The organism is Flavobacterium beibuense F44-8 (assembly GCF_000769915.1).
Taxonomy (GTDB): domain Bacteria; phylum Bacteroidota; class Bacteroidia; order Flavobacteriales; family Flavobacteriaceae; genus Flavobacterium; species Flavobacterium beibuense.
In genome coordinates, this window is the sequence record NZ_JRLV01000007.1 from 57,672 (window position 1) to 115,342 (window position 57,671).

General features: G+C 37.8%; 56 protein-coding genes (2 of these 56 cut by a window edge). 28 read left to right on the forward strand and 28 right to left on the reverse strand.

The genetic code is table 11. The features are described from left to right. From Q763_RS07550 to Q763_RS07600, 11 genes are all read left to right on the forward strand, one after another. Window positions 1-604 carry the 3' portion of a Gfo/Idh/MocA family protein gene (locus Q763_RS07550; RefSeq protein WP_035132825.1) on the forward strand. Its footprint begins 365 nt before the window's first position, so the window shows 604 of its 969 coding nt (coding positions 366-969); its start codon lies beyond the left edge, outside the window; its stop codon occupies window positions 602-604. Between the two features lie 84 nt (window positions 605-688). Then, entirely contained in the window at window positions 689-1,876 is a 1,188-nt protein-coding gene (locus tag Q763_RS07555) for a carboxypeptidase-like regulatory domain-containing protein (RefSeq protein ID WP_035132827.1), read from the forward strand. A gap of 27 nt (window positions 1,877-1,903) precedes the next feature. Further along, window positions 1,904-3,085 (forward strand): carboxypeptidase-like regulatory domain-containing protein, encoded by a 1,182-nt coding sequence (locus tag Q763_RS07560; protein WP_035132829.1) that lies wholly within the window; start codon window positions 1,904-1,906, stop codon window positions 3,083-3,085. A 163-nt stretch (window positions 3,086-3,248) separates the two neighbouring features. Next, window positions 3,249-4,139 carry a 3-hydroxybutyryl-CoA dehydrogenase gene (locus tag Q763_RS07565; RefSeq protein WP_035132831.1) on the forward strand — a complete coding sequence of 297 codons (891 nt, stop codon included), beginning with the start codon at window positions 3,249-3,251 and terminating at the stop codon, window positions 4,137-4,139. A gap of 49 nt (window positions 4,140-4,188) precedes the next feature. Next, complete coding sequence (locus Q763_RS07570) at window positions 4,189-4,545, forward strand: SdpI family protein (RefSeq protein WP_052123300.1); 357 nt, start codon at window positions 4,189-4,191, stop codon at window positions 4,543-4,545. An 11-nt stretch (window positions 4,546-4,556) separates the two neighbouring features. Beyond that, window positions 4,557-5,771: a DUF1015 domain-containing protein gene (locus tag Q763_RS07575; protein WP_035132834.1), complete on the forward strand. Its 1,215-nt coding sequence runs from the start codon at window positions 4,557-4,559 to the stop codon at window positions 5,769-5,771. 108 nt (window positions 5,772-5,879) lie between these two features. Further along, the gene (locus Q763_RS07580; RefSeq protein WP_035132836.1) at window positions 5,880-6,545 is read left to right on the forward strand and encodes a YggS family pyridoxal phosphate-dependent enzyme; all 666 of its coding nucleotides are present in this window, start codon (window positions 5,880-5,882) and stop codon (window positions 6,543-6,545) included. 60 nt (window positions 6,546-6,605) lie between these two features. After that, window positions 6,606-7,970, forward strand: a complete 1,365-nt coding sequence (locus tag Q763_RS07585; protein ID WP_035132838.1) for an exonuclease domain-containing protein — start codon at window positions 6,606-6,608, stop codon at window positions 7,968-7,970. A gap of 40 nt (window positions 7,971-8,010) precedes the next feature. Next, window positions 8,011-8,835, forward strand: coding sequence for an ion transporter (locus Q763_RS07590; protein WP_035132840.1), 825 nt, complete (start codon window positions 8,011-8,013; stop codon window positions 8,833-8,835). 3 nt (window positions 8,836-8,838) lie between these two features. Next, entirely contained in the window at window positions 8,839-9,753 is a 915-nt protein-coding gene (gene miaA, locus Q763_RS07595) for a tRNA (adenosine(37)-N6)-dimethylallyltransferase MiaA (RefSeq protein WP_035132842.1), read from the forward strand. Then, complete coding sequence (locus tag Q763_RS07600) at window positions 9,753-10,493, forward strand: acyl-[acyl-carrier-protein] thioesterase (protein WP_035132844.1); 741 nt, start codon at window positions 9,753-9,755, stop codon at window positions 10,491-10,493. The genes miaA and Q763_RS07600 overlap by 1 nt, the downstream gene beginning before the upstream one ends. Before the next feature lie 87 nt (window positions 10,494-10,580). Here the strand turns inward: Q763_RS07600 and Q763_RS07605 are convergent, their stop codons facing one another. The 16 genes from Q763_RS07605 to Q763_RS17435 form a co-directional block, all read right to left on the reverse strand. Continuing rightward, complete coding sequence (locus tag Q763_RS07605) at window positions 10,581-11,300, reverse strand: response regulator transcription factor (protein WP_035132845.1); 720 nt, start codon at window positions 11,298-11,300, stop codon at window positions 10,581-10,583. A 10-nt stretch (window positions 11,301-11,310) separates the two neighbouring features. Continuing rightward, on the reverse strand, window positions 11,311-12,861 hold the full coding sequence (locus Q763_RS07610) for a sensor histidine kinase (protein ID WP_035132846.1): 1,551 nt from the start codon (window positions 12,859-12,861) through the stop codon (window positions 11,311-11,313). A gap of 71 nt (window positions 12,862-12,932) precedes the next feature. After that, the gene (gene coaE / locus Q763_RS07615; protein WP_035132847.1) at window positions 12,933-13,520 is read right to left on the reverse strand and encodes a dephospho-CoA kinase; all 588 of its coding nucleotides are present in this window, start codon (window positions 13,518-13,520) and stop codon (window positions 12,933-12,935) included. Between the two features lies 1 nt (window position 13,521). After that, on the reverse strand, window positions 13,522-14,517 hold the full coding sequence (locus tag Q763_RS07620) for a glycosyltransferase (RefSeq protein ID WP_035132848.1): 996 nt from the start codon (window positions 14,515-14,517) through the stop codon (window positions 13,522-13,524). Window positions 14,518-14,631: 114 nt separating this feature from the next. Further along, on the reverse strand, window positions 14,632-19,815 hold the full coding sequence (locus tag Q763_RS07625; protein WP_084596031.1) for an Ig-like domain-containing protein: 5,184 nt from the start codon (window positions 19,813-19,815) through the stop codon (window positions 14,632-14,634). A gap of 319 nt (window positions 19,816-20,134) precedes the next feature. Next, entirely contained in the window at window positions 20,135-25,393 is a 5,259-nt protein-coding gene (locus tag Q763_RS07630) for an Ig-like domain-containing protein (protein ID WP_035132851.1), read from the reverse strand. A 287-nt stretch (window positions 25,394-25,680) separates the two neighbouring features. Beyond that, a complete protein-coding gene (locus Q763_RS07635) occupies window positions 25,681-26,499 on the reverse strand; it encodes an enoyl-ACP reductase FabI (RefSeq protein ID WP_035132853.1) in 819 nt (272 codons plus the stop codon). Window positions 26,500-26,560: 61 nt separating this feature from the next. After that, window positions 26,561-27,751 (reverse strand): enoyl-ACP reductase FabV, encoded by a 1,191-nt coding sequence (fabV, locus tag Q763_RS07640; protein WP_035132855.1) that lies wholly within the window; start codon window positions 27,749-27,751, stop codon window positions 26,561-26,563. Window positions 27,752-27,808: 57 nt separating this feature from the next. After that, window positions 27,809-29,461, reverse strand: a complete 1,653-nt coding sequence (gene recN, locus Q763_RS07645; RefSeq protein ID WP_035132857.1) for a DNA repair protein RecN — start codon at window positions 29,459-29,461, stop codon at window positions 27,809-27,811. A gap of 36 nt (window positions 29,462-29,497) precedes the next feature. Continuing rightward, on the reverse strand, window positions 29,498-30,382 hold the full coding sequence (gene porD, locus Q763_RS07650) for a type IX secretion system protein PorD (protein WP_035132859.1): 885 nt from the start codon (window positions 30,380-30,382) through the stop codon (window positions 29,498-29,500). Beyond that, a complete protein-coding gene (gene coaBC / locus Q763_RS07655) occupies window positions 30,375-31,586 on the reverse strand; it encodes a bifunctional phosphopantothenoylcysteine decarboxylase/phosphopantothenate--cysteine ligase CoaBC (RefSeq protein WP_035132861.1) in 1,212 nt (403 codons plus the stop codon). The genes porD and coaBC overlap by 8 nt, the downstream gene beginning before the upstream one ends. Window positions 31,587-31,592: 6 nt before the next feature. Next, entirely contained in the window at window positions 31,593-31,910 is a 318-nt protein-coding gene (locus Q763_RS07660) for a DNA-directed RNA polymerase subunit omega (RefSeq protein ID WP_035132863.1), read from the reverse strand. A gap of 9 nt (window positions 31,911-31,919) precedes the next feature. Continuing rightward, on the reverse strand, window positions 31,920-32,726 hold the full coding sequence (locus tag Q763_RS07665) for an outer membrane protein assembly factor BamD (protein ID WP_035132865.1): 807 nt from the start codon (window positions 32,724-32,726) through the stop codon (window positions 31,920-31,922). A 153-nt stretch (window positions 32,727-32,879) separates the two neighbouring features. Continuing rightward, window positions 32,880-33,392, reverse strand: a complete 513-nt coding sequence (locus Q763_RS07670) for a ferritin (protein WP_035132867.1) — start codon at window positions 33,390-33,392, stop codon at window positions 32,880-32,882. Window positions 33,393-33,424: 32 nt separating this feature from the next. Beyond that, complete coding sequence (dapA, locus tag Q763_RS07675) at window positions 33,425-34,303, reverse strand: 4-hydroxy-tetrahydrodipicolinate synthase (RefSeq protein WP_035132869.1); 879 nt, start codon at window positions 34,301-34,303, stop codon at window positions 33,425-33,427. A gap of 3 nt (window positions 34,304-34,306) precedes the next feature. Then, on the reverse strand, window positions 34,307-34,831 hold the full coding sequence (locus tag Q763_RS17435; RefSeq protein WP_052123302.1) for a DUF6913 domain-containing protein: 525 nt from the start codon (window positions 34,829-34,831) through the stop codon (window positions 34,307-34,309). Between the two features lie 50 nt (window positions 34,832-34,881). On the opposite strand from Q763_RS17435, the gene Q763_RS07685 reads away from it, so the two are divergent. The 4 genes from Q763_RS07685 to Q763_RS07700 are packed head-to-tail and all read left to right on the forward strand — an operon-like array spanning window position 34,882 to window position 37,538. Further along, complete coding sequence (locus tag Q763_RS07685; protein WP_035132871.1) at window positions 34,882-35,661, forward strand: 5'-nucleotidase C-terminal domain-containing protein; 780 nt, start codon at window positions 34,882-34,884, stop codon at window positions 35,659-35,661. A gap of 2 nt (window positions 35,662-35,663) precedes the next feature. Then, window positions 35,664-36,572 carry a bifunctional metallophosphatase/5'-nucleotidase gene (locus tag Q763_RS07690; protein ID WP_035132873.1) on the forward strand — a complete coding sequence of 303 codons (909 nt, stop codon included), beginning with the start codon at window positions 35,664-35,666 and terminating at the stop codon, window positions 36,570-36,572. A 35-nt stretch (window positions 36,573-36,607) separates the two neighbouring features. Beyond that, window positions 36,608-37,072: a hypothetical protein gene (locus Q763_RS07695; RefSeq protein ID WP_035132879.1), complete on the forward strand. Its 465-nt coding sequence runs from the start codon at window positions 36,608-36,610 to the stop codon at window positions 37,070-37,072. Window positions 37,073-37,079: 7 nt separating this feature from the next. Further along, the gene (locus tag Q763_RS07700) at window positions 37,080-37,538 is read left to right on the forward strand and encodes a hypothetical protein (RefSeq protein WP_035132881.1); all 459 of its coding nucleotides are present in this window, start codon (window positions 37,080-37,082) and stop codon (window positions 37,536-37,538) included. A gap of 2 nt (window positions 37,539-37,540) precedes the next feature. On the opposite strand, the gene Q763_RS17440 is transcribed toward Q763_RS07700, so the two are convergent. From Q763_RS17440 to rpsF, 7 genes are all read right to left on the reverse strand, one after another. After that, a complete protein-coding gene (locus Q763_RS17440) occupies window positions 37,541-38,230 on the reverse strand; it encodes a DKNYY domain-containing protein (protein ID WP_052123303.1) in 690 nt (229 codons plus the stop codon). 4 nt (window positions 38,231-38,234) lie between these two features. Further along, the gene (locus Q763_RS17445) at window positions 38,235-38,891 is read right to left on the reverse strand and encodes a DKNYY domain-containing protein (protein WP_052123305.1); all 657 of its coding nucleotides are present in this window, start codon (window positions 38,889-38,891) and stop codon (window positions 38,235-38,237) included. Window positions 38,892-38,943: 52 nt separating this feature from the next. Then, entirely contained in the window at window positions 38,944-40,941 is a 1,998-nt protein-coding gene (ligA, locus tag Q763_RS07715; RefSeq protein WP_035132883.1) for an NAD-dependent DNA ligase LigA, read from the reverse strand. A gap of 142 nt (window positions 40,942-41,083) precedes the next feature. Next, the gene (locus tag Q763_RS07720) at window positions 41,084-41,551 is read right to left on the reverse strand and encodes a DUF6495 family protein (RefSeq protein ID WP_035132885.1); all 468 of its coding nucleotides are present in this window, start codon (window positions 41,549-41,551) and stop codon (window positions 41,084-41,086) included. Window positions 41,552-41,617: 66 nt separating this feature from the next. Continuing rightward, complete coding sequence (rplI, locus tag Q763_RS07725) at window positions 41,618-42,061, reverse strand: 50S ribosomal protein L9 (protein ID WP_035132887.1); 444 nt, start codon at window positions 42,059-42,061, stop codon at window positions 41,618-41,620. A 15-nt stretch (window positions 42,062-42,076) separates the two neighbouring features. After that, window positions 42,077-42,373 (reverse strand): 30S ribosomal protein S18, encoded by a 297-nt coding sequence (gene rpsR / locus Q763_RS07730; protein ID WP_035132889.1) that lies wholly within the window; start codon window positions 42,371-42,373, stop codon window positions 42,077-42,079. Between the two features lie 2 nt (window positions 42,374-42,375). Beyond that, window positions 42,376-42,717, reverse strand: coding sequence for a 30S ribosomal protein S6 (gene rpsF / locus Q763_RS07735; protein ID WP_035132896.1), 342 nt, complete (start codon window positions 42,715-42,717; stop codon window positions 42,376-42,378). Window positions 42,718-42,893: 176 nt separating this feature from the next. Between rpsF and Q763_RS07740 the strand changes: the two genes are divergently transcribed. Next, window positions 42,894-43,595, forward strand: coding sequence for a LytR/AlgR family response regulator transcription factor (locus Q763_RS07740; protein ID WP_035132898.1), 702 nt, complete (start codon window positions 42,894-42,896; stop codon window positions 43,593-43,595). Here the strand turns inward: Q763_RS07740 and priA are convergent. From priA to nadC, 4 genes are all read right to left on the reverse strand, one after another. After that, window positions 43,592-46,042 carry a replication restart helicase PriA gene (gene priA / locus Q763_RS07745; protein ID WP_035132904.1) on the reverse strand — a complete coding sequence of 817 codons (2,451 nt, stop codon included), beginning with the start codon at window positions 46,040-46,042 and terminating at the stop codon, window positions 43,592-43,594. The two genes, Q763_RS07740 and priA, sit on opposite strands and share 4 nt — an antisense overlap. A gap of 187 nt (window positions 46,043-46,229) precedes the next feature. Next, window positions 46,230-46,658 (reverse strand): DUF2147 domain-containing protein, encoded by a 429-nt coding sequence (locus tag Q763_RS07750; RefSeq protein WP_035132906.1) that lies wholly within the window; start codon window positions 46,656-46,658, stop codon window positions 46,230-46,232. A gap of 21 nt (window positions 46,659-46,679) precedes the next feature. Next, entirely contained in the window at window positions 46,680-47,606 is a 927-nt protein-coding gene (locus tag Q763_RS07755) for a YihY/virulence factor BrkB family protein (protein ID WP_035132908.1), read from the reverse strand. Continuing rightward, a complete protein-coding gene (gene nadC, locus Q763_RS07760; RefSeq protein ID WP_035132910.1) occupies window positions 47,606-48,463 on the reverse strand; it encodes a carboxylating nicotinate-nucleotide diphosphorylase in 858 nt (285 codons plus the stop codon). Before nadC ends, Q763_RS07755 begins: the two co-directional genes overlap by 1 nt. Before the next feature lie 145 nt (window positions 48,464-48,608). Here nadC and Q763_RS07765 point away from each other — a divergent pair, with 145 nt between their 5' ends. From Q763_RS07765 to rlmH, 5 genes are all read left to right on the forward strand, one after another. Further along, entirely contained in the window at window positions 48,609-49,643 is a 1,035-nt protein-coding gene (locus Q763_RS07765; protein WP_157499382.1) for a hypothetical protein, read from the forward strand. A gap of 22 nt (window positions 49,644-49,665) precedes the next feature. Continuing rightward, complete coding sequence (locus tag Q763_RS07770; protein ID WP_035132914.1) at window positions 49,666-50,145, forward strand: hypothetical protein; 480 nt, start codon at window positions 49,666-49,668, stop codon at window positions 50,143-50,145. A gap of 3 nt (window positions 50,146-50,148) precedes the next feature. Beyond that, entirely contained in the window at window positions 50,149-50,619 is a 471-nt protein-coding gene (locus Q763_RS07775; protein ID WP_035132915.1) for a hypothetical protein, read from the forward strand. Between the two features lie 7 nt (window positions 50,620-50,626). Further along, window positions 50,627-51,073: a hypothetical protein gene (locus Q763_RS07780; protein ID WP_035132917.1), complete on the forward strand. Its 447-nt coding sequence runs from the start codon at window positions 50,627-50,629 to the stop codon at window positions 51,071-51,073. A gap of 66 nt (window positions 51,074-51,139) precedes the next feature. After that, window positions 51,140-51,613, forward strand: a complete 474-nt coding sequence (gene rlmH, locus Q763_RS07785) for a 23S rRNA (pseudouridine(1915)-N(3))-methyltransferase RlmH (protein ID WP_035132919.1) — start codon at window positions 51,140-51,142, stop codon at window positions 51,611-51,613. Window positions 51,614-51,646: 33 nt separating this feature from the next. Here rlmH and folP read toward each other — a convergent pair whose 3' ends face one another. Then, a complete protein-coding gene (folP, locus tag Q763_RS07790) occupies window positions 51,647-52,480 on the reverse strand; it encodes a dihydropteroate synthase (RefSeq protein ID WP_035132921.1) in 834 nt (277 codons plus the stop codon). An 87-nt stretch (window positions 52,481-52,567) separates the two neighbouring features. Between folP and Q763_RS07795 the strand changes: the two genes are divergently transcribed. From Q763_RS07795 to Q763_RS17450, 7 genes are all read left to right on the forward strand, one after another. Next, a complete protein-coding gene (locus tag Q763_RS07795) occupies window positions 52,568-53,110 on the forward strand; it encodes a DUF1599 domain-containing protein (protein ID WP_035132923.1) in 543 nt (180 codons plus the stop codon). Window positions 53,111-53,173: 63 nt separating this feature from the next. Further along, a complete protein-coding gene (locus tag Q763_RS07800) occupies window positions 53,174-54,274 on the forward strand; it encodes a BT_3928 family protein (protein ID WP_035132925.1) in 1,101 nt (366 codons plus the stop codon). 12 nt (window positions 54,275-54,286) lie between these two features. Then, window positions 54,287-54,502, forward strand: coding sequence for a hypothetical protein (locus Q763_RS07805; protein WP_035132927.1), 216 nt, complete (start codon window positions 54,287-54,289; stop codon window positions 54,500-54,502). A 205-nt stretch (window positions 54,503-54,707) separates the two neighbouring features. After that, complete coding sequence (locus Q763_RS07810; RefSeq protein WP_035132929.1) at window positions 54,708-55,784, forward strand: ABC transporter permease; 1,077 nt, start codon at window positions 54,708-54,710, stop codon at window positions 55,782-55,784. A gap of 126 nt (window positions 55,785-55,910) precedes the next feature. Then, window positions 55,911-56,411 (forward strand): TlpA family protein disulfide reductase, encoded by a 501-nt coding sequence (locus tag Q763_RS07815; RefSeq protein WP_035132931.1) that lies wholly within the window; start codon window positions 55,911-55,913, stop codon window positions 56,409-56,411. Then, window positions 56,411-57,163 (forward strand): triose-phosphate isomerase, encoded by a 753-nt coding sequence (gene tpiA / locus Q763_RS07820; RefSeq protein WP_035132933.1) that lies wholly within the window; start codon window positions 56,411-56,413, stop codon window positions 57,161-57,163. Before Q763_RS07815 ends, tpiA begins: the two co-directional genes overlap by 1 nt. Before the next feature lie 239 nt (window positions 57,164-57,402). Beyond that, a protein-coding gene (locus Q763_RS17450; RefSeq protein WP_052123307.1) for a choice-of-anchor I family protein crosses the window boundary here: on the forward strand, window positions 57,403-57,671 show its 5' end (the start). It continues 3,664 nt past the right edge of the window; the window shows 269 of its 3,933 coding nt (coding positions 1-269); its start codon is at window positions 57,403-57,405; its stop codon lies off the right edge, out of view.

Consider the following 57,671-nt stretch of genomic DNA (forward strand, 5'->3'; position numbering starts at 1 on the left):
TAACCCTGCCTTTATGGCTACCCGCGAAAAGATTGCTAACCCTATGTTTATTGAAACCCACCGTCTTGCCGAGTTTAACCCTCGCGGTACAGATGTACCTGTGGTGCTGGATTTAATGATACACGACATAGATGTTATACTTAGCGTGGTAAAAAGTAAGGTAAAGGATATTAAAGCCAGTGGTGTTTCGGTTATTAGTGATACGCCCGATATTGCCAATGCCCGTATTGAGTTTGAAAATGGATGTGTGGCAAATCTTACAGCAAGCCGTATATCACTTAAAAACATGCGTAAGTCGCGTTTCTTCCAAAAGGATGCTTATATATCGGTTGACTTTTTAGATAAGATGTGTGAGGTGGTAAAAATGAAAGACGCTCCCGAAGAACCGGGCGATTTTGATATGATACTGCAAAATGCCGAAGGGCTTAAAAAGCAAATTTATTTTGAGAATCCTGAAATTGTGGCAAACAACGCTATACTGGATGAACTGGAAACTTTTGCCGATGCCATAAACAACAATACTACACCAATAGTAACGCTTGAAGATGGTACCGAAGCCTTAAGGATAGCTTACCGCATTATAGACTGTTTTGAGAAAAAGTAACAAGACATCTTATAAAAACCCCGGCTTTAAAAGTTGGGGTTATTTTTTTTATATTAGAGGCTTAAACCACAAGCCCAACCAACCATGAAAAAACTGTTTTTACTTCTGTTATTAGTTGTTACTACAAGCAGTATTGCACAAAACCTTTTAAAAGGTACCGTGAAAGACCTCTCCACACAGGAAAACATGGAACTGGTTACGGTTAGTACAATAGATCAGCAAAATAACACTATATCAAACACCGAAGGAAACTTTCAGTTAAGTTACCCAGACGGAACTGAAACCATATTACTTAGCTATTTGGGATATGCCCCTCTGGAGGTAAATCTTACAAACCTGCCACAGGATAACATTTTTTACCTTGAACCAACTGATTTTGAACTTGAGGAAATAGTAGTTATCAGTACACCACTTAACGAGTTTGTAGAACAGTTGGTTAAAAACTCATACAACCATTTAAATGCTCCGTTCCTGTTAAGTACCTATTACAGGGAGTTTGTAAAAATAAACGACACTTACAGTAAATTTTCAGACGGACTCATAGATTACAATGTAGACAAACGCCGTAAAGAGATTAAAAGTGACGTAGTAGTAAAACAGAGTCGGGCTTTTAAACTTAATGGTGATGAAGAAAGTATGCTTGCTGCCGAAATGACTTCTCCGCTTGATTTACGCAAAGCAGTTTCAAGAGACTGTAATTTTGGGGTATTGGATCATGTTTTCGGTAAAAAAGAATTTAAAAAATATTCCTTTATCGTTAAGTCACAAAAAGATGCAAATGGTAGTGATGTTCAAACCATATACTACGAACCATTACCAGAGATAGAAGAACCGTTATATGCCGGTAGTGTTACTTATGACCCTGCCAAGAACCTTATACTTGCCATGGAGCTTTACATGGCTCCGTCACACAGGCAGTATTCTAAGCTAAGAAATTTTCTGATTATCAAAGCAAGACTGGAAAACCTAGGCTATAAATGCCTGTTTAAGCTTACTAATGATAATTACATGCTGTCTTACTCCTGCGTATATGGTGATATTTACATCAAAAACAAAAAAAGGTTTGACGATAATATCATATTTAAAAGTGACCTTATCGTAACCAACTTCACGAGTGACCTGAGTTCCTTCAATAAAAAAGAAAAATACAGGGATAAAGATCTTTATCAGGCGGGAACAAATTATACCGAGGAGTTTTGGAAGAAAAACAACTCCATACTTTTAACTGCCGAAGAAGAAGAGATTATCAGTTCGCTAAAGGATGTAAAATAAACAGATTAACAAATCCGTTTATATGCCATGAAAAAACTCCTTACTCTTTTTTTAATGGCAGCAGGCGTTACTGCAGCATTAGCCCAAACTCCCGTTAAAGGAATTATTAAAGATGTCTCTACCGGGCTCACTCTTTCCCTTGTAAACATTACTACCGATGACGGAAAGTATGGTACAATATCAAATAGCGAGGGAAACTTCAGGCTCTATTACGGGCGGCAAACCAAAAAAATAAAACTGAGCTATTTAGGGTATTTTGATTATGAAATCCCCCTTAACGACCTCCCTAAAGACGGTGTATATTTTCTTGAACCAAAGAGTTTTGATTTAGAGGAAGTAGTTATAACCAATACCCCTATTAACGAACTGCTGGAACAGTTAATAAAAGAATCTAAAGCCAGACTAACTTCACCACTGGTGCTCAATACCTACTACAGGGAGTTTGTAAATTTTAATAATGAGTACGTTCAGTTTGCCGATGGTATTGTAGACTACAGGCTTCGCAAAAAAGGAAACAAAAACAATATAAAAACCGATGTTTTTATAAAGCAAAGCAGGGCACTACATTTAAAAGACTATAAGGAAGGTATGATGTACCTTCGCCCTGAAGACGTAAGGAAATCGGCAGCTAACCGCTGTGAGTTTGACCTTATCACTACCGAACTGCTTAAGGGCAATACCTATAAAAAATACAGTTTCAGTATCAAAACACAGCAGGATAGCGAAGGGCAAACCTTAAACACCATATCGTTTACCCCAAAAGAAGACGATGGCGACGACTATGTGGAAGGGACAATAGTATATAACCCCGAAACCAACCTTATATTAAGCATGGAAGCAAGGAGGTTCCTTTCAGACAAGGAAGCACACTCCTACAACATGCTAATAGCCCGTATACAAATGGTTGATTTTTATTATAAAAGCATCTTTACAACACAGGATAACGAGTACCGCCTGTATTATGCTTCACTTCACGTTGCTGCGAGGATATGGAAGAAAAACGGATATGATAACACCTATGTATTTAAAAACGACCTTGTGGTAACTAAAACCGGTAAAGATGAGTCGGTTTTTGAAAACGGAATCAAAATGGATAAAAGATCTATTTATGAAATGGGACAAAACTACAGCGAAAAATACTGGGAAACAGGCAATGTATTACCTCTAACTGATAAGGAGCAGCAAATAATAAATTCACTGGAGTATTAACCTCATAAAACTATCATATTAGCCTGTATAACCATTTATTATTACGAATTTGAAAAGAAATTCATTACAAAAACGTTTTCTGTTGCAAATTTGCCATTATTGTTACTAATTTTACCGTCAAATTTTCATAAATTCGGCAAACTTTAAACAAACAGACTTTATAATGAAAAACATAGCAGTAATAGGTGCAGGAACAATGGGTAACGGTATTGCCCACACCTTTGCACAAAGCGGATTTACAGTAAAACTTATTGATATATCAGAAAAATCACTGGACAAAGGTATGGCTACTATAGCCGGTAACCTTGACAGGATGATTGCAAAAGGCACTATTACCGAAGAGGATAAAGCTAAAACAATAGGTAACATTATTACCTATACCGATATTAAAGATGGTGTTGTAGGGGTTGACCTTGTGGTTGAAGCCGCTACCGAAAACGTAGACCTTAAACTAAACATATTCAAACAGCTTAACGAGTACTGTGAGGAAAACACTATTTTGGCAACAAATACGTCGTCTATCTCTATTACTCAAATTGCAGCTGTTACAACAAGACAGGACAAAGTAATTGGTATGCACTTTATGAACCCGGTGCCAATTATGAAACTGGTAGAGATTATTCGTGGTTACAATACTTCTGACGAAGTTACCAAAACCATTATGGACCTTTCGGTTAAACTAAGTAAAGTTCCTGTAGAAGTTAACGATTACCCAGGCTTTGTGGCAAACCGTATACTTATGCCAATGATTAACGAAGCTATCGAAACACTTTACAACGGTGTGGCGGGTGTATATGAAATTGACACGGTAATGAAACTGGGTATGGCTCACCCTATGGGTCCGTTACAACTTGCCGATTTTATTGGTCTTGATGTATGCCTTTCTATACTTAACGTTATGTACGACGGATTTAAAAATCCTAAATACGCACCATGCCCATTATTGGTTAACATGGTACGCGCCGGTAAACTGGGCGTTAAATCAGGTGAAGGTTTCTACGATTATTCTGAAAGCAAAAAAGCCGAAAAAGTGGCAAAAATGTTTGCAAAGTAGTATATTTAAAGACGGGTTTTTCAACCCGTCTTTTTTAACTCTTTAAGTCATGGAAATAAATTGGGATAGCCAGTCACTTTTAGTTTTAGGCATGTCGGGACTTGTATTCATTTTAGCGGGAGCAGTTATGTATATTTTTCCTCCCAAAAAAATCAATCACTTTTACGGTTACCGCACACCAAGATCAATGGCATCACAGGAGCGATGGGATTTTTCACAAAAATACTCTTCGGTGTTACTTATCATAAGCGGGGTTGTTTTGGTTCCGCTGGGAGTTATCATATCTTTACTTCCTATCAGTCGAAATACTGATATCTTATTAAGCATCCCACTCCTACTGCTTTCAGTATTATTATTTTTTATTAAAACCGAACGCGAACTGAAAAAGCGTTTTGGTAAAAATTAAACTTTACACAATTGGCAAAAATAGTTCCGTTTAAAGCTGTGCGCCCTACGCGCGACAAGGTGAGTTTGGTTACATCGCGATCATACGAAGAGTATACTCCTGCCGAACTGGCATCACAGCTTGATTATAACCCTTTTTCGTTTTTACACATACTTAACCCTGCTTATGTAAACCTGCATAAAATATCTACCGCAACAAGATTTAAGGGGGTACAGTTAAAATATCAGGAGTTTAAGGAAGAAGATGTTTTTAAAAAGGAACCAAACCCTGTATTCTTTCTGTATGAGATACAAAGTAAAAACAACACCTTTACGGGTATTATTGCAGGCACATCTATAGAAGATTACAAGAACAATGTGATAAAGAAACATGAAGATACGCTTGCCTATCGCGTAGAACTGTTTAAGGATTACCTACACCAAACAGGTTTTAATACCGAACCGGTGCTTATTACCTATCCGCAAAACAACGAACTACAGCAATGGATAGACAAACGCAAACAGAAAAGACCGCTATACCTGTTCTCATCTCTTAATAAAGACAAACACACCATTTGGCGTATTAAGGAAGATGAAGAGATACAGTGGGTACAGGAACAGTTTGAAAAAATGGGTAACCTGTACATTGCCGACGGACATCACCGTTCGGCTTCGGCAGAAATGCTGTATGATCAGGATAAAGATTCGGGCAATACAAACCTGAACCATTTTATGAGCTTCCTTATATGCGAAACCAATTTAAAGATATACGAATACAACCGCATAGTTAACGACCTTAACGGACTTACAAAACATGCTTTCCTTAAAGCTCTGGAAAAAGATTTCACGATAGTAAACAAAGACCAGGAGCTATGGAAACCAAAACAAAAATATCAGTTTGGTATGTACTTGGACGGTGATTTTTATGCCCTTACGTTAAAAAACACTAACTTTAATTCGGTTATGGATGGGCTTGACGCCCAGATTCTTTATACAAAAGTACTTAACCCACTACTGGGAATTGGTGATTTACGTAACGATGAGCGCATTGCCTACATACCGGGCAGTAAACCTGTAACTGCCATTAAGGAAATGGTAGACGGGGGCGATTTTGAAGTGGGCTTTATGCTCTACCCTGCCTCTATAAACGAGATTAAGGAGCTGGCAGACAACAACCTAATTATGCCGCCAAAAAGCACATATATTGAACCAAAATTCAGGAGCGGACTTGTAGTGTATGAGATTTAAATTTCATATCTTCATATAACACAAACAGTACTTTTCTTAGCAAATAGTATTAAATTTGTTATTCGGGACGATTCGTAAAATCAGCCCTAAATACCACAATTGAAAAAAATGTCGATAAAAGAAAATTTACTTTCCATAAAAGAGGCCCTGCCACCACATGTTACCCTTGTGGCAGTAAGCAAAACCAAACCCGTTAGCGACCTTATGGAAGCTTATGATGCCGGACAGCGTATTTTTGGCGAAAACAAAATACAGGAAATGACCGATAAGCATGAGCAAATGCCTAAGGACATTGAATGGCATATGATAGGCCACGTACAAACCAATAAGGTAAAATACATGGCTCCGTTTGTTAGCCTAGTACATGGCGTGGACAGCCTTAAACTACTTAAAGAAATAAACAAACAGGCCAAAAAGAACAACAGGGTTATAAACTGCCTGCTGCAAATGCACATAGCCGAAGAGGATACCAAATTCGGGCTGTATGAAGCCGAACTTAACGAGATACTGGAGTCGGACGAATTTAAGCAAATGGAAAACATAAAAGTTGCCGGACTTATGGGTATGGCTACTTTTACCGACAGCGAACACCAAATTGAAAAAGAGTTTAGTTACCTTAAAGGTATATTCGACAGGCTACAGGAACACCCCGAGAAATCTAACTTTAAGCCCGAAACACTTTCTATGGGAATGAGCGGCGATTATAAGCTGGCTATTTCCTGCGGAAGCACCATGATTCGCGTGGGTAGTAGTATTTTTGGTTCAAGACATTAAATTTTGGGATTTTTATCCGAAATTTGCAGCTTTAAAACTTTAAACAGATAAACATACTTTTTGTACGCAATACTTGACATAGAGACGACCGGAGGACAGTATAATGAGGAAGGAATAACCGAGATTGCCATTTATAAATATGACGGGCATGAGGTAGTAGACCAGTTTATCAGCCTTGTAAACCCCGAGAAACCCATTCAGCCTTTTGTGGTAAAGCTTACCGGTATTAATAATGCCATGCTTCGCAGTGCGCCTAAGTTTTATGAGGTTGCCAAGCGTATTATTGAAATTACCGAAGGCTGTATTATAGTGGCACATAACGCCCAGTTTGATTACAGGGTACTACGCACTGAGTTTAACCGACTGGGATATAACTACGAGCGTCAGTCACTATGTACTGTTGAACTTTCACAAAAACTGTTACCCGAACAAAAATCACACAGTCTTGGCAAGCTGGTTCGTGCACTGGGAATACCAATGAGCGACAGGCACCGTGCAACCGGAGATGCTATGGCAACCGTGCATCTGTTCAAATTATTACTGTCTAAAGACACCACTAAGGAAATTGTAAAAAGCCTGATTAAAACCGATCAGAAAAAAGGAATCCCTCCTAAGTTATTTGATATACTGGAAGGTATCCCTGCGGTTACAGGACTTTACTACATATATAAAGAAAACGGCGACCTGATATACATTGGCAAGAGCCGAAACATAAAGAAAAGGCTGCACCAGCATTTTACGGCAACATCGGGTAAATCAAAACGTATTCAGCGTGATACCTATGCTGTTAAGTATGAAGAAACCGGAAGCGAACTTATTGCTTTGCTTAAAGAATGCCAGGAAATAAAAGTAAACAAACCTGTGTACAATCGTGCCCAGAAGAAAACGGTTTTCCCTTGGTCTGTTTACGTTGAAAAAAACAGTGACGGTTACCTGTGCCTAAGCCTGCAAAAAACCGACGGTCGTAAAAAGGAAGTGGTTTCGTTTTCAAGTGTTACCGATGGTAAAAATGCCCTACATAGAATTGTTGAGCAATACAACCTTTGTAAAAAAATAAACGGACTTGAGAGTCCGTCAAAACCGAGTTGCTTTGGTCTTGAACTCAATACCTGTAACGGTGCCTGTGTAGGTAATGAACCTGCCGAAGAGTACAACAAACGTGTACAGGAGTTTGTAGATAATAACAGCTTTTATAATCAAAGCATGATTATTATAGACCGTGGCCGTACTGTAGACGAACGCAGTGCCGTGCTTATTGAAAAAGGTGAATATAAGGGCTATGCCTTTTATAACCTGAACTACCAGATCACTAAACCGGATATTTTAAAAAACATCCTTATCCCTATGGATAATAACAGGGATGCTAAAAACATTATTAAAAGCTATATAAGGAAAAAGAAAGCTTTAAAAATAGTGCGTCTGTAAGAGTTTTAGTAATTTTGATGGTAATCAACACTCTACTGCATTGAAAAAAGGCATAATCAGCGACGATTTCAGGAAAAAACTACACGTTATAATTTACGAGGCCGATACTCCGGCAGGTCGTTTTTTTGATCTTGCCCTGCTATTTGTTATCATTATAAGTATAGTGGCAGTAATGCTGGAAAGCGTAACATCCATAAGGCTGCTTCATGGTAAGGAACTTGCCGTTACCGAATGGATTATAACCATACTTTTTACACTTGAATATATTGCACGTATTATTGCATTGAAAAAACCATTAAACTATATTTTTAGCTTTTATGGTATAATCGACCTGATCTCTACCCTGCCTAAATACATTGATGTACTTTTCCCTGGATTAGGTTTCCTTATATCTATAAGGGCACTGAGGCTATTAAGAGTTTTCAGGATTTTAAAGCTGAGTCAGTTTGTAGGGGCATCAAACCAATTATTAACAGCACTCCAAAAAAGCCGTGTAAAAATTGCCGTATTTTTGTTTACGGTCGTTATACTGTGTATCATTTTAGGTACACTTATGTTTATAATTGAGGGTCCGGAGAGTGGCTTTACCAATATACCTGTTAGTATTTACTGGACTATAGTAACCCTAACCACCGTTGGGTTTGGCGATATTACACCCGTCACTCCTCTAGGTCAGTTTGTATCGGTTATTATCATGATTATGGGTTATGGTATTATAGCTGTACCTACCGGGCTGGTTACCGCACAGTTTATACAGGAGCGAAGTGAAAACAGTAATACACAGGTGTGCCCTAACTGTAATGCAGACCACCATAAGGATAATGCCAACTATTGTTATAACTGTGGGCATCACTTACATAATTAACTCATGAATAATACAGATAAAAAATATCTTATTACCGTTATAGGTCCTACAGCCATAGGCAAAACTGCCATGGCTATTGAGCTTGCCAGGCATTTTAACTGCGAGATACTTTCGGCAGACAGCAGGCAGTTTTTTAAGGAAATGAATATTGGTACTGCTGTTCCAAGCGAAGAGGAACTCGCCGCAGCACCCCATCATTTTATACAGAACATTAGTGTTTTTGACGAATACAATGTAGGCGATTTTGAACGCGATGCCATAAATAAACTCGACGAACTGTACACTCAAAATAATTTTGCTGTATTGGTTGGCGGATCTGGGCTGTACATTGATGCTGTTTTAAAAGGCTTTGACGATTTCCCGGATGTAGACTCCACTGTTAGACAGGAAATAATAAACAATTATGAGGAAAATGGAATTACATGGCTACAGCAGGAACTGGAAAAAAGAGACCCTGTACATTATGCTAATGTAGCCATAGAGAATCCGCAACGAATGATGCGCGCCCTTGAAGTATGTATCAGTTCGGGGAAACCCTACTCTTCTTTCCTAAATATCAAAAAGAATTCAAGACGCTTTACCCCTATTGTCATTGGGCTGGATGCCGAAAGAGAAGTGATGTACGACCGTATTAACCACCGTGTGGACATCATGGTAAACAACGGACTTATTGAAGAGGCAAAAGCACTTTACCCGCATAAAAAGTTAAATGCTTTACAAACTGTGGGATACCGCGAATTATTCAGTTACTTTGACGGCGATTTTACCAAAGAATTTGCCATAGAGGAAATAAAAAAGAATACACGACGCTTTGCTAAAAGGCAAATGACATGGTTTAAACGTACCGAAGGCGTGCATTGGTTTGATTTCAATACCAACCCGCTGGAAATTATTAATTACATAGAAAACTCACTATAATGCCAATATCACCACAATTCACATCGGTTTTTACACAAAACTGGGAAATCAATTTTTTACAGTGCCTGCCCAGCGGACACTTAAAACATACTGAACTGTGTAACCTTATGCAACTTACTGCCGGTGCACATGCCGAACTGGGAGGTATGAGCTTTACCGATATGCAGGTACACGACCAGGCATGGGTACTTAGCCGTATGAGAGTTGAAGTGGATGAATTACCTAAATGGCGTGATACGGTTACAGTAAAAACATGGATTATGGACCTGCAGGGATCACGATCTGTAAGGGCACTGGAAATGTATATAGGCGATAAAAAAGTAGCGGGAGCCCTAACCTACTGGGCGGTTATAAATACCAAACTGCGCAAGGCCGAAGCTTTGGTTTTACCCCATGAGCATTTTGAAAAATATCCGGAAAGTATGCCTACTCAAGAGGCGTTTAAAAAGGTAGAAATTACACGAGAAAGTGAAGTTGCTACCGAAAGAACAGTATTACTATCTGACCTTGATATTGTGTTCCATGCCAATAATGTAAAATATTTGGAATGGTGCCTTGACACGGTAGATTTTAAACCTTTACTAAAACAACAGCTTAAAAGCTTTGATATGAATTATCTAAGAGAGCTGAAGCTTGGAGATAAAATATCAATTAACAAGGGACAGCAGGATAATCAAACCTATTTTACCGTACAAAAAGACGATAAACCTAGTTTTGCCCTGGAGCTTAACTGGAAATAAAGTATAAAAAAAGACTGCCTGAAAAACAAGTATGAGATCGAATTCATAAATTTTTCAGGCAGTCTGCAAAAGTGGATTACTTAGCTTTTATTTTTCTTCTACTTTGTTTTTAACCACTAAACGGAAACCTTCTCCGTGAATATTAAGGATTTCAACATCCTCATCCGGTTTAAGGTATTTTCTAAGCTTAGCGATATATACGTCCATACTTCTAGACGTAAAGTAGTTATCGTCTCTCCAAATTTTTGTAAGTGCAAGCTCTCTTGGCATCAGGTCATTTTCATGAAGTGCAAGCATTTTTAGAAGCTCATTTTCTTTAGGCGAAAGTTTTATTGGCTCTTCTTTATCAAACGTTAGGAAACGTAGTTTTGAGTTAAGATGGAACCTTCCTATCTGGAACTCAAACTTAGCATTATCTGTTTTCGTTTCAGATGCTTTTCTTTGAATGATAGCCTTAATTTTCATTAAAAGCACCTCACTGTCAAAAGGTTTGTTAAGGTAATCATCTGCCCCAACTTTGTAACCTTTTAATACATCTTCCTTCATAGACTTAGCTGTAAGGAAAATAATAGGCACTTCTTTATTTTTTTCTCTAATTTCTCTGGCAAGTGTATATCCATCCTTATAAGGCATCATCACATCAAGGATACAAAGGTCGAAATTGTCCTTTTTAAATTTCTCGAAGCCTTCCATACCGTTTTTGGCTAGTGTAACTTCAAAATCATTAATTGACAGATAATCTTTTAAAACCGCTCCAAAATTTGGGTCGTCTTCTACTAAAAGAATTTTTTTGTGTGTTTCTTCCATATCTCTTTTTTTAATTTATTAGCGGCATCTTTATAATAAAAGTACTGCCTTTACCTTTTTCACTTTCTACGTAAATGTGACAGTTATGATCGTCTATTATCCTCTTAACGTAGGCTAATCCTAATCCGTGTCCTTTCACATTATGCAAATCCCCTGTGTGCTCCCTGTAAAACTTCTCAAAAATTCGTTTTTGAGTGTTTTTAGACATCCCCAAGCCTTTATCGGTAATTTTGATTAAAACAAAATCCTTTACATTCTCGGTGTAAACATCTATTTCAGGTACGCCCTCAGAATATTTAATAGCATTGTCAAGAATATTCACTATTACATTAGTAAAGTGTACATCGTTTAACAACACTGTTGTTCTGGTTGCATGGAAATGACGTGTTAGCTGTCCTTCCCTTGCTTCAATAATTAAATGAACGTGCTCTATGGCATCTTCAATAATATCGTGTATATCGGCCTGATCTTTAGTCAGATCGAGTTCCTTTCTGTCCAGTTTAGAAATTTGAAGCACATTCTCTACCTGAGAGTGCATCCTTTTATTCTCTTCCCTAATCATTTGCAGGTACCGCTGTACCTTTTCGGTATCGCCTAAAATTTTTGGGTTCTTAATCGCATCCAGTGCAAGGTTTATTGTTGCAATAGGCGTTTTGAACTCATGTGTCATGTTATTAATAAAATCGGTTTTAATTTCCGATATCTGCTTTTGTTTAATAAGCTGATTAATGGCACTTAAATAAGCAATAATTATAATGAGCGTAAATACAATTGACAATGAAGTTATACCCAGAAGCTTTGTTAATATATACTTTTGTTTATTAGGAAAACTAACATTAAGCCTGTAATCTGGTTTATCTCCTACACCACTGTTTCCTGAAAACAATGTTATACCATAATGACTTTCATTAAAGCTAAATCCCTTGGACTGCATTTTTGTAGCAAGCCCGTCCTTGTAAACAACATATTCAAAATAAGTATCAATACCACTCCCTTCCATCTCGGCTTTGAGAGTACGTACCAACGACTCTTCAGAAATACGGCTTTCTATTGGCCTACCTTCATTATAGTATTCAAAAAGCAGCTGAATTTTAAGGCTTTCCCTCTTTTCATTCTCCTTTTTAGCATTATTCATTGACTGCTTAACAGCATCAATAGTCATGCCATTTTCACCCGAATTTTCTGTTAAAGAATTGTTTTTTGAAACAGATGCGTTATCAATGATTTCCAACTCTTCTTTATAACTCTGAGTTACTATGTCTGAGTATATTATATTGTTTCGTTCCCTTATATTTCCTTTATAAAGATAATTAGCAAAATCAGCCTGATTTGGCACATGCCCTACACTATCTTTAATATGGAAATATAACCTGTAAAAATTTTCTTTTTCCTCACTTTCCAGCTTTAATGAAACCTTGTTCATTAACCGCTGTACATCGGACTTAAATTGTTCTTCTCCGTTTTTAAATGATATATTGATCCAGTATAGCTGTACTAAAATGATACCTATCAATGAAAGGCTCATAAAAAACACTAATAACCGGAATCTTGTTTTATTCATCAATACAAAATTAACATTTTAACAATTATACTCTTAATATATTAACCAAAGATTAACAACGATAGCATTTTTTACATTTTATTCAATTCTGAAAAAATTTTATGTGCTTCATTTTTAGCTATATCCCTGTCAATATTATGTATTATATAGTCACTTAAAGCTGCTTTTTTTTCTTCATCCCACTGATTTGACATTCTATTTAAAACCTGTTCTTCGGTCACATTGTCACGTTGCATGACTCTTTTTATTCTCAGGTCTTTGGGCGCTGTCACCAGTATTACTTTATCGCAATCTTTATAACTCCCGCTTTCAAATAATATTGCGGCTTCCTTTATCACAAAATTTTGCGAATTATGCATTTTTACCCATTCCAGAAAATGTTCCTTTACTTTTGGATGAATAATTCTGTTTAATAAGGTAAGCTTCTCGGGGTTATTAAAAACAACCCCTGCCAATTTGGCTTTATCAGGCAAACCATCTGTAAAAACTGTTTCGCCAAATACCTCCTTTACTTCTGCAACAGCAACCGGCAGGAACAATATTTTTTTTGCCTCCTCATCGGCTATATATACCGGTACACCAAGTGAGGCAAAATAGTTTGCCATGGTGCTTTTACCACTACCTATACCTCCCGTTAAACCAATAATTTTTGTACCCATATTATTTAAAAAATAATTTAGGAAATGCTGTTTCCGGTTTTTGCTTTAATAACTGTACTTTATATAGTGACAATGCATAACCGGTGCCGTAACCATAAAACTGAATAAAGACTGCCACAACCGAAAGTAAACCTATTTTAAGGCTTTTATTTTGTATGGCCGACAGTACAAACAGTAAACAGAAGTACAAAATATAAACATCTATAAAAAAATGCACATTAATTAACAGTACTATAAGAGAAAGCAGTAATCCAAACATAAAAAGTGACGGAAATAAAAACACAGGCTTTTTATATTCGGGATGCCAAACATCCAGTATTGGTCTTGCTTTTCCAAACTTATTTACCTGTATGTAAAACTTATTCCAGTCTATTCGTCGTTTGTGGTATACATAACTGTCTTTAAAAAGCATGGTGGTAAATCCCTGTTTCCATAGCCGTATTGAAAGATCGGGGTCTTCACCCGGGTGAATGTTCCCAAAACCACCCGAAGCCTCAAATGCTTTTTTGGAAATCCCCATATTAAAACTACGGGGCTGGAATTTTTCTATTTTTTCTGATTTTCCTCTTACTCCTCCTGTAGTTAAAAAAGAAGTCATTGTAAAGTTAATGGCTTTTTGCACATCACTAAAAGAATCAAGCGCAGCATCAGGTCCGCCGAAACAATCAGTATATTGCTTTTCAAGATTATCGGCAACACTTTGCATGTATTGCGGTGGTAGTATACAATCAGAATCCAGAATAATAAAATAATCTCCTTTTGCTACCCTCATGCCGTAGTTACGGGAATCTCCAGGACCACTATTTGGCTTAAAATAATAGGAAACACTAAGCCTGTCGCTGTAATTATCAACAACATCTTTACAGGTAACGGTAGAACCATCTTCTACAATTACAACTTCAAACTCTGATTTAAATGTTTGGACTGTAAGGCTTTCCAGTAATTCCTGTATTTCGTCGGGCCTGTTGTAAACAGGTATAACAAGAGAGAAAAACATTAAGCTAGCTTTTTTTAACAAAGTTAGTCTTAAAAAAGTAAAAAGCCACCATAAAACTGGTGGCTTTTCTATTTTTTTTAAACAAATGTTTAAAAGGTATATTTTATAACAGTTTTACTGTTTTTTAATCACCCTTATTGTTTTTGTTGCAGTATCGGTAGCAACATTCACAAGGTAAGTACCATCTTGCAGTGCACTCATATTTACTGTACCCTCAAGAGCATTTACTTTTTGTGAAAGCACTTCCTGCCCTACCATGTTATACACTTTTACTGTAGTGATTTGTGATGAGTAAGATATAGTTAATACATCTCTAACCGGGTTTGGCCAGTAAGTAAACGATGTTAAATCAAACTCTTTAGAATCAAGCGTAATTGTTACCGTTACAGCAAATGGTTCACTGCTACAACCGTTTATAGTTTGCACTGCATAGTAAGTAGTTTCGCTCTCCACCTCTGTACCTTCTGTAAGAGGGTTTTCTCCTGCAAGAGCATCTTCTTCGCTTGCATACCAGGTAATTTCACCGCCTTCAACACCTGTTACTTCAATATCTTCAATAGTAGCAACGTCTCCGTTCTCTACTTCGATATCCTGCATCTCATCTCCCTGTGGAGCCGGAATTATATTTATGGTAATAACTACTGCTACTCTTTCACTTTCACATCCGTTTATTATTTGAGATGCATAGTATGTTGCTGTTTCTAAAGCCGTATCTTCTGCAAGAGCTTCGCCTTCTGTTTCGTTTGCATACCATACCATATTGTTATCTTCTGCAAGAAGATCTGCTACTGTTGCAGCACCACAAAAATCAAGTTCTTCACCTACATCAGGAAGCTCTGTAACATTAACAGTAACAGCAACTGCTACTCTAGCACTTTCACATCCGTCTACCAGCTGTGATACATAATATGTTGCAGTCTCTAAAACTGTTTCTTGTGTAAGAGCTTCACCTTCTGTTTCGTTTGCATACCATTGTATATCGTTACCATCAGCAACAAGGTCTATTACTGTAGCACCATTACAAAATTCCTGCTCGCTTTCTACTACAGGAACTGGTGTTACATTTACATTTACATCTACATCTGCAAATACTGAACATCCTGCAAAATTAGTAGCTGTTACCACATAAGCCTGTTGTGTTTCTGTATCTGATTTAAAATAAACTATCGCAGCACTTTCACCTGCCACATAAGCTTGTGTGGCATCTTCATCTGTATAAAGATTTGTTACAGGAGCCCATGTTACAAGTTGTTCTATACTTTGTGATACCTTAATATCAAACTTCTTAGAAGAAGCAGTTCCTGTTGTTGCTGTAGTATTGTTGAAGTTATATAATGTTGCATTACCTGTTGCTGTCGTATAGTAGGTTTCTGCATTATCATATTGATCTGCACCAGAATGCGATACACTTACAACAATATTAGAAACTCCATCCCAGATATAAGGGGTTGTAAAGTTAATGGTATTCCATCCTATTGCATGAGTATAAGTTACAGGACCATATACAGTTGTAAACGAATCCTCAGCAAGATAATTAGTATCTGCAAAAACATCTTGGGTAGTAGCACCAAGTTTAACAGTATAATTATCATTAAAATTTTCGTCACCTACAGAAGTAATATGGTAAGCTATCGAAGTGATTTCTCCCGGAAGCACACCTGCTTCAGTTAATTCTTCAGCTGTATAAATAGTTTGATACTTTAAGCTTTGTCTTCTGTTACTAAAAGCAGTAAGCTCTTCACTAACACCTGTTGTGGTTTGGTTAGCGCCAAATTCTGCCTCTACACTTTCAGAAGCATTAGTTACCTCAATAGGCAAAATAGTTCCTGCACATGCTGTTAAATCATCTGCCTCAAGCTCTATTTGAGATGGAAGCGGGTTAACTGACACTGTTAATGTTTCTATAGTAACACATCCTGAAACTGCATCTGTAGCCGTAACTGTATATGTAGTTGTTTCTTGAGGAGTTACAACCTGCTCAGCACCTTCTAAGTTACCAGGCATCCAAACATAAGTATATCCTTCGTTATCACTTGTTACTGTTAGTGTAGTGTTTTCACCTTCACAAATAGCATTGTTTGAAGCTGCAAGAGTAATCTCAGGAGCATCGGTTACCGTAACATCAACTGCTACCCTATCTGCAGCACATCCGGCAGTAAAGTTCCAGTTATAGAAATAATAATAGCTTGTACTTGTACTAGAAAAAGCATAACCATTTGTAACTGCTGCGGCATCACCTATTGCATATGGGAATCCTCCAAGTCCTGATTCACGTACCATTTCTGGTCCGTTTACAGCTATAATTCTATATGCAGCACCTGCAGGAATATCCCATCCTAATTCTATTGTATGCTGTACCGGCGTAGTAGAATCTCCTACAGGTAGTTCTACAGTAATAGTTTGAAGCTCCTCGCTTTGACTATTAAATAATTTAATAGTTAAATCATCTGCTGTGTCATCTGTAATATATACATCTACAGAGTTAAGTGTAAAATCATTATAAACATCAAATAATAAACCATAATTACTTGGAGAAGTATAGCTTGTTGCAGTTGTAGAAGCTCTTGCTCCACCATCCTGTGCAATACCATCATTAACTGCTGTTACATAGTAAGTAGTAGTCTCTGTAAGTTCAGGTGTTTCAAAAGTTGCACCAGTTGCTATTGGAAATCCTCCAACTTCCTGAGCATACCATTTTACAGTACCCCCCGAAACATCTGCTGTTATAGTAGAAGTACCCACACCACATATTGGTGTTGCATTAACTGATTCAATATCCGGAGAATCACATAAAGTAGCTACTTCAAACGGACCAACCCATTCGCTGAAAACACTTACCGCACAAACCGATCTTACCCAAAAATAGTAAGTCTCACCAGCGTTAAGTCCGCCAATAGTTGCTTCAGTTTGATCTGTATTATCTGCTGGAGTAAAATCAGGTTCCGGAGCTGTATCAGTATCAGCAATAAAATATTCGTATCCGTTTTCAGGAGCAGTCTCAGGAGCTGACCATGAAACAGAAACAGAATTTTCTGTAGCGCCTGTAAATACTAAACTTTCAGGTAAAGCACAATCAGGCTGTACATCTACCTCAAAATTATCTATATAAAACCTTAAATCAGGAGCGTCATCATCACTATGTCCGTAAAAACCTATTCTAACAACACCAGTATATCCTTCTAAAGAGATAATTTGGTGTACGCCACCTGCTGGTATATTATTATTATCAAAAGTAGTAAGCACATTAGCCTCATCCCATGTTAATCCGCCATCAGTTGAAACAACTACTTTTGCATATTTATCTTCCATATCTGTAACAACATTACTACCACTCCATGGAATTACAGAAGCATCAAACTCCAACTGGTAAGTTACTGAGCCGTCTCCAAGATCAAGTGCCGGAGAAATTATCCATTCATCATCTGTACCATAAAGATTTATAAAAGCAGCAGTACCGTTAGAATTAACTGAATTATTATAACTATTGTTTGTCCAGCTACTTGAAGTACCTGTTAAGGTTACAGCAGTACCCAGTTCACCTGTTTTTTCTTTCCAGCAGGTACTACCTGTACTACCTGTATAATCTGTAAAGTCAAACATATATGGAAGTGTAGCCGTTTCACATTCTGTACGGAACGAACCTCCGCTGGCCCATTCGCTAAAGCTACTTCCGCAATTGCTTCTTACCCAATAGTAGTATATTGTATTAGCTTCTAGTTCTTCAAGTAAAACGCTGGTCTCTGTTGAACTCCCCGCAGGCGTAGTAACTGTATTAGGTGCTGTGTTTTCTGTAGAATAGTAATAATCATAACCTGAAGCAGGAACAGGATCTGCAGCTGTCCATGATAAAGTAACATTTTCTGTAGTCACTACATCTTCAAGATCTGAAGGAGGAAAACATGTAACCTCTTCAACACTAATATTATCTACAGCAGCTGATGGGTTTACACCATCACTACCGTCATTTTTCCATTCAAACACAAGTCTTAATAACTGACCTGCATAATCTTCAACATCTACAAAATATTCTGCAAGTTGAAAATCTTCACCGCTACCAGAAAGATTATCTGAAACGGCTATTCCGTTTGAAGTTGAAATTGCCGATCCCGGAGTTGGAACAAATGTTACCGGAACAGCCCATACTTTTAAGTAATCGTAATCGTCTTCACCTCCCGCTTTCCAGTCAAAAGAAACTTTTAACTGAGTAGCACCGGCAGGCACACTTACATCCCTAAAAGAATGTACTCTTGTAGTTTCACTATTATCATAACCGTTTGTAACACCATCATCAGAAGAAATATATAACGAATTAGATCCGCCATTGTTTACTACCGAACCGATATACCACTTATTAGTTTCTTCACCATTAAAAATCAACATGCCGGAAACATCTTCAAAATCTTCCTCAAACGGTAGTGTTGCAGGTACCTGAGGTGTAAAGAATGTAAGCGGTCCTATCCATGGAGATAATTCTCCTTCACAGTTACTTCTTACCCAAAAGTAATTCTGTGCAGCCGGTGTTGTAGTTAAGGCTACAGAAACATCTGAAACATTACCTGTAGGTACTGTAACTGAATCAGGAGCTACATCTGAAGTTGAAAGATAATAATCATATCCGCCACTAGGAGCTGAATCAGGAGCTGTCCACGATACTTCACCTGCAACCAGGTCATCAAGTGTTAAACCTGAAGGTGGTATACATGTAATTTGTGTAATGGTTACATCATCAAAATAGATATACAAATCCTCACCTTCCATTGCTTGAGCAAAGAACCTAACATAAACCGTATCTCCGTTTGCAGGGGTAAATGTTACCGTTCTTTCGGCACAATCAGTAGTGGATACATAATTCGAATCATCAATGGTTTCAAGGGTAGTCCATGTACCACTAAGATCATTAGTCCATTGTACATTAAGAGTGAAATCTCCTGCTGAAGCCGGAGTTGTACTTGAAGAATACTCAGTTACTTTAAAGTTATAAGTAAATGTAGCCTCGCTTCCATCTGAAACTGATAAAGCAGGCGAAGTCAGAATACTATTATTTCCATAATAAATATTTGCCCTTACTGACCGATTCCCAGAACAGGCATTTGAAGTAGATGTGCTATAAGATCCTGCATTACCCGAAGACTGCCAACCATCAAGATTGTTTTCCCAGCCTGTGTAATGATAAATTTGCGATTTTGCTGTATAGCCCATTAACAGCATTACGAAAAAGAGTAAAAATCGGGAATACCGATTTACGACTGCATTTCCGTGATAAGGCCGGAAATTAGCCGGTAAGGTAATTCTTTTCATGAATAATTTGGTTTTAATTAATTAGTATTGCTAAAAATATAAAAAATCACTTACAAAAAGTTTCATTTTTAACATTTAGCGTATTTTTTATCAAAATGAAAGCGATTGTTATATTTTAACAATAATTAACTGTTAAAGTTTATTTTTAATTAAAAATTCAATTACTCAATAATCATAAAATGTTATAAATTTAAGTTAATGTTAAATAAATATTAAATTGTTTTATATTAAATACAAAAAAGCCACCTGAAATCAGGTGGCTTTTAAAGTAAATTCATAAACAACCCCTTTAAAGAGGTTGTTTAATCAATTTAACAAACTATTGTTTTTTGATAATTCTAATAGTTTTTGATGCATTTTCGGTATTTACTATTACTATGTAGCTACCGTCTGAAAGACCACTCATATTAATAGTTCCCTGTAATGCATTTATTTGTTGTGACATAACCGGCTGTCCTAATAAGTTATAAACTGTAGCCGAAGTTATGCTTGATGAGTAAGAAACATTAAGTACATCTTTTACCGGGTTTGGCCAGTAGTTAAAGTTAGTTGTTTCAAAATCTCTAGCATCAAGCGTTATAGATACTGTTACTGCAAATGGTGCACTACTACAGTCGCCTATAGTTTGTACAGCATAGTAAGTACTACCTGATGTTACAACAAAATCAGAAGAAAGCGGGTTTTCGCCGTTCATTGCATCTTCCATAGAAGCATACCAGTTTACCTCAGCACCTTCTGCAGCAATAACTACTAAGTCTCCTATAACAGCATCATTACCCGCTAATACTTCTACATCCTGCATTTCCTCACCTTCAAGATCTGGTACAGTATTAATTGTTACAGTAACAGCAGCTCTTACAGCACTTTCACATCCTTCATACATCATAGCTGCATAATACATACCTCCATCCATAAGTGCTGTCTCGGCAGCAAGAGGCTCACCTCCTGTTTCGTCTGCATACCACATAATATCATCACCGTCAGCCATTAAATCTGCTACAGTAGCACTTCCACAGAAAGCTTGTTGAGCATCGGTCATTGGAGTTTCAACCACGTTAACAAATACTGCTACCGGAGTTCTTACAAGGCTTTCGCAACCATCTACAGTTTGAGATGCAAAGTATAAAGCAATACCTGCCTCAAGTTCTGTTTCAGGAGCTAATGGCTCACCACCTTCAAAATCTGTATACCATTGTACATCTGTACCTGTTGCCATTAAATCGGCAATAGTACCTGCATTACATATTAATTGTACATACTCTTCTACAACCGGAGACGGTGTAGTGTTTACAGTAGCTGTTACCGCTACTCTTACAGCACTTTCACATCCGTTTACTGTTTGTGAAGCATAATATACTGTAGCATCGTTAAGCATTACAGTTTCAGCAAGTGCATCTCCACCGGTAGCAGAATAGTACCAGTTAATCATTTCACCTTCTGCAGTTAGATCTGCTACAGTAGCACCTGCACAGAATACCTGAGAAGCCTCAGCCGTTGGAGCCGGAGTTACAACGATTGTAAGATCTGTTGAAGCAGAAACCGAACAACCAAATTCGCTTGTCACAGTAACTGTATAGTTAGCATCTGCCGAAGCATAGTAGTATACTGTAGCTGCAGGCTCACCCATATAAGGTACTGTAGCTGCCGCATCAGAATATAATCCGCCTTGTGGAGACCAAATATAATCTACAGGGTTAGTAGCACCTGTAATATTTACATTATACTCTTCATACTCACCAAAACCTGTCCATGCACATGATGATGTTGCTAAAGACTGTGTATTGTAGCTACATAGTACTCTCATTCTTGTAGTACCGTTGTAAGCTGTAGTAGGTATAACTACATCAGCTGTTACAGTTGTAGATGAAGTTACACCTGATGTAGTTGTGAATACATTTTCGTCTTCACTGTATACACCATCCTGGTTGTAATCAATCCAAACTCTTAAATACTGACTCCATGATGCACTACCCGTTTGCATTGACAGTGTATAAGTATCACCACCAGTTACGTTTGCTGTAAGTGCACTGTAGTAAGTATAATCAGTAGCTGCATCACCCGAAGCATTGTTTGTAATATCTGCAAAAGAGAAGTTATTTAGGTAGTCTCCAGTTGCACCAGGATTGTTCATTGAAATTTCACAGTATTCCTGAGCTATAATTGTACTACCTCCTGAAGCTGCAAGTGCAACAACTGAGTTTTGACAAACATCTGCCATATCAGGAGTAACAGAAACTGCTGTAGGAAGTGGGTTAACCACAATTGTTATCTCTCCTACTTCCACACAACCTGAATCAGGATCTGTAGCTGTTACCATATAAGTAGTAGTTTCTACCGGAGATACTGTTTGCATAGCACCTGTTAAGTTACCCGGCATCCATACATACTCATAGTTCATGTTATCACTAGATACCGAAATATCTGTGCTTTCACCTTCACATATTGATGGCTCACTAGCCATAAGCATAATATCCGGAGCATCAGTCACAGTAGCTGTAACCGCAATTCTTGGGCTTGAACATATAGCTGTACCATTAATTATCATTTGAGCTCTGTTTGCAGTGGTAGTTGTACTACCAGAACCACCTACACTTCCTGTAGTTGCTGCACAAACAGCATCTGCAGTTTGGTTATCTGCATAAGTATAAGTTGTACCGGTATACCCTGCATTATCATATAATACTGTTGATGATGATCCTCCAAAGTTTACATTACTGTAACAAACCTGTACAACAATGTTACTTGTACCGTCCCAAGCAAACGGTGTAGTAAACGCATAAGTATTTACACCAACTGTTAACGGCTGAGCCGCATTGGTATACACCTGAGTTAAACCGTCTACATGAGTATTTGTAGCTTCATTTTGAGTTGTAGTACCAATACTTACAGCAAAATTGTTGAAAGTAGAAGTACCTAATGAAGTAATTGTAAAGGCAACCGAGTTAATAGGACCTGCAAATAAACCTGCCGCCTGTAAATCAGAAGCTCTTAATATATATTGTGTTTTAACACCACCCCAACCATGATAGTATGGAGAGCTACCACCACTTGAACTTGTACTTTCACCAGCACCAAGGGTTAAATCAGTATCGGCAACAGGAGAACCTGCACTTACATAAAAATCAGTAGTTTCTGTAACTAAAGGAGTTGTAAATGTTACTCCCTGTCCTAACATAGTACCACCTTCGGCAGCATCATACCAGCTTAACACACCATCAAGCTCGGTCGTTGCAGAAAGTTCTGCCTCGCCCTGTCCGCAAACAGTACCACCTTCTGTAGTAAGTACTTCAGGGTAATCACACATAGTAGTAAATACCTGAGCTATACTCCAGTCACTGTAAACATCTGTACACTGTGTTCTTACATATACATAATACATTGTAGATGGTGTAAGTCCTGTAACATCTACAGAAGTTTCGGTAGTCATATCACCTGAAGCCGGAGCTGTATCTGTTGTAACAACTGCATACTCATAACCTGTAGGAATACCTACAGTTGGAGCTTCCCATGAAAGTGACACACCATTTTTAGTAACGCTTGCAGGAGCTGCAACTACAGGAACATCACAAGACGGAGTTTCCTCTACAAGTATGTTTGTAATATGGAAATCGTAATCAGGTGAATTATCTGCCGGTCCGTCAGTACCCTGGAAACCTATTTGGATAGTTTGTCCTACAAAATCAGTAAGTGGTAAAGTGAAATCAGTAAGAGAGTTTGTTAAAGTAGCTGTATTAGCTGCTTCAAACACATAAAGCGAAGTCCATGTAGCGCCACAATCAGTACTAACAAGTACATTAACTTTATCATCAGTACCCTGCATTCCGTCAGGATCTGCACTACCACTATTATAGTTAGTTATAGCAGCCTTGAACTTAAGTCTTGAATTTACAGTTAGTGCAATTTTAGGACTTATTATCCAAGAGTTTCTGGTATTAGTATATAAATTGATTTTTGCAGTTTTAACACCTAAGTTGGTGTTACTTACCCAGTCTGAAGTCAATCCGGCAGGATTAGCATTTGTAGGCTCTGTTCCGGCAGATGTAGAAATTGAAGCCTCAAACCATCCCGGTACAGCAGTACCCAGGTTAGAACCTGTAAAATCGGTAAAATCATTTGCAACAGGTAAACCTGCAGCAACACCCGGTACGTTTACTGTTAAAGCATTAGTATCGGTAGTTACATTTATTAAAGTATTGTATGGGTCAGAACCACAACGGTTGTACTCATATACTTTTACATAATACATAGTACCACAAGCTAAACCTGAAACGGTTACTGATGTACCTGTACCATCATAAACAATTTGCTGACCAGCACCGGCAAAAGTACTGTTTGCAGCATAAGCAGCAATACCTACACCATCTGCAGGATCTGTAATTGGAGTATCACTTACTACAACCATTCTGCGACCACCGTCACCGCTGGTCCAGCTAAGTGCCATAGAACTAAAACCGATATTTCCGGTTACTAAAGCAGAAGCCTGTGTAGCAGGAGCAATTTGCGGAGTTAATGTTACTGCAGTAGAATACGCATCTTCTGCACTGTTTGTACAGGTAACTTTTAAACGGTACTGAATATCGGCACCTGCATAAGCTGGCGGAGTGAAAGTAGCAGTAGTTGCACCTGTACCTCCTGTAGCGTTAGCCCAGTTAGCACCAGCATCTGTAGATTCCTGCCACTGATAAGTAATGCCCGGTAAAGCAGCAGTAGCTCCTGTTACCGAAATAGCTGAAGGTGTAGCACCCGGACATACATAACGAACAACAGGATCGTTTACTGTACCTCCTGTTGGAGTACCTGTACATGGTGGTGGCGGATCAAACCTGTAACCATTACCATTACCCGGCCATGCACTTGCTGTAGCAGTAGAATTAGAAAGACCGTTTAAGGCATTTTGATAATTGCCCGTACCGCCTGTTCCGTTTTCTATACCAATAGATCTTCCTGTATTAACAGTACCGGTTGTAGAACCATATAAGAACTCAACCCTACCAGGGTTTGTTGAAGCCGGTCCATATATAACAACCATGTAGTTAATATAGTTTGAACTAGTTTCACTAAATCCGTTAGCTACAGCATTACGCCATTCAAAGGCATAAATATCTGTACCTATGGAACCGTGAACCATACTACCTCCACCAGTTGGGAAGTTAGCCCCACCGTCGCCAAACCAAGCAGCTAAAGTGTTACTTGGAGCAGTAGTAGAAAAAAGGTTACTGGCACCACGGCTTTGTGATGAACTGATACCCATTTGGTTTCCCATACCAACCCATCCGTTGGTACAAAAAGTTGCCTGAGTAAAGGTGTTACCATCGTAGGTAAACGAGAAAGGAAGAGTGACCAAAACGGCACCATCATCCTGATTGTTTGACATACCTGTACTTAACCCGGCATTGGTGTTAATTACTGTACCACCCGCTATTTGGGTATAGGTAAGTCCGGTAAGGTCGGTTTTAACATAAGCACTTACCTGCGCAAATGCTTCATTACCCTTTGCAAAGAAAGCGATACAAAACACAAGGCAATACCATAGTTTCATACCCCTTTTTGCAAAGGAAGTTTGTGTAGTTTTTTCCATGTAACATCAAGTTTTAATTAATTGTTAATAAAATTATAATTTTTTACCCTAAAAAATTGATAATATAACAATAGGTGACATTTTTATTAAAAAAATTGATTTTGTTACATTTCATTAAATTTTTTACACAATATCCCTTTTTTATCTAATTATTTATTTTTTAAATAATGTTTTTGTGTTAATTTTTTAACACACACTTTTGTTAAAATGAAAGTAAAGTCATAAAATGAATAAAAAAAAGTCCCAAGAAGGGACTTATTGTACAATATACCATAAAAGATTAAAAATTATTCCTGTTCAGGATATAACATATCCATAACTTTTGCGCTTACTCCGGTAGAAGAATATCCTCCGTCGTGAAATAAATTTTGCATGGTTACCATCCTGGTAAGATCAGAGAAAAGTGTTATACAGTAATCAGCACACGATTCGGCATCGGCATTACCCAGCGGAGCAATAGCATCAGCATAGTCATAAAAGTCGTTAAATCCTTTTATACCGGTACCTGCAGTCGTTTTTGTAGGCGACTGTGATACAGTATTAATACGTACTTTTTTCTCTACTCCATAGTGGTAACCAAAGCTTCTGGCGATAGATTCGAGCATAGCTTTAATATCTGCCATATCAGTATAGAAAGGATAAGTTCTTTGTGCAGCCATATAGGTTAATGCCACTACACTCCCCCCTTCACTAATAGCATCAAGGTGTTTAGCAATGCTTAGCATTTTATGCAGTGACAGTGCCGAAACATCTACACCTTTCATAAAATAATCATAGTTTGAGTCTACATAAGGTATCTTTTTACGAATGTTAACACTCATACCTATAGAGTGAAGTACAAAATCTATTTTACCTCCCAATATTTCCTGAGCTTTAATATATAAATTCTCTAAGTCCTCAGTATTAGTAGCATCTGCAGGGATTATTTGCGAACCGGTTTTTTCGGCAAGCTCGTTAATTTCTCCCATCCTCATGGCTATAGGAGCGTTGGTTAACACAAAAGTTGCTCCCTGTTCATGAGCCTTTTCGGCAATTTTCCAAGCAATAGAATTTTTATCCAAAGCTCCGGTAATAATACCTCTTTTACCTTTTAACAGATTATTCATAATTTAAATTATTTTGGTTAGAAACAAAAAACCCTGCAAATTGCAGGGTTTCCCATATGCTTTATTGTATGCTTTCAATAGGCACAACCTCATTTACATCGGCTTTATAATCTACTCCTTCGTAGTCAAAACCAAACAGGTTGTAAAAATCTTTTCTGTATCCTTCAAGATCACCAATTTCATTTAGGTTTTCGGTTGTAGCCTGTTCCCAAAGTTCGGCAACCCTTTGCTGAATATCATCACGCATTTCCCAGTCGTCTATTCTAATACGTCCTTTTTCATCTACAGGGATATCACCACCCGTGTAAAGTCTTTCGGCATATAAACGCTGCATTTGCTCTACAGTACCTTCGTGAAGACCTGCTTCTTTCATGGTTTTGTAAAGCAGCGAAATGTATAACGGAATTACCGGTATAGCCGAACTCGCCTGAGTTACCAATGCTTTATTTACCGATACAAATGCTTTACCGTTGATATCTTTAAGCGCATCTGAAATTTCGAATGCTGTAGCTTCAAGATGGTCTTTAGCACGACCAATAGTCCCTTTTCTGTAAACCGGCTCGGTAAGTGCAGGCCCTATGTAAGAGTAAGCTACTGTAAGTGCGCCTTCGGCAAGTGCGCCGGCTTCTTTAAGCGCTTTCATCCACATAGCCCAGTCTTCACCACCCATTACGGTTACAGTATTTTCAATATCATCATCCTTACATGGTTCGATAGAAATTTCTGAAACCTTACCGGTATGGAAGTCTACCGTTTTATTACTAAATACTCCGCCAATAGGCTTAAGTACGCTACGGTGAGTTACACCAGTATCAGGATGAGTACGTACCGGAGAAGCAAGACTGTAGATGATTAAGTCTACCTGTCCTAAATCTTTCTTAATAAGATCTATTGTCTGTTTTTTAATTTCGTTTGAGAAAGCATCACCGTTAATGCTTTTAGCATATAAACCGGCTTTGTGAGCTTCTTTTTCAAAAGCTGCCGAATTATACCATCCCGGTGATCCCGGTTTACCTTCGCTTGGTGCTTTTTCAAAGAACACACCTATTGTAGATGCATCACTACCAAATGCGCTGGTAATTCTTGATGAAAGTCCAAATCCGGTAGAAGCACCAATAACAAGTACTTTTTTAGCACCGTTTATGGCTCCTTTAGACTTTACATATTCAATTTGATTTTTTACGTTTTGCTCAGCTCCCGTTGGGTGGGCAGTTAAGCAAATAAATCCTCTCATTCTTGGTTCTATAATCATACCCTCAAGTATTTTTTATCAAATGCAATTATTTCACTACAAATATAACCTGTTTTTTCAGTTGAGCAACGCTCTGGCGTGGTTAAGAGCCGAATCGGTAATATCTTTACCCGAAAGCATTTCGGCAATCTCCCTAATCCTTTCATCCTCAGATAAAAGCTTAAGTTCAGATACTGTGGTATCTCCCTGTATACTTTTAAATACTTTATAATGCTGAGCACCTTTTCCGGCAATTTGAGGCAGGTGGGTAATGGCAAACACCTGCATGTCACTACTCATTACCTTCATAATATCACCCATTTTATTAGCTACCTCACCCGAAACTCCGGTATCAATCTCATCAAAAATTATTGTTGGTAGCTGAGAATAATCGGCCAGTACGGCTTTTACCGCAAGCATAATTCTAGACATTTCCCCTCCCGATGCTACCTTTTTAAGCAATCCGAAATCAGTACCCTTATTAGCTGAGAACAGCAGGTTTATTTCATCCTTACCATTTGGCTGATAAGTATCCTTATGAATAATATCAAAATTAAAGCGTGCATTTGGCATACCAAGTTGTGCCAGTATCGCCATAACCCTGTCGGTTAGCACAGGTATGGCTTTTTGCCTGTTTTCAAAAATTATAAGCGCCGTAGCATCGGCATCGGCTTTTGCTTTTTCAAGTTCAGCTTCAAGCCTGTTGATAGACTCGTCCAGCTCATCGCCCTTAAGCACTTTGCCGTCCAGATCTTCACGAATAGCAATAAGCTCTTCTACCGTAGCTACATTATGCTTTTTTTGCAGGCTGTATATTAACTGTAATTTCTGGTTTACCAGTTCCAGTTGCTGAGGGTCATCTGCCAGATTTTCTGCATCCTGAGACACCTCGTTGTTTATATCATCAAACTCTATAAGCAGACTCGAAATACGTTCGTGAAAATCATTGTATTGCTTACTGATACCGCTTATTTTTTGCAGGGCGTTTTTAATCTCTTTCAGGTTTTGCAATGCTCCCATTTGCTCTTCATTAGCAATGGAAAGCACTTTAGAAAGTGACTCCTTTAAAAACTCTACATTGCTTAGCTTTTCCAGTTCAGCTTCCAGCTCCGCCTGCTCCCCTTCTTTAAGGTTAGCCTCAAGAAGCTCATTAAGCAGAAATGTATTATAGTCGGCTTCCTTAGCAAGAGCTTCTTTTTCTTCCTTGGCTTTTTTGAGTCCGCTTTGCGCCTGTCTTACTGCCGAAAGCTGTTTTTTGTATACTGCCAGGTGCTGGGCATTTTTACCAATAGCATCCAGTATTTGAAGCTGGTACTGCTCGTCCGACAGTTCACGGGTTTGCTGCTGTGAATGTATATCGATAAGGAAATCACCCAGCCCCTGCAACTCCTGCAGATTAACCGGACTATCATTCACAAAAGCGCGCGATTTACCCGAAGGGAGTATTTCCCTTCTAATTATAGTAACATCCTCATAATCGAGATCGTTTTCCTTAAAAAATTCCTGAAGATTGTAACCGCTTATTTTAAAATGTGCTTCTACCACACATTTTTGTTCTTTATCCTTAAGCGATGTCAAATCGGCGCGTTTACCCAATATTAAACCAAGTGCACCTAAAATAATAGATTTACCGGCTCCTGTCTCTCCTGTGATTACAGATAGTTTATTGGAAAACTCGATATCAAGATGCTCAATAAGAGCAAAGTTTTTAATAGATAATGATTGTAGCATATTAAACGGCGGCTGTGTTTTGCTTACACAAATGTACTATTTAATAGTACTCCATTTAGCAGAATTAAGCGGAGAAATTTTATTTAGTGTATCTACAAGGTCTGTAAGGGTTACCATAGGACCGGCAGAGAAGATTGATACTACCTCGTCTGACTTGGCATCAAAGAAAACACGGGTTAAAAAAGCATTTGGTCTTGCCCTATTCACTTTTGAAAGTGTATTGATTGCTTCAATAATCTTTTCTTTACCTTCCTTACTGTTATCGGCCATAATGTCCATACCTAAACGGTGATAGTCATATAGTGCCTGTCTAAAATCCCTGTAGGTGTTAGACAGTATATCGTTTATTAAAAAGTACCTGTTTTGGTTACCATCCTGCTGACTCCAACCTTTATAACCGCTTTGCTGTGCTGCCGAAGCGATACGTAGTGCCACATCATAGTATGGTGTGCCGCCTTCAAACTCATAAGTATCGGCATCCATACCAATAATCATATTAGCATAAAACGATATAACACTTATAAGGTTTGATGTATAACTTTCAGGGTTGTATACCATATTTTGGAACTCGGTATAAGAGAATCCAAAATTCTTGTCGTTAAAGTTAAGTACAGGAGAAAGGTAAGATGAATTAAAAATTGGTCTTGATGACTGTACCTGTAATGTAGCATCAAAACTATTGGACTGGTAAGCTGTAATGTTTATAAAAAACACACAGTCAATACGCTCATTACGTTCAAAATTCCTGCTGGTAAAACGGGTATTGTTTACAAATTCGGTAACCGAAGTTTCAAGTGTTTTAAATATTTGGGTATTGGCATCGGTAATCTGGCTGTAATTCACCTGAACCGTTGCATTAAGTTCCTGCCCTTTTACAGAAAAAGATAATAACAGCAACAATAATCCTAAATATCTATACATTGTACCTGGTTTTAATTTTGTTAACTATATCCTGCGCCACCTGTTCTTTAGATTTAAGCTCCTGTGGCTCTATATTAAACTGTGCATCGATAAAGGTAACCTTATTTGTTGGTTTACCAAAACCTGCTCCCTCATCATTAAGAGAGTTTAATACAATCAAATCTAAGTTTTTTTTCTTAATCTTTTGCTTGGCGTGCTCAATTTCATTTTCAGTTTCGAGTGCAAAACCTATCAGATACTGATGTTTTTTCTTTTCTCCGAGTGATGCCAGTATATCTGTTGTCTTTTCGAGCTCCAGCACTAAATTATCGTCGTTCTTCTTTATTTTTTGGCTGGCAACCGTTTTGGGTCTGTAATCAGCCACAGCCGCAGCTGCCACAGCCACATCTACACCGTCAAAATACTCGTGGCATGCGGTATACATATCTTTTCCCGAAACAACCGGAACAAGTGTTATACCGTCACCCTGTATTTTTAAATGCGTAGGACCGCTTACCAGTATTACCTCTGCCCCTTCTTTTGCGGCGGCATGGGCAATATCAAACCCCATTTTACCGGAAGAATGATTGCCTATAAAACGTACAGGATCTATAGCTTCGTATGTTGGCCCTGCTGTAATAAGTATTTTTTTTCCACGTAGCGGAAGTTTTCCCTCTATATCCTTCTCTATAAAGGTTACTATATTTTCGGGTTCTGCCATACGCCCCTCGCCCGAAAGTCCGCTTGCAAGCTCGCCCGATTCGGCAGGTATCATAATGTTACCAAATTCCTGCAGGGATTTAAAGCTGGATAGCGTAGAGGGATGCTTATACATATCAAGATCCATTGCCGGAGCGAAATACACCGGGCATTTTGCCGATAAATAGGTTGCTATAAGAAGGTTATCACTGTTGCCCGACACCATTTTTGCCATGGTATTTGCAGTAGCCGGGGCTATTAAAAACAAATCGGCCCAAAGGCCCAGTTCTACGTGATTGTTCCAAACCGCATTTTCATCCTCTTCGTCATAGAAAGTAGAATGAACCGGGTTTTTAGATAATGTGGAAAGTGTTAGCGGAGTAACAAAGTCTTTAGAAGCAGGTGTCATGACAACACGTACATCGGCACCTGCTTTTATAAGTAACCTTACCAGTGAGGCTGTTTTATATGCGGCAATCCCTCCTGAGATTCCCAGTAATATTTTTTTACCGCGTAAAACAGACATGGTAAATTATTTGTTTGATTCCCTGTAAGCTACTTTTTCTTCAAACCATTCCTGTACAGCCAGTGCGTGAGGCTTAGGAAGCTTTTCGTAAAACTTAGACACTTCTATCTGCTCTTTATTTTCAAAGATCTCTTCAAGACTGTCATTGTAAGTAGCAAACTCCTCAAGCTTCTCAATAAGTTCTTTTTTGATCTCTGTATTGATCTGGCTTGCTCTCTTAGCTATAATAGTAATAGCTTCGTAGATGTTACCTGTAGGCTCTTCAATTTTGGTTCTGTTGTAGGTAACAGTGTTTACCGGAGCAGTTGTCTTCTTTAAATCCATCACTCGTTCTTATTTAGAAAATTTTTGTAATTCGGTTTCAATAGATGCAAACATTTCGTCTACCTCTTTTCTGTATTTAGTTTCACCATTAAATTTAACCAGCGCTTTGTAGTTAGATATAGCATCTTCTAAACGCTCTTGTTTCTTACTGGCAATACTGTTCATAGCAAGCCTGTATGAAGAATCAAATTTATAGTAAAGGGCATCCTCTTTTAATTTTGTACCCGGAAAATCAATCAAAAAGTTATCAAAGGTTTTGATTGCTGCCGCATAGTCCCCAAAAAAGTCTGCCGTTAAATGATATTGCTTAGCAATCTCAAATGCTTTTTTCTCCAGTTTTTCCCTTAGTTCTTTCGCTAACTGGTTAGCTTCGTCCATATATTGGGAATCAGGATAAGTATCAATAAAACTCTGTAAAGCAGAAACTGCCACATAAGTATCGGCCTGGTCTTTAGAATAAACCGGTGATAGCATATATCGGCTTTTTGCTGCTAAAAACGCAGCTTCCTCTTTCACATCACTCTTCGGGTAGGTATTTACAAAGCTACCAAATTCGTAAGCTGCATTATAGTATTGCTTTTTAAAATACATTGACTTGGCATAAACATAAAACAGCTTTTGTGCAGATGGCTTTCCTTTTAAAACAGGTTTAAGTTTTTCTGCTAATGTTATGACCTTGTTGTATTTTCCTTCTTCATATAATTTTACCGCAACATCATACTGATACTTAACGTCATCAGATTTAAGTGCCTTTTGGTATTCATTACATGAGGAAAAAAGTACCGCAAGTAATAGTAAATAAAAGTATTTGCTCATATTTTTTTGTTTACGCCGATGCCCGGCCGCAGTTTTCTAAAGCAACTGCAAATTTAGTTAATAATTATGGAATACAAAATCTTTTTTTACAATGCTTAAACCCCATAAAAAAAGATGCCCACAGGCATCTCTTTAAACTATAATTATGATGTTTTATTGTACAATATTGTGGCCTGAAGAAGAAAAAACCTTCATATCGTTATCAAAAAGATACAGTCCTCCTTTATCGTTACCTATTAAATCTATTTTATCCAGTATCGCTTTTGCGGTCGCTTCCTCCTCAATTTGTTCGGAAACATACCATTGCAGGAAGTTATGTGTAGCATAATCTTTTCCGGTTAGCGCAATATCTACCAGCTTGTTAATACTGGCCGAAACCTTTACCTCATGGTTATACAACTGGGTAAACAGTGTTTTAAATGAGGTGTAATCAAGCTTAGGTTCATCCAGCGATGATATAATTGCATGTCCTCCCCTTTGGTTTACATATTTTACAAGCTTAAGCATGTGTGCCCTTTCTTCGTCAGACTGCTTAAACATAAATGTGGCTATACCTTCAAACCCTTTTACTTCTGCCCACGATGCCATGGCCAGGTAAATTTGGGAAGATTCTGCCTCAACTTTTATCTGCTCGTTAAGTGCAGACTGCATTGCATCAGATAACATGGCTCTTCGTTTTAATGGTTTACACCACTAATTTAACGAATTTTCTCAACAAAAGCATTAAGCCTTCCTGCTAAATCTTCGTTAACGTTTACAAGCGGAAGCCTTACTACATCTTCACAAAGCCCAAGTGCTTTAAATATGTGTTTTATACCTGCCGGGTTACCCTGCTCAAAAATCATATCGATAGAATCGGCAAGAAGATAGTGTAACTCATAAGCCTCATCTGCTTTTTTCTCCAGTCCAAGCTGAACCATTTTAGAAAACTGTTTAGGGAAACCTTCACCTATTACAGATATTACACCTGCGCCACCGGCAAGAACCATAGGAAGTGTAATCATATCGTCACCCGATATTACAAGGAAACCTTTTGGCGCACCCTGAATAAGTCGCATTGCCTGCACGATGTCGCCTGCTGCTTCTTTAATAGCAACAATATTTTCAAAATCGTTAGCAAGGCGTATTACCGTTGCCGGAAGCATGTTACTTGCTGTTCTTCCCGGTACATTATATAGTATTACAGGTATTGGAGAAGCTTGAGCTACTGCTTTAAAATGCTGATAAATTCCTTCCTGAGTAGGTTTATTGTAATATGGTGAAACCGATAGTATTGCTGTAAAAGCACTTAGATCACGGCTTTTTAGCTCTTCAGTAACTTCGTGTGTATTGTTTCCTCCCACGCCAAGCACTAAAGGCAACCTACCTGCATTAGCCTCTATAACAGTCTTTATAACAAGTTCCTTTTCGTCCTTGTTTAAAGTAGCTGATTCGGCCGTTGTACCAAGAACAACAAGGTAATTTATACCGTTATCCACCTGATAGTTCACAATTTTCGTAAGCGCATCGGTATCAACTGAAAAATCTTTTTTAAATGGGGTTACAAGTGCAACACCCGTACCTGTTAATGACTGCATAGTTTATATTATGTTTAGTATTTTTAAATATTTAAAAAGTTCGGCCATATACTCCTTGTACTTTGCAGGTTCTACTGCAATGGTAAAATCGTTAAGCCTTGAGTCGGCACTGGCCAACCCTACTTTAAATTTTGCCTGAGACTCAAGTGTAGCAAGCATCAGTAATGGGTTATCTGCATTATAGTAGTTTATAAGCAAATCAAACGGAGCAGACACGAAAGAGGCGACAGGTTCTTTTACAAAGTTCCCTCCTGCCGAAACAAACTTTCGGGAATATGCCCTGTATTCCATTTGTGCTTCGTTTTTTGGAGATACTCCCTTACTGTAAACAAGCAGACTTATGTTTTCTTCTTTTATACCATATCTGGTGATTTCGGATAAAGCATTTTTTTTACCCGTAAACAGAGCCTCATCCATTAACAATCCTACTTTAACTACCCTTTGAGGCATACCTGTAGGTTTATATTGAGCTAAACATTTCTTAATGTTTTTTTTTAACCCAAGGCCCTTAATAAACTTTAAAAACATAGTACCTTTACTTGTTGAGTGCAAAATTAATTTAAATAACTATCAGTACAATGGCATTCCATAAAAAGTATAACACACCTGCAGGCTGGTTTGTTTTATTTTTAACTTTCTCTTCCCTACTGTCATGCAGCAGCAATAAGCTTTATAATAGTAAGATTGAAGGTAAAAAAATAAGCATCACTTCAGACTATAAAGACGACTCTAAAATCGAGGCTTTTATAGCGCCCTATCGCAACCATATAAACAAGGATCTGGACAGCGTTTTAGCTTACTGTCCCGAAACCTTAGATAAGAGCCAGGGCAAATGGCAAACCACAATAGGTAACCTGCTGGCCGATGTTACTTTTGAAAAAGCCGATAAACTGTTACAACAACGCGAAAATAAACATTTAGACGTTTGCCTGCTTAATCATGGCGGAATTCGTGCGATAATTCCGAAAGGTGACGTTACAACCCGTACCGCTTATGAGATTATGCCTTTTGAAAACAGCCTTATCGTTGCCGCCCTTAAAGGTACAGAAATAAAGGAAATAGCGCAGTATTTAATTGCCGGTAAAAAACCGCATCCGCTTAGCGGAATGCAAGTTTATATTGACAGTAATAACAACATAAAAAACATTACTGTTAAAGGCAAACCTGTAGTTGACAGCCAAACGTATTATGTAGCTACGTCTGACTACCTGTATAACGGTGGAGACAACATGAATTTTTTTAAAAAATCAACCGCTACATACGACATGGACTATAAACTAAGAAACCTGCTTATAGATTATTTTAAGGAAACAGATACATTACCCGTTATTACAACACAACGCATAATTACCGAATAGTTATGAAAAGGAGAGATTTTATACAAAAAACCGCAGCCGGATCGGCATTAGTATTAGGCGGACTTTCCCTAAGCAGTTTTACTACCGAACCTGCCAAAAAAATTACCATACTGCACACTAACGATGTGCATAGCCATATTGACCCCTTCCCTGCCGATGACCCAAGAAACCCCAACATGGGTGGAGTAGCGCGAAGGGCTACATTAATAGAAAGCATAAGACAGGAAAATGAAAATGTGCTTTTACTGGATGCCGGAGATATTTTTCAGGGTACGCCTTATTTCAACTACTATGGCGGCGAACTGGAATTTAAACTGATGAGCATGCTTAAGTATGATCTTGCCACGTTAGGTAATCATGATTTTGATAACGGTATTGACGGATTTTACGCTCAACTACCACATGCACAGTTTGATTTTGTATCTGCCAACTACGATTTTAAAAACACCCTACTGGACGGTATTGTGAAGCCGTATAAAGTTTTTGTAAAAAACGGTATTAAGATTGGTGTTTTCGGGCTCGGTATTGAACTTGCCGGACTGGTAGACCAACGCCTGTACAAGGAAACCGTATACAACGACCCTGTTGAAGTTGCTAAAAACATTACAAAAACACTTAAACAGGAGGAAAAATGCGACCTTGTAATTTGCCTGTCACACATTGGGTTTGCTTACAGAAATAATCCGGACAAGGTATGTGATATTACACTGGCTCAAAAAACGAGGCATATAGACCTGATTATTGGCGGACATACGCATACTTTTTTAAGCAAACCTCACATTGAGAAAAACCTTGACGGTGAAGAGGTGGTTATCAATCAGGTAGGGTGTTACGGACTAAACCTTGGGCAAATTGATTTTTATTTTGAAAACGGCTCTAAAACCTTTAACGGAAGAACAATAGTAGTGTAAGCATTTAGTATATTTGCTTTAAACCACACCTACTTATGAAAAAACTTATAGCTATTGCAGCAGCCACATTGCTGATTGCGTCTTGTAACGAAAAAGATAACAAAACAGAAACTGTTACATCTAAAGATATTACCAAGCTAAAAAAGCAACTCAATTTTAAACCCGCACAACCCGATTCGGTTCAGTATAAGCTAACCATTAACAACAATTCCTTTGGCACGGTACCCGGTCCTTCCGACTATTATCTTGAAGCTGTACTTTACTACAACGACAGTATTTTTAAACGAATTAAGGAAGAGTATCATAACGTTGATTACAATGATCCCGGCTTTAAAAAGGAGGCTTTTGATTTTAAATGGCTACCCGAAAGCATTAAAAACGAACTGAACAGTTCTCCCGAAAATTACAGCGGACACCCCGACCTGTTCTATAACCACAACAGAAATACCCAGCTTTGGCTATTAAAGAATAAAGTACTAATATTGTCATATACGAACTAACCATATTATGGAAAAGCAGTATTTTAAGTATGGTACAGGCTATGTAAATATAGACGACGAAAACCTGTACCTAACCAATAGCGGAAACTGGCAGGAAGCCCGCGAACTTAAAGAAAAAGACAGTTCTACCAAAATCAATAACCTAACCCGTATAAAAAACAGAAACAAAGGCTTTATACCTGTTATCCTTATAGCCTTTTCAATCTTTACAGACTCCATCATTATGGCTTCTGTTATGATAGCTATAGCTGTATTATTGTTCTTTATACTTAATATATACTACCGAATAGACTTAGGCATACAATACAAAATACCTTTTTCTAAAATCGAATCTGTGGAAAAGTATGAAAAAGGGATAAAAATCAGTTTCCGTAATAAGGTAAATGAAAATGATAGTGAAAACATAAACGGCATAGAGCCCAGAGGCTTTGAAATCCTAAAACAAAAAAGTTTACTTAAAAACTAAACTCACTGCGTATTAAGTAAATCTATAACCCGTTTCACTTCCGGAGTATTTAAATCGTTTTGCTGTAAAACATAGCTACCCCTGTAGTAGTTATTTTTATCTTTAGCATAACAGCCTTCTCCTTCGGTATCATTATCTAAAACCTTAAAAGTTTTAGCATCTGCAACTTTTATAAGTCCAAAACGCATTTCATACACATGGTTTTTATCTTTAGCGTAGCAGTCGTTTAAAATCTCAAAAGTGTTCACATCTGCTTCATCCTGTACAGAGAAATTTGAACCTCCCGTAGTACCAAAACTATGATAAACATGTCCTTTATCTTGATAATAAGCACCAAAGCCTCCTCCTGCCAATAGCCTGAATGTTTTCAAGTCGATAACCGAGTTTAACGGAGTTTGATTTTCATCGCTAAAACAAGTCTGATAATACACATAGCCATAATCAGGCGGATCTAACAATCTAAATGACAATATACCAATCTCTCCATCCTTATTGACATACAAACCAACGGCTATTTCTTTCCATTTTAACACCTGATTTATACTATCTGCCTGCATTTTCCTTTCTACCAGTTCAGGAGAAATTTTATTAACTGTATCGTTATCTACAAGCTGTTCTTCTTCTTTGCATACCCCAGTTGAGTTACATCCAAAAGCAGTAATAAAGACTAGTAAAAAGAATATTTTTCTCATAAATCTATAATTTATCCAGTAAACTGATAACCTCATTCATTTCGGACTCACTTAATTGATCACTCCTTAAAAAACGCTGTTCATTATAGTAATAATTATCATCTACAGCATAATAAGAACCTTTATACAAAAGAGATTTGAAAGTCGCCACATCTGCCTCTTTCATTAAACCAAAGCGCATGTGATATACATGACTTTTATCTGTAGCATAAGAATTATTTAAAACCTTAAAGGTTTTGATATCTGCTGCATTATAATAAGAAAGGTTAGAACCACTTGTAGTAGCAAACGTATGATAAATACGATTTTTGTCTTTGTAATAGGCTCCAAAGCCAGAACCTCCCAGCTTCCTAAAGGTTAGAGTATCTACTACTGCTTTTAGAGGTGTTTCCTCACCATCCCTAAATATGGTTTGATAAATCGTAACACTCGCTTCAAACATGAGTTCTTTCCCCACAAACCCTATATCACCTTTTCTGTTAATATAAAGTCCATCCCTAATCTCTCTCCACTGTAAATCCTTATTAATACTATCAAGTGACTTCTTATATTTTAAACGTCTTGCTTTATTAAATTCAGTAGTTGACACATCATCCTGAGCAAAAGTCAGTTCACAATTACAAGCAGTTATTATAAAAAAAACAAGGATAAATTTTCTCATAAAAGGCAAGGTTAAAAAAGGCGCTGAATATATAACTCAGCGCCTTTCATTTTTATTTTACAAGCTCTATAAAATCGTCTTCACTTATTATGGCTACTCCCAACTTATTGGCTTTTTCCAGCTTAGCAGGCCCCATATTATCTCCGGCGACTACATAATCGGTTTTAGATGAAATAGAACTCCCCACCTTGCCGCCATTGTCTTCAATAGCCTTTTTGAGTTCGTCGCGGGAAAACTTCTCAAACACACCCGAAACGACCAATGTTTTACCCGACAGTTTATCACTTACCGATGTATCTTCTTTAGCTACAGCTTCCAGATGAACGCCATAACCTTTTAAGCGTTCAATTAACCTTACATTCTCTGCATTAGCAAAGAAATCAACTACACTTTGCGCTATTTTCTCGCCAATTTCATCTACCAGAATAAGATCGGTTAACGATGCTGTTGCCAGATTATCGATAGTTTTATAATGTTTTGCCAGTTTTTTAGCCACGGTTTCCCCTACATAACGGATACCCAGTGCATACAACACTCGCTCAAACGGAATCTCTTTAGACTTCTCTATTCCGTTAATAAGGTTCTCTGCCGATTTATCTGCCATACGCTCCAATGGGACAATCTGTTCTTTTTTAAGATCGTACAGGTCGGCATAGTTTTCAATAAGCCCTGCATTGTACAGTAAGGCAACCGTCTCTCCCCCAAGACCTTCAATATCCATAGCCTTACGCGAAATATAATGCTGTACCCTACCTATAATTTGCGGAGGGCAACCATAAAAATTAGGACAATAATGCTGTGCTTCGCCCTCTTTGCGTTCCAATGGTGTATCGCACTCCGGGCAATGGGTTATATAAACCGTAGGCTGTAAATCCTCCGGTCGTTTTGTAAAATCGGCTGCTATAATTTTAGGAATAATCTCACCTCCTTTTTCCACAAACACTTCGTCTCCCACACGCACATCCAGTTTCTCAATCTGGTCGGCATTGTGTAATGAGGCTCGTTTTACGGTAGTACCGGCTAGCTGTACCGGCTCTAAGTTTGCCACCGGAGTAATAGCCCCCGTGCGCCCTACCTGATAGGAAATGGAATTTAACCTGGTAGCTACCTGTTCTGCCTTAAACTTATAAGCAACAGCCCATCGAGGTGATTTTGCCGTATACCCCAGCTCTTCCTGTTGGTATATACTGTTTACTTTTACAACTACACCATCGGTCTCATAAGGAAGCTCATGGCGGTGTTCATCCCAATAATCAATAAAGGTCATTACCTCGTCAATATTTTGAGCAAGTTTAGCTTCCTTTGGTACTTTAAACCCCCACTTACGGGCGCTTTCAAGTCCTTCAAACTGAGTTGCAACAGGCAGGTTACTACCAATTATGGAATACAGAAGACAGTCTAACGGACGCCTTGCCACTTCGGCACTGTCCTGTAGCTTTAAACTACCCGATGCTGTGTTACGAGGATTTGCATAAGGTGTTTCGCCTATTTCAATCAAATCCTGATTCATTTTGGCAAACCCCTCCAACGGAAGTATAATTTCTCCCCTAATATCAAACTTTTCAGGATAATCACCCTTCAGCTTAATAGGCACAGCACGTATGGTTCGTATATTATTAGTCACATCATCCCCCTGAAAACCATCGCCACGGGTTACAGCCCTTAACAGTCTTCCGTTTTCATAGGTTATACTTATGGATGCCCCGTCATACTTAAGCTCACAGGTATACTGCACATCTGCAGTACCCAGCCCTCGTTGCACGCGCTTTTCCCACTCTAATAACTCTTCTTTGGAGTATGAATTATCAAGCGAGTACATGCGGTGTTCGTGCTGTATGGTCTCAAAATTTTTGGTAACACTTCCTCCCACACGTTGCGTAGGCGAATTTTCGTCAAAATATTCAGGATGTTTAGCTTCCAGTTCCTGTAATTCTTTAAGTTTTATATCAAACTCAAAATCAGTAATGGTTGGGTTGTCGAGTACGTAATAGTTGTAATTGTGTTGATTAAGCTCTTCCCTAAGCGCCTGAATAGTCTGAAGGATATCCATTGAATAAAAAGTTAGTTTACAGTGCTAATTTAGCCAACTTTTAAATAACGGAAAATGTTTATGTATGCTAATTTGAGAATTAGCAATCAAAAAGCGCTTCATGACATTTATAAAAACAAAAAATCGCCCTGAGGGCGATTTCTTAAAACATATCTTCAAATTGCTTATACAGGTCACCATTCGTTAAAATAGCACCTTGCTTAAGTATATCAAACACCTCTGCGTTTCTGTCGTCACCAAAAGGTTTTTTACCACGTTTAATTTCTACCTCTTTTGAAAACAGGTTCTCATTAAGCCATTGTAGTCCGCCTTCGGTTAAAAAATCAGCGTGCGCCACGTGTGAGTGTATTACTATGCTTTCCATTTCCTCCTTACCCAACTTAAATAAAAAAATGTGGTTTTTAGAGTAATGTTCCATATATTCTGTTTGGGTAAGTACACCTTCCCAAACAAGATCTGAAAAAATATCCAGTTCCTGCTCTGCAACTTCAGGCTTTTCTGCTTTTATCTGATCCCACTCAGCCTTGTCGATTTGCTGTGAAGCCAAAAAGTTTGCAAATTCTTCGTGTAACTCTTCCAGTTGTTCTTTAGTTAACCTAATATATTTCATAGTCCTTTTTTAAATGTAAAAAAAAAGCCTTCCGTTACCGGAAGGCTTTAGGTATAATTTTAATAATTATTGTACCTCAGCTACGATTTCGTAAGGAAGCTCAATAATTACTTCTCTGTGTAATCTTACAGATGCAGTGTATTTACCTACACGCTTAACGATACCACTGTTGATGAATTTCTTCTCAATAGCCTGACCGTTTTTCTCTAAAGCTTCAGCGATATCTGCATTGGTTACAGAACCAAATAGTTTCTCACCACCTGCTTTAGCAGTAATTTTTATCTCAAGAGCTTTAATAGCCTCAGCGATTTTCTTAGCGTCGTCTACTAATTTTTGCTCTTTAAATGCTCTTTGTTTTAGGTTCTCAGCTAAAACTTTTTTAGCTGTAGGAGTTGCAACAATTGCAAAACCTTGAGGTATTAAATAGTTACGACCATATCCTGGCTTAACTGTTACAACATCATCTTTAAAACCTAAGTTTTGTACGTCTTGTTTAAGTATAAGTTCCATAATACTGCCTCTTTTTTATTTTAATAAATCAGCCACATATGGCATTAATGCTAAATGACGTGCTCTTTTAACTGCAACAGACACTTTTCTTTGGTATTTTAAAGAAGTACCTGTTAAACGGCGAGGAAGAATTTTACCTTGCTCGTTAACGAATTTCAATAAAAAGTCAGGATCTTTATAATCAATATATTTGATTCCTGATTTTTTGAAACGGCAATACTTTTTAGTCTTGTTCGTCTCTATGTTTAAAGGCGTTAGATATCTGATATCTCCGTCTTTTTTTCCCTTAGCTGACTGTTCTATACTTGACATAATTAGTTTGCTTTAGTTTTTAGTTTCTCTCTTCTTCTTTCTGCCCATGAAATAGCGTGCTTGTCTAAAGCTACAGTAAGGAAACGCATGATTCTCTCGTCACGTCTGTACTCAGTCTCAAGACCGATTAAGATATCTCCTGATGCTTTGAACTCAAGCAGGTGGTAAAAACCACTTTTCTTGTGTTGAATTTCGTAAGCTAATTTTTTAAGACCCCAGTCTTCTTTTGCTACGATCTCGGCCCCTTTAGAAGTAAGATAATCTTCGAACTTACTTACTGTTTCCTTTACCTGAGTTTCAGATAAAACGGGATTCAAGATGAAAACAGTTTCATAATGATTCATAATACAATATATTAGTATGTTATAAAATTGGGTGCAAATTTAGTCAATAATATTTATCCTGCAAGCACAAAAATTAGTTTTTTAAAAGTTAAAAAGTAGATTTTTTATCTATATTTGTATTTATCCAAACTAAAAAACCAAAAAACATTGCTAAACGTTACAAACCTAATTGAATCATGAAACTAAACTGTGTTGTTGTTGACGATAGCACAATTCATAGGATCACGATTGCCAAGCTCGTAAACGATCACCCGGATCTTAACCTGGTAGGTGATTTCTCTAATGCATCGGAAACACGGAATTGTATTCTAACCAAGCCTGTTGACCTTTTGTTCCTGGACATTGAAATGCCGGTACAAAGCGGGTTTGATTTGCTGGACGGACTTAAAAAAAGACCGCAGATTATTGTGGTGTCCTCCAAGTCAGACTATGCCCTTAAGGCTTTCGACTATGCTGCTATCGATTATTTGCATAAACCCATAACCAAAGACCGTTTTAATAAGGCAGTACAAAAAGCACTCGACCTGCAAAGCCTTAAAAAAGAAAACACGGAAGACGACGGGGAGTTTATCTTTATTAAAAGTAACCTTAAAAACTTCAAGATATTTATTTCCAAAATTAAATGGATTGAAGCCTATGGTGACTATGTAAAGATTATTACCGAAGAGGAAAACCACCTTGTACTATCGACCATGAAATCTTTTGAAAACGAACTGCCTGACGACAAGTTTATGCGTGTACACAAGTCATTCATTATAAACATTGACCGTGTAGAACGCTTTAACAGTAAATTTGCCGAAATAGGCCCTGTGAAAATACCACTAAGCAGGAATAAAAAAGAAGAACTGGCTAAAGCCCTTAACAAGGCTTCTTCTTAATAAGGATCTACGTTAACCGAAACCCTTATTGATTTATACTGAGGTATTGCGTCAAAACTGTCCAGGATTTTTACTATTGCTCTTTTGGTGCCCCCAATTGAATTACCCTGTGGCAATTTTATCATTATAGTACGTATATACTCATTCCTTATTCTGCTTATAGCAGGCTCCTCGGGCCCCAATACCGGGATATTAAGGTTTTGCGACAATACATTATACAGCCACAATGCCCCATTTTTTAATTTTTCATAATCCCTTTGCTTTAAGGTTAACCTTATTAACCTGTAAAACGGCGGATATTTAAAGTTATGCCTTTCATACACCTGCTCTTTATACATGGCAGGGTAATCATTATTTGTTACCTGCTGAATTATATTATGCAACGGATTATAGGTTTGTATAAGCACCTTTCCCCTTACATCCTTACGCCCTGCCCTGCCGGCAACCTGTACCATCATCTGGTAAGCTCTTTCAAATGCACGGAAGTCAGGCTGATACAGCATATTATCAGCATTTAGTATCCCTACAAGGCTTACATTATCAAAGTGAAGTCCTTTAGCAAGCATTTGGGTACCCACCAGTATATCTATCTCCCTGTTCTTAAAGGCATCTATTATTTTTTCATAACCAAATTTACCACGCGTCGTATCCTGATCCATTCGCCATATATTTTTTGTAGGGAATAAACCTTTCAGCTCCATTTCAATCTGCTCTGTACCGAAACCTTTAGTAGACAAATCTGTTGAATGGCACTGATGGCAGTGTGTAGGGTTAGCAATATTATAACCGCAGTAATGGCAACGCAACTGGTTTTTAAACTTATAGTAGGTTAAACTCACATCACACTGGGGGCATTGCGGTACGTGTCCGCATGTCATACATTCCACCCACGGGGAATACCCCCTCCTGTTCTGGAAAAGTATAACCTGCCTGCCCTCACTAAGTGCTTCGGCAATAGCCTCATTAAGGGTATCACTAAAATGCCCCGTCATGCGCTTACGTTTGTACTTATCCTTAATATCTACCAAAACTATTTCGGGCGGTAACACTTTACCGTAACGTTCGGTTAGCTGTACATAACCATACTTACCTCCAGTGGCATTGTAATAGGTTTCTATACCGGGAGTAGCCGAACCCAGCAACACTTTAGCATCATACATACCTGCAAGCATGATAGCAGCATCGCGAGCATGATAGCGCGGTGCCGGATCCTGTTGTTTAAACGTTTGCTCATGCTCCTCATCTATCACTATAAGCCCAAGGTCATTAAACGGCAGGAATAAGGCCGATCTCGCACCTATTATTACACGGGCTTTCTCAGAATCTTCAAGCACCTGTTGCCAGGTTTCTATACGTTCGTTATTGGAGTATTTGGAATGAAATACCGCTACCTGATTACCAAAGTAAGCTGTTAGCCTTACTACCAGCTGGGTTGTAAGTGCAATTTCGGGTAACAGATACAACACCTGCTTACCGCTTTTTATAAACTCTTCAATGAGTTTAATATATATTTCAGTTTTACCGCTGGAGGTGATACCATGCAGCAATGTTACCTTATAGGTATCAAAACTTTGTTTAACCAACTCAAAAGCTTCCTGTTGCCTGTCACTCAGCTGAAAGCCCGAATTATCGTCTTTCTCAAACTGAATACGGTCTTCTTCAAGAATATATTCCTCAAAAACACCTTTATCAACCAATGATTTTATTACTGCTACCGATGTACCCGACTCCTCGGTAAACTGTTTTTTGCTTATCGGTTTTTTATCTCTTGCCTGCAACTGGAAGTAATACATCACAGCATCCCTTTGTTTTTGGGAACGCGACAACAACTCCATCAGTCCGCTTAACTGATCCTGCTGCAAAAGTTCCTGTGGCATCCTGATATAGCGGATGGTTTTAGGCTTGTACTTTTCGTTGATCTCTTCCTGTAGTGAAATAGCATTTTTAGCAATCAGCTTATTGATTACCGGAAGCGTTGTTTTTTTATTAAGGATAGCCGACACCTCCTGCACTTTTAATGCCGATTGTTTTTGCAGCGCTTCATACACCAGGTATTCGTCGTCAGAAAGTTGGGTATCACTAACATCAAAATCTTTTTTAGAAGTAATAAGCGTTTCACTCTCCAAAAGGAAACCGCTTGGCATAGCCGACTTATATACATCACCTATATTGCACATGTAGTAAGAAGCTATCCAGTCCCAGTGCTTTAGCTGGGTTTCGGTAACAATAGGAAAATCATCCAGTATCTGGTGGATTTCTTTTGCCTGATATAACTGTGGCGGATTTTGGTGTAGGTCGGTCACCAGTCCGGTATAAATCTTATTACGTCCAAACGGAATCGCCACACGCATCCCTTTTTTAATAAAACCATACTCAGCCTCGTTTATGGCATAGGTAAAAGGTTTAGGCAGAGATAATGGTAAAATTACTTCTATAAAAAAGGGCATACAGGCTTATAATTAGATTTGAATACAAATATAAAACAACTGGGTATATATTTAAGGCTTCCGGTATTGAGATTCCTCACTCCGCATCAGAAGAACAAATTCAGCTTCATTTACAGATGAAACAAAACAAATACAATAAAAAAACACTCCGTTATGGAGTGTTTTTTTATTGTATTTGTTTTCAATATTATTTTACCCTGTGCCACGTTTGAGAACGACCTATGAATGAAAATCCAAGATACCCTCTTACATCAAGTTTATCTTTTCCGTCAAGCTTAATAGTACAACTGTATGTTTTACCTTTATTTGGGTCCAGAATATCGCCATCGGTATATTCATCACCGTCTTTCTCTAATCCTTTTATGATTACAAGTCCAAGTATTGGCTTGTCTTTATCACTGCCTTTACACTTTGTACACTTGGCATCTTTTTTAGCCGGGTTAAGTATCTCTACCACTTTACCGTAAACCTTACCGTCTTTTTCATAAATCTCAACGATAGATTTTTCTTCACCGGTTTCATCGTCAATGGTTTTCCACTTTCCGGTTACCTGAGCACCAGCCGAAAATATTCCGGCAATAGCAACAAACAATACTGTTAAAAAGTACTTCTTCATAAAAAACACGTTTAATTTTTACTAAATATATAAATTTTTCCTTTTTAATTTATGAATTAACGCATTTAATTCGAATCCTAATAAAAGAATGAAACAGTTAATCCATATATACAGCATAAGTACAAGAAGCGTACCAATTGCTCCATACAGCTGATTGTACTGGGCAAACCTAAGCACATAAATACCAAATACATAAGAGGTTATAACGAACAATATGGTAGTAAATACCGAACCATAACTAAAAAAGGCGGCTCCTTTGGTTTCTTTTGCAGCAAACTTAAACAGCATAGAAGTAATGGTTAGCACCATAAGTACCAGGAAGATATATTTACCTATTTCAAGATATATCACATCGTCACTTAGTAACCCTCTGCTTTTAAGCTGTGCTATAATTACCTGAAGGATAACAATTGCTGCTACGGTTACTAAAAGTATTGTGGAAAGCACGAGCGACAACCCTATAGCAAGGGCATACTGCCTAAAGAAACTACGCTTAATGGTAATGTGCAGTGACGACTGAAATCCGCTTAATATAGCGTTCATTCCGTTTGACATAAGCAGTATAGCCAAGAGGATACCTGTAGAAAGCAGGCTACTGTAACTGTTTTGCATAATATCTTCCAGTATGGACTCAACAGCACTATAGGTATTAGGCGGTACGTTTTCCCTAACAAAATCCATAAAGTCGTCCCTAAAACCCTCTATTGGAATTTGCGATATAAGGTTAAGAATAAAAAGAGCAAACGGAAACAGCGACATAAAAAAGCTGAATGCAATAGCACCGGCACGGTAAGACACATCGCCTTTTACAATACCGGATATATAAAGCTCTGTAAGGTGATAAAGCGTTAATCCCTCTCCCCATGGCAGCTTGATACTTTTACCAAGCCTTACCAAATGTTTAAGAACAGGGATACGCTCCAGTTTATGTTCCAGTTCTACCGACATTAAAATGCTTTTAAACTAAGGTCTAAATTATAAATGGAATGAGTTAATGCACCCGATGATATGTAGTTAACACCACAATCGGCATAATGGCGCATTGTATCTTCATTTATTCCTCCGGATGATTCGGTTTGGCAATAGTTCCCTATAAGCTCTACCGCCTCACGGGTTTGTTTATAATCGAAATTATCCAGCAATATACGATGCACACCCGGATTAGCTATTATTTCACGAACCTCATCAAGATCACGAGCCTCTACAATGATTTTCAGATCAAGGTTATTCGCCTTTAAATACTCGTGCGTTTTGGTAATTGCCTGAGTGATTCCGCCTGCAAAGTCAATATGATTATCTTTTAGCATTACCATATCATACAGCGCAAAACGGTGATTTTCACCTCCGCCTATTTTCACGGCCCATTTTTCAATGGCACGTATTCCCGGAGTGGTTTTACGGGTATCAAGCACTTTTGTTCCCGTACCCTCCAGTATATCTACATACTTTTTGGTTTTGGTAGCAATGGCACTCATACGCTGCATGGCGTTAAGCACCAGTCTTTCGGCTTTTAAGATGGATTGCGAACTCCCCGAAACATGAAAAGCCACATCGCCATATTTTACTGGTGTACCATCCTGTAAAAACACCTCTATTTCAAGGTTTGGATCTACATAGGCAAATACCTGCTTAGCGAAGTCTACCCCCGCCAGTATACCATTATCTTTCACCAGTAGTTTAGCACGCCCGGTAGCGGTTGCCGGGATACAGGCAAGCGAGCTGTGGTCGCCATCACCAACATCTTCCCTAATGGCATTGGTAATAATTATATCGAGTTCTTTTTGAAATTGAATATCCGAAATCATGTGTATTTATTATAGTATTGCTAAAGTAGTGGTTTTTTTCGGGAAATGGAAAGGAATGTTTGCAGTGGTAACGTAAGGGTAAAAAACTGACGGAAATATAAAAATTTTGTTAATTTTAACACCTAACCAATTAACACCTTGCTCTATGATTTTAAAAGGAAATCTCTCCTTTCGTTGCTCTTGTAATAAACTTTACATTTATAGTTCCGAAAATACAGACTTTGAAACCAATATTAATGAACGCTCTATGGGGCAAGAACACCATCATTCATGGGAAGAAAGTTTCAATTGTGAATGTGGAAAAGAAATTGAGTTTTTATATGAAATTTGGGAATACCCTAAAAACATCTTTAACAGTGAAAAATTAACACTAAATAATGATGAAATATCTCGGTTTTCATATGATTTAGCATTAGACATTCCTGACGAAAACGACGAAAACAAATATCATTTATCCAGTAAACTACTATACCATATACTTAAGGATAAAAAAATAGAACATCTTTATCATGCAAATACTGTTTTAACTTCTTTAACTTTTATTGAACAAGAAAGCTTGTTATCTAGAGCTTATGTTGAGAATAATAATCTAAATCAAACACCGCAAAAATCTGATAAAGAGGATAAAAAATATAATGTTTGGAACGATGTCTTCTTAGATGCGTTAGATTTACATACAAAATATTCTCGACCTAATAAATATGGACCTATATTGTTTGTTTTAAATTTAGATTTATTATTATCACCTTACTTCGAAACTATTTTAATAACAAAAACAAATCCATGGTATTGGAAAGATTCTACATTATTATCTGAAAAATATTATTCAAATTTAGAAGATGTAAGAAATGATTATTTATCAGGAGAAAAAATAGATGCTCAAATAATGTTTACTTTTAGAAATATTGAACAAAAACTAAACTTAAAAAGATATTTATCCAAAATAATTATAGACAAACCTTCAATTATTATTAGTTTACAATCAGGGATAAAAAAAAATGTAGGAGATTATGCATCTGAGGCTATAGAAAAGGCTTTGTTAAAAAAGAATATTATTACAGAAATTGAAGTAAGACATATTGGACAAAACTTTTTTTCTTGTAATTGTAATTTAACTTATACTATCCTATTCAATACTGATTCAACTGAGTTCAAGAAGCGATTCTCAATAAAAGGATAACTCTTTTCTAACAACCACACCAATGCAAAACCTACTTAACGAGCAAGACTTTGTAAAACCTGTAAAATACAACCCGTGGAAATGGTTTATTACCTGCTATGGAGTTTTATTTGTTTTAATAGGACTTGTGGTAAGCATAGTAAATTTTATTCCTTACAGGACTACGACAATTACCACTACAGCAATGATTGTATTTATTACAACCTCTCCGTTTATAATGGTTTTTGGTAAAAAGAAAACTATTTACCACACTGATTACCCTACGCTAATTACCGCCGTAGCATTAATGGCTTTTAACTCCTGGTTTTTTACGGTATTGCATCTCAGGATTGGCGAAGCTATTAAGCTAAATGACTTTTCTCTACTCCTGCCGGGATACTTTTTTAGAGGGTTAGATTTTACAGGGTTACTATTTTTAATGGCTTATGGAGCAGTGTCGTTCATTATTATTTTCTTTATTGTAAGACACAAACGTAAAAAGGCATTAAAAACTGAATTGTAAAACATGGAAGATTTAATTAAAGAAGAAGAGTTTACTAAAGATTCCGGACCCAGCTTATGGAATCGATATAAGACTTTCAACATAATAGCTGCCTTATTACCTTTTATAGGTATTATAATTGAATATGTTTTATATGAAGCCTCAAATGTGAACCTCTCCAGTTATTGGTCGGTTTTACTATTTATCTTATTGCCGTTTGCTGCGATTTTTTCAAAAAAATACAGCTTAAAACTTTCTTACCCTAAACTGTTGCATGTACTCACTAACTTAGCTATTTGCTTTTATGTGCCGTTTATAATTTTAAAAATAATAAGTTATTATTTGGGTAACGATTTGTTTATTGGGGTTATAGTAGCTCTTTTATCTGAAATAATTATAAATGTACTGCTTATACAGTTTATTGCATTTTTTGATTCGTTAATCCTTCATTTGATTATTGCTTTTATAAACACTGTAACCAAGTCAAAAAACTAATCGCTTTATGAACGACCTTATTAACGAAGAGGAATTTATAAAACCTGAAAAGGACAACCCGTGGAAGTGGTTTTTGCTATTTTATGGGATTGTTATTGGGTATTTGCTTTGTAAGTTTTTGTTTAAAGCAATACTAAAGGAAAACAGTACCTATGTATATCCGCTTTTTGCAATAACAGATTTTGCCCTGCCTTTTGTAATGATATTTACAAAAAAGAAAAACATATATTTACCCTACAAAAACATTATAGTAGCAGTAACAGGTGTCTATGTAATATATCTGTTAGTACAGCTTATACAAATTTACTTAAGTATTACCAACCCGTTAATCCCTAAAGACCTGTATTATTACATGGCAAAAAACTGTGTTATTAATCAATCCATTTTATTAGGAATAACTCTTATTATTATTACACCTATTATCATATTTAAACGAAGAAAAAACTCAACTTAAAAGTTTTTTCATCTAAATAACCGCTTCCTTTTAACTTTGTATCTTTGCTGTTTTAAGCAATACCCTATGAACATTAAGCTACTCGCTATAGGCAAAACCGATAACAAATCCCTGCAAACCCTTATAGACGATTACACTAAGAGATTATCGTTTTATGTAAAGTTTGACCTGGAAATTATCCCCGATATTAAAAACGTAAAAAACCTGAGCGAGGCACAGCAAAAGGAAAAAGAGGGCGAACTTATACTATCTAAACTTTCGGCTACCGATCAGCTTATATTACTGGACGAAAACGGAAAGACCTTTACCAGTATGAAGTTTGCCGACGAACTACAAAAGAAAATGAATTCGGGCATTAAGACTTTAGTATATGTTATTGGCGGACCTTATGGTTTTTCAGATGCCGTTTACAGTAAGGCTCAGGGTAAGGTATCGCTATCGTCAATGACATTTAGCCATCAAATGGTACGCCTTTTCTTTATAGAACAACTGTACCGAGGCTTTACTATTTTAAGGAATGAACCTTATCATCATCAATAGGTTACGGGTTATTTGTTTCGGGTTACGTGTAAACTAGGAACTCGAAACCTGTAACTGTGAATACATCTTAACCACCTCCACTGCTTCTTTCACATCGTGTACCCTTAAAATGTTAGCACCTTTTGTTAGTGCAACCATGTTTAGTGCTGTAGTTCCGTTTAAGGCTTCCTGCGGAGTGATACCAAGCAGTTTGTATATCATGGACTTTCGGGACAATCCTGCCAATATAGGCAGCTCGGTCATTTTAAACAGTTCCATTTTATTAAGTACTTCGTAGTTTTGCTGTAGTGTTTTGGCAAAACCAAATCCGGGATCTATCACTATATCATCAATACCATAACTACGGGCTTCGGCTACCTTTTGGGAAAAATACAACAGCATTTCCTTTATAATATCATCATAGTCGGTTAGCTTAACCATATCCTGCGGAGTACCGCGCATGTGCATCATTATGTAAGGTACTTTTAGTTCGCCTACCGTTTGTATCATTTTATCGTCCAGAGTACCGGCTGCAATATCATTTACAATAGCAGCACCAGCCTCAACTGCCGCTTTGGCAACCTTAGCCCTAAAGGTATCTACCGAGATTACCGCCTCCGGAAAATGCTTTAAAACCAGCTCCACAGCAGGTACCATGCGTGCCAGTTCTTCCTCCTCACTTACAAAGTCGGCATTAGGTTTAGTGGAATATGCCCCTATGTCAATAAAATCGGCACCTTCATTCAAAATACGTTCAGCCTGTCGGGTAAACTCGGTTTCGGCTTTATACTTCCCTCCGTCAAAAAACGAATCAGGTGTACAGTTTAAAATCCCCATAACTTTGGGCTGTGTCAAATCTATTAGCCTGCCTTTGCAATTGATGGTCATATTTACATGGTATTATTAAAAAAGCACCTTTGGGAGTTGGGGGCTTTTTAGTACATTTGAAAAAATTTCAAGCAAATATACACCGAAATGAGGAATACTTCTCAGGAATACGACAACGTAATTGCCCACTGCAGGCAACTGTACATAAACAAAATGAAGGATTATGGCAGCGCATGGCGCATTTTACGTCTGCCTTCACTTACCGACCAGATTTTTATTAAGGCACAACGCATCAGAAGCCTTCAGGAAAATGAAACCCGCAAGATAAACGAAGGTGAAGCCTCTGAATTTATTGGGATTATCAACTATTCCATCATGGCACTTATTCAAATTGACCTTGGTATTGCCGAACAGCCCGATCTTGATGTAGATGCAGCTACCAGGCTATATGACGAAAAGGTAGCCCTTACCAAAGAACTGATGGAAGCCAAAAATCATGACTATGGTGAGGCTTGGCGTGATATGAGGGTAAGCTCCCTAACCGACCTTATTTTACAAAAGGTACTTCGTGTAAAGCAAATTGAAGACAATAAAGGAAAAACCTTAGTATCTGAAGGGATAGACGCTAATTATCAGGACATGATAAACTATTCGGTTTTTGCCTTAATCCACATGAAAGCACACCAATAACAACTCATTAACAAATAGAAGGAACATATCTTTTATTTTTGAGGAAAACTATACCATACTATCATGAAAATACTTACACACATTTGCAGGGTACTCGTAGGAGTCTTATTTATCATATCGGGACTTATTAAGTTAAACGACCCTATGGGGTTCTCCTTTAAACTGGAAGAATACTTTGGTGCCGGTGTACTTAACATTGAATTTCTTATTCCGTTTGCTCTGGCCATTGCTGTGTTTGTCGTGATATTTGAAGTCCTTTTGGGCGTAATGCTCTTAGTTGGTTTTAAATCACGTTTTACCACGTGGAGCCTGCTGCTCATGATAGTGTTTTTTACCTTCCTTACTTTCTACTCGGCTTACTTTAATAAAGTGACCGACTGCGGGTGTTTTGGCGATGCATTAAAGCTTACCCCTTGGCAATCGTTCACTAAAGATGTAGTACTACTCGTACTGATAATAATACTGTTTTTCAACAAAAACCTTATTAAACCTATAACTAAGCCTGAAGTAATCAATACTGTAGTGCTTGCCAGTTTTGTATTTTGCGGATGGTTTGGTTACTATGTACTTAACCACCTGCCTGTAAAAGATTTCAGGGCTTATAAAGTAGGAACCAACATACAAAAGGGTATGGAAGTACCTGAAGGTGCTCCTAAGTCGGAATACGAAATGGTATTTGTTTATAAAGTAAACGGTGTTGATACCGAGTTTACCGATAAAGAACTGGATAAAATTCCTGCTGATGCCGAGTTTGTAGACCGTATGGATAAACTTGTAAAAGAAGGTTATGTTCCGCCAATTCACGATTTCTCTCTTGAAAGAGACGGTGTAGACCATACTGCCGAGTTACTGGAAGATCCTAAAGTAATACTTATTATTTCATACAACCTTGATAAAGCAAGTGACGACGGACTTGCAGAGCTGAATGACTTTGCTAAAAAAGCAGGTGAAAGAGGTTACAAAGTAGTAGGTGCAACCGCATCTGACGAAACAGTTATTGCTAACAAAACAGCTAACTTTAATCTTAATTTCGATTATATGTTTTGTGATGCCACGGCTCTTAAAACCATTATCAGGGCTAATCCGGGTATAGTGGTACTAAACTATGGTACTATAGTGCAAAAAGCACACTGGAATGATATTGACGAAGTTTCACTACCATAATACCACAATACTATGTCAAACCCTAAAAAACCCAATACTTTAAAACCATTTTTAGGTATTGCTTTCTTTTACTTTTTGGGTTTCATGTTAACCCGTAAAGGATCGACAGATACTACCATGGGTACTGTAATGATGGTCCTCGGATGGTTGTTGCTTGTACTCTCTATGGTACTTGCCATAATTTTTATTTTCAGGGTTTTTAAAGATGCTTTTAATAAAAAGAAATGAAATTTGAGATGAAAATATTTAAATCATATCTGAGTTTTTTACCACTTTGTCTCGGCTTGTATCACCTATTTATAGCAAAGCATGATTTAAGCACATACAATGGGGTGTTCATGGTAATAATAGGACTGTTCCTTACAATAAATTACGGATATAATTTTTCAAAATGGCTTTACTCAAAACTTTACCCAATAATTAACAAAAATAATTGATAAAATACCTTCTATATAAAACAGGATATGCACTGTTAACCCTTTTTGGGGTGGTTACAGTGATATTCTTTTTGTTTACGGTATTACCCGGCGATCCTGCCCGCATGATGCTGGACCAAAATGAAAACAGCGAGCAGCTTGCCATTATCAAAAAGAAGTACGGGTTTGACCAGCCTGTTTCTACGCAGTACCTGTATTATTTGAATGACCTGTCCATACTGTCATTTCACAGTACAAACCCAAAAGATTACACTTACCTTACAGAAGGAAAATACAATGCTGCCAAACTATTTACCATAGGTAATACCACTACCGTACTGAAAACACCCTACTTAAGGGAAAGTTTCCAGAAAAACGGGAAAAAGGTAACTCAGGTTATAGGCGATACATTACCTAATACCGTAGTACTGGCAACTTCTGCCATTATTATTGCCATAATAATAGGGATAATACTGGGTATACTCTCTGCTCTTTACAAAGACACCTGGATAGACAGGCTTATTGCCCTTGTAAGCACACTGGGTATGAGCGTACCTTCCTTCTTTGCAGCTATATTATTTGCCTGGGTATTTGGTTTCCTGTTACATAAATACACCCATTTAGACATGACCGGTAGCCTTTATGAGATAGATGACTTTGGCGAAGGCAAATACATAAAATGGAAAAACCTTATTCTCCCTGCCATAGTTTTGGGTATACGTCCGCTTGCCGTGGTAATACAGCTTATGCGAAACTCACTTCTTGAAGTTTTCAGTCAGGATTATATCCGTACGGCAAGGGCAAAAGGATTAAGCGAAATACGTATTATAAGGAAACACGCGCTTAAAAACGCGCTAAATCCGGTAGTCACGGCTATTTCAGGATGGTTTGCCTCCATGCTTGCCGGAGCCGTTTTTGTGGAGTACATTTTCGGATGGAACGGATTGGGTAAGGAAGTTGTAGAAGCCTTAAACACACTCGATCTTCCGGTTATAATGGGATCGGTACTGGTAATTGCAGCTACTTTTGTTGTTATCAATATCCTTGTCGATATTATTTATGCCTACCTTGATCCAAGAATACGATTAAGTTAGGGCTAACTCCCTTTTTACGAAAACGATATAATAGTTTTTCCTGCTTAAATCCTTCCAAATATTTCATTTTTAAACGATATTTGTTCGGTCAGTTATTGTAAATTTGTTACTCTTAACAACAAAAAAATGAAAAAACTACTGATATTACCAGTGTTTTTATTCGGACTTTTTTCATGTGCGCAAAATACGCCTACAAGCTTTAGTGAAGAGGCATTGAGCGACAACATGAAATCGACCGATGGTACAGAAGTTACCTTTAAGCAGATACTGGAAAAACATAAGGGAAAAACCATAGTAATAGACATTTGGGCATCATGGTGCCCTGACTGTATTAAAGGGATGCCAAAGGTACACGACCTGCAAAAGCAGTTCCCGGATGTTACATACCTTTTCCTATCGTATGACAGAACTGAGGAAGCCTGGTTAAAAGGCATTGAGAAATACAATGTACAGGGAGACAACTACCTTATTGGTTCAAAATGGAAAGGCGGCGCTTTTAGCGAGTCGGTTAAACTGGACTGGATTCCGCGTTACATGGTGGTAGACAAAAAAGGGAACATAACACTTTTCAGGGCTATTGAAGCCGATGACGAAAAACTTATATCGATATTAAAACAACTGAAATAATGAGAAAAAAAATAGTTGCAGGTAACTGGAAAATGAATAATGACAGCCAGCAAACCCAAGCTTTGCTAAGCGACATTTTAAACAAAAGACCACAAGATACGGCTACTAAGATTGTAGTAGCGCCAACATTTGTAAACCTGCAAAGTGCTGTAATACAAACTAAAGGCAGTAATGTAATTGTAGCAGCACAAAATATGCACCAGGCAGAAAGCGGTGCTTTTACAGGTGAGATTTCTGTAGGTATGCTAAAAGGTATTGATGTAAACACTGTTATTTTAGGTCACTCTGAAAGAAGGGCTTACTTTGGTGAAACCAACAGTATACTAGCCGAAAAAGTAAACACAGCTTTAAAACATAACCTTACTATCATTTTCTGTTTTGGTGAAGAACTTGCCGACAGACAAAGCGGAAACCATTTTAATGTGGTAGAAAGCCAGTTAAGAGAAGGTTTATTCCATATTGGTGAAAGTCAGTGGACTAATGTTGTATTGGCTTATGAGCCGGTATGGGCTATTGGTACAGGTGAAACTGCTTCACCGGAGCAGGCGCAGGAAATGCACAACTTCATCAGGACGCTTATCAAAGAAAACGTAAGTGCCGATGTATCTGAACATACTTCTATCCTTTACGGAGGAAGCGTAAAGCCGGACAACGCTCAGGAGATTTTCTCTAAGCCTGATGTTGACGGCGGACTTATAGGTGGTGCAGCGCTTAAAGCTGACGACTTCCTTGCTATAGTAAACGCTATCTAATATTATAATAAACACAACAAACATGTTTGAAAAGCGGTAACAATTGTTACCGCTTTTTTATTAAAAACTACAATCAAAACACTACCAATTAACTTTTACATTACCTTGTTTACATAAAATTTACCATTTATAAACACTACAACGATATAACTTAATGTTAGGTTGTTCCGCAATTAATGGTAAAGTAAAAACTGACATAGATTTTTGCACGTGATAACAAACCACCAGAAAAAAATCGTATGTCTAAAAATTACTTCTCAAAACTTATGCTGCTATTAGGGTTCTCTCTGATATCTCAATTATCAGGAGCACAAACCCTTATACACTACTGGAACTTCAACGACAACGCGTCTGAAGCTGCCATCACAACCCCATCCCTGTCTTATGTAACAGGAGCATCGATAACTGCATTTGCAGGAACCGAAAGTATAATTGACTACTCAGGAGGTACAGGACAAAATTTTGATGTACAAAACCTAAATGCACAAAACGGCGATGTTGCCGGTTC

What these genes read in the sequence shown, in the direction of transcription:
- miaA (WP_035132842.1), top strand. Translation starts at nt 8,839, where the DNA reads ATGAATAATACAGATAAAAAATATCTTATTACCGTTATAGGTCCTACA.
- Q763_RS07815 (WP_035132931.1), top strand. Translation starts at nt 55,911, where the DNA reads ATGAAAAAACTACTGATATTACCAGTGTTTTTATTCGGACTTTTTTCA.
- Q763_RS07685 (WP_035132871.1), top strand. Translation starts at nt 34,882, where the DNA reads ATGGCATTCCATAAAAAGTATAACACACCTGCAGGCTGGTTTGTTTTA.
- Q763_RS07570 (WP_052123300.1), top strand. Translation starts at nt 4,189, where the DNA reads ATGGAAATAAATTGGGATAGCCAGTCACTTTTAGTTTTAGGCATGTCG.
- coaE (WP_035132847.1), bottom strand. Translation starts at nt 13,520, where the DNA reads ATGGGTACAAAAATTATTGGTTTAACGGGAGGTATAGGTAGTGGTAAA.
- Q763_RS07635 (WP_035132853.1), bottom strand. Translation starts at nt 26,499, where the DNA reads ATGAATAATCTGTTAAAAGGTAAAAGAGGTATTATTACCGGAGCTTTG.
- rpsR (WP_035132889.1), bottom strand. Translation starts at nt 42,373, where the DNA reads ATGTCAAGTATAGAACAGTCAGCTAAGGGAAAAAAAGACGGAGATATC.
- Q763_RS07665 (WP_035132865.1), bottom strand. Translation starts at nt 32,726, where the DNA reads ATGAGCAAATACTTTTATTTACTATTACTTGCGGTACTTTTTTCCTCA.
- Q763_RS07610 (WP_035132846.1), bottom strand. Translation starts at nt 12,861, where the DNA reads ATGAATAAAACAAGATTCCGGTTATTAGTGTTTTTTATGAGCCTTTCA.
- Q763_RS07805 (WP_035132927.1), top strand. Translation starts at nt 54,287, where the DNA reads ATGTCAAACCCTAAAAAACCCAATACTTTAAAACCATTTTTAGGTATT.
- folP (WP_035132921.1), bottom strand. Translation starts at nt 52,480, where the DNA reads ATGACCATCAATTGCAAAGGCAGGCTAATAGATTTGACACAGCCCAAA.
- priA (WP_035132904.1), bottom strand. Translation starts at nt 46,042, where the DNA reads ATGCCCTTTTTTATAGAAGTAATTTTACCATTATCTCTGCCTAAACCT.
- Q763_RS07720 (WP_035132885.1), bottom strand. Translation starts at nt 41,551, where the DNA reads ATGAAATATATTAGGTTAACTAAAGAACAACTGGAAGAGTTACACGAA.
- Q763_RS07765 (WP_157499382.1), top strand. Translation starts at nt 48,609, where the DNA reads ATGATTTTAAAAGGAAATCTCTCCTTTCGTTGCTCTTGTAATAAACTT.
- Q763_RS07670 (WP_035132867.1), bottom strand. Translation starts at nt 33,392, where the DNA reads ATGTTATCTGATGCAATGCAGTCTGCACTTAACGAGCAGATAAAAGTT.
- rpsF (WP_035132896.1), bottom strand. Translation starts at nt 42,717, where the DNA reads ATGAATCATTATGAAACTGTTTTCATCTTGAATCCCGTTTTATCTGAA.
- nadC (WP_035132910.1), bottom strand. Translation starts at nt 48,463, where the DNA reads ATGATTTCGGATATTCAATTTCAAAAAGAACTCGATATAATTATTACC.
- Q763_RS07750 (WP_035132906.1), bottom strand. Translation starts at nt 46,658, where the DNA reads ATGAAGAAGTACTTTTTAACAGTATTGTTTGTTGCTATTGCCGGAATA.
- dapA (WP_035132869.1), bottom strand. Translation starts at nt 34,303, where the DNA reads ATGCAGTCATTAACAGGTACGGGTGTTGCACTTGTAACCCCATTTAAA.
- Q763_RS07770 (WP_035132914.1), top strand. Translation starts at nt 49,666, where the DNA reads ATGCAAAACCTACTTAACGAGCAAGACTTTGTAAAACCTGTAAAATAC.
- Q763_RS07625 (WP_084596031.1), bottom strand. Translation starts at nt 19,815, where the DNA reads ATGAAAAGAATTACCTTACCGGCTAATTTCCGGCCTTATCACGGAAAT.
- Q763_RS07620 (WP_035132848.1), bottom strand. Translation starts at nt 14,517, where the DNA reads ATGTTTTTCTCTCTTGTTATACCTGTTTACAACAGGCCCGACGAAATA.
- Q763_RS07600 (WP_035132844.1), top strand. Translation starts at nt 9,753, where the DNA reads ATGCCAATATCACCACAATTCACATCGGTTTTTACACAAAACTGGGAA.
- Q763_RS07740 (WP_035132898.1), top strand. Translation starts at nt 42,894, where the DNA reads ATGAAACTAAACTGTGTTGTTGTTGACGATAGCACAATTCATAGGATC.
- Q763_RS07565 (WP_035132831.1), top strand. Translation starts at nt 3,249, where the DNA reads ATGAAAAACATAGCAGTAATAGGTGCAGGAACAATGGGTAACGGTATT.
- Q763_RS17435 (WP_052123302.1), bottom strand. Translation starts at nt 34,831, where the DNA reads ATGTTTTTAAAGTTTATTAAGGGCCTTGGGTTAAAAAAAAACATTAAG.
- Q763_RS07580 (WP_035132836.1), top strand. Translation starts at nt 5,880, where the DNA reads ATGTCGATAAAAGAAAATTTACTTTCCATAAAAGAGGCCCTGCCACCA.
- Q763_RS07690 (WP_035132873.1), top strand. Translation starts at nt 35,664, where the DNA reads ATGAAAAGGAGAGATTTTATACAAAAAACCGCAGCCGGATCGGCATTA.
- Q763_RS07605 (WP_035132845.1), bottom strand. Translation starts at nt 11,300, where the DNA reads ATGGAAGAAACACACAAAAAAATTCTTTTAGTAGAAGACGACCCAAAT.
- Q763_RS07695 (WP_035132879.1), top strand. Translation starts at nt 36,608, where the DNA reads ATGAAAAAACTTATAGCTATTGCAGCAGCCACATTGCTGATTGCGTCT.
- rlmH (WP_035132919.1), top strand. Translation starts at nt 51,140, where the DNA reads ATGAACATTAAGCTACTCGCTATAGGCAAAACCGATAACAAATCCCTG.
- tpiA (WP_035132933.1), top strand. Translation starts at nt 56,411, where the DNA reads ATGAGAAAAAAAATAGTTGCAGGTAACTGGAAAATGAATAATGACAGC.
- Q763_RS07755 (WP_035132908.1), bottom strand. Translation starts at nt 47,606, where the DNA reads ATGTCGGTAGAACTGGAACATAAACTGGAGCGTATCCCTGTTCTTAAA.
- Q763_RS07700 (WP_035132881.1), top strand. Translation starts at nt 37,080, where the DNA reads ATGGAAAAGCAGTATTTTAAGTATGGTACAGGCTATGTAAATATAGAC.
- Q763_RS07555 (WP_035132827.1), top strand. Translation starts at nt 689, where the DNA reads ATGAAAAAACTGTTTTTACTTCTGTTATTAGTTGTTACTACAAGCAGT.
- Q763_RS07775 (WP_035132915.1), top strand. Translation starts at nt 50,149, where the DNA reads ATGGAAGATTTAATTAAAGAAGAAGAGTTTACTAAAGATTCCGGACCC.
- Q763_RS07795 (WP_035132923.1), top strand. Translation starts at nt 52,568, where the DNA reads ATGAGGAATACTTCTCAGGAATACGACAACGTAATTGCCCACTGCAGG.
- Q763_RS07780 (WP_035132917.1), top strand. Translation starts at nt 50,627, where the DNA reads ATGAACGACCTTATTAACGAAGAGGAATTTATAAAACCTGAAAAGGAC.
- coaBC (WP_035132861.1), bottom strand. Translation starts at nt 31,586, where the DNA reads ATGTCTGTTTTACGCGGTAAAAAAATATTACTGGGAATCTCAGGAGGG.
- Q763_RS07660 (WP_035132863.1), bottom strand. Translation starts at nt 31,910, where the DNA reads ATGGATTTAAAGAAGACAACTGCTCCGGTAAACACTGTTACCTACAAC.
- Q763_RS07560 (WP_035132829.1), top strand. Translation starts at nt 1,904, where the DNA reads ATGAAAAAACTCCTTACTCTTTTTTTAATGGCAGCAGGCGTTACTGCA.
- Q763_RS17440 (WP_052123303.1), bottom strand. Translation starts at nt 38,230, where the DNA reads ATGAGAAAAATATTCTTTTTACTAGTCTTTATTACTGCTTTTGGATGT.
- rplI (WP_035132887.1), bottom strand. Translation starts at nt 42,061, where the DNA reads ATGGAACTTATACTTAAACAAGACGTACAAAACTTAGGTTTTAAAGAT.
- Q763_RS07630 (WP_035132851.1), bottom strand. Translation starts at nt 25,393, where the DNA reads ATGGAAAAAACTACACAAACTTCCTTTGCAAAAAGGGGTATGAAACTA.
- Q763_RS17445 (WP_052123305.1), bottom strand. Translation starts at nt 38,891, where the DNA reads ATGAGAAAATTTATCCTTGTTTTTTTTATAATAACTGCTTGTAATTGT.
- fabV (WP_035132855.1), bottom strand. Translation starts at nt 27,751, where the DNA reads ATGATTATAGAACCAAGAATGAGAGGATTTATTTGCTTAACTGCCCAC.
- recN (WP_035132857.1), bottom strand. Translation starts at nt 29,461, where the DNA reads ATGCTACAATCATTATCTATTAAAAACTTTGCTCTTATTGAGCATCTT.
- porD (WP_035132859.1), bottom strand. Translation starts at nt 30,382, where the DNA reads ATGTATAGATATTTAGGATTATTGTTGCTGTTATTATCTTTTTCTGTA.
- ligA (WP_035132883.1), bottom strand. Translation starts at nt 40,941, where the DNA reads ATGGATATCCTTCAGACTATTCAGGCGCTTAGGGAAGAGCTTAATCAA.
- Q763_RS07800 (WP_035132925.1), top strand. Translation starts at nt 53,174, where the DNA reads ATGAAAATACTTACACACATTTGCAGGGTACTCGTAGGAGTCTTATTT.